Source organism: Methylorubrum sp. B1-46, from assembly GCF_021117295.1.
Classification (GTDB): Bacteria; Pseudomonadota; Alphaproteobacteria; order Rhizobiales; family Beijerinckiaceae; genus Methylobacterium.
This window is the reverse complement of record NZ_CP088247.1, coordinates 3,924,903-3,982,573: the sequence shown is the minus strand read 5'-3', so window position 1 is coordinate 3,982,573 and position 57,671 is coordinate 3,924,903. Positions and strand designations below refer to the sequence as shown.

The window sequence follows — 57,671 nt, the reverse complement described above, 5'->3', positions numbered from 1 at the left end:
CCCCGCAGCCGACCCTTGGTGCCGTGCCGCCAGGCCACCGCCCGGCCGGTCATGTCTGCCAGGATCGTCTCGGCCGCAACCGAGACCTGGTCCGGGACGTGACGCTTGCGCGGTCGTCCGCGCCCCGCGACGGGGAGGATCATCGTCACGTCGGCCGGATAGACCTTGCTGCGTCCCGAGATCCCGACAGCCCAGGTCAGGCAACGCGCGCTCAGGGCCTGTCGGAACGGGGCGGACCCATAACCCGCATCGGCCAGCACGCAGCCGAAGCGCACGCCCCTCTCCCGGACCCGGTCGATCTCCGCGACGGCGATCTCCAGCTTGGTGCGGGCTTCGCGCCGGTCCTCGGGGACACCGGCCCTGCTCATCCGGTGCGGGTCGCTCGTCCAAGTCTCGGGCAGGAACAGCGCCAGGCCGATTGCCACCGGCACCTCGCCGCGCGCCAGCGTCAGCGACACCAACGTCTGGCAGTTGGCGGTCTTGCCCAGCGTCGTAGCATATTGCGGCGCCACCCCGACGGAGCGGTTGCCCTTCTTCGGCAACGCGGTGTCGTCGATGACCAAGACCGCATCCGCCCCGCCGACAAGGCGATCGGCCTCGTCGAGCAGCGCCCGCTGCAGCGGCCCCTCATCCCAGATCCCGGCCGCGATGAAGTGGTGTAGCCGGTCGTAGGAAACCCCATCGGCCCGAGCCGCCATCGGCTGGACGCTCTTGCGATCACCCAGGCCGATGAGCCCGGCCACGTAGGATGGGCACATCGCCCGGCGTGCCGGATGCGACAGGCCAGCCAGGAACGGTTGCAGCCACCGATCCAGATCGTCGCGCCATCCGCCCGCTTCCGACATCGCGATCACCCACGTCTATCGCCGTGGCATGCGAAGCCGCGAACACCCGCTGCGTTCCCTCAACCTGCCAAAGTAGTGTTAGATATCAACGCTCGAACGGCCGCACCTCGATGAGATCGTCGCCAAACGAGTTCTTGCGCTGTGTGATCAACACGACGCCACGCTGCCCCGACGACCAGTCCGCCGTGAAGATGCACGAGCGTCCCGGCGCGGGTTCGAGGCCGCTCGTGCGCCCGTCGGTCAGATCGACCAGCGTGCGCGCGCCATAGCGGGTCCGCGCCATGGCGTTGGCTGCCTCCATCATCTGCCGCCGAACTTCGATTCGGTTGCATGGATCGGTCGCCAGCCGGGCTTGTTGCTCCCGCCGAAACGTCTCCATCTCCTCGGCTTCCTGTCGTTGCTGCTTCTGCGCCCAAGCAATCGACTTCCTGTTGCGCCGAGGCTCCTGGGCGCGATCGATCTCCCAGTAGTATCGATCCCTCTGCCTACCGATCACCTGACCCACGATGGTTCTGGTCGCGTTCGGCGACTGCCTCTGCCGTTCGCATTCGAGGAAGCGATTTTCCAGCGCCTGCCAAACCTCATCATTCCAGTATTCGACCGGTACGGTGAACGGCGCCCCCTCGATCTTACCCGGCGCTGCGTTGCCCGCCCACCCATCGATGCTTGTCCGGGTGAAGCGGTCGCAGCTCATCTTACGAAAGGTCGGCGTGTAGTCCGGTGTGTCAGGATCGAGCTGCGTCCGAGGCCGTCCTTGACCGTAGCCGGCGTACTCCTTCAGCCCGGCGACACTCTGCGCGACGGCTGCGTCCCAGGCGTCGGAGGGCACATCGCCACGCAAGCTCGGCATTTCGCGTCCGCAGGAGAGCAGAAAGTCGCGAAATCGGGTGAAGTCGGCCTCGAACCAGCGGTAGATCGACAGGCCGAACAGCTCCGACAACTGCTCGAAGTCACCCCCGCGTGGCCGTGCGCGCTGGTAGGTCTCGCAGCTCGGAGGCGCCATGGCGACGGCGTTCGGTGCTGCTTGTGCGCCGGCCACACCGTGGCCGATGAGGACGGCGCCGAGTCCGAGGCCGATCAGTCGTCCTAGCCACTGCCGCGGCCGCGCCCGAACGGGACCAGGACGGGCCGTCACGCGCGCAGCGGTGAACACTGCTAGGCGGAAGGCCGCAGCAGACGAGCGCAGCAATATGATCGTCATCGTGACCGCTCCTGCACGCCGACGTGCCGATCACCGGCGCCCCACCGCCGTTCGACATCGGCCACGATGAGGGGAATGGCCTCCCGGGTCTGTACATCGGCATAGGCCATCCGGAATTGCTCGACGGCCGAGGGCCCCAGCACGCCGAGCCGCTCGACCGCCGCCTTGATCTCGGGATCATAGGCGGCAAGCGAAGCCCAGCGATTGCGGAACGCTTGCGTTTCACCGGGGCGCTGCTGCGACTTCGAGAAGGCCACGCCGATCAATGCGGGGGGAAAGAAGAAGCACGCCGCCGCCCAGCCGCGCTTGTCCAGCCCTTTGCGCTTGGCGATCTGCCAACCGAGAAAGCCGGCCAGCATCGCGATGCCGATCAGCGTCCAAAACGATACTCCGCTCGTCTCATCCATGATGGTCCTCGTGATCCAGAGTTTGGGAGAAGGGGCCGAACGCACCGCCATCGCAGCGCCGGCGCCCGTGATGTACGAATGAGGGACTGTCAGTCCGTCGATTGTCAAGCCGTGGATCGGGCTTGTCCGTGCCATGGACGCGCGGACGATCATCGGCTGGAACCTGCGGCGGTTGCGGGTCACGCAAGGCCTGTCGCAGGAGCGGTTGGCGCTCGCGGCCGGCATCGACCGGGCCTATGTCGGGCGGGTCGAGCGCGGTTCGGAGAACGTGACGATTGCGACGCTCGAGGCGCTGGCCCGGGCGTTGTCGGTGCCGGTGGCGCATCTGCTCGTCGAGCCGGACGGCGAGGCGCAGCGGCCAGCCCCATTGAAGGCTGGACGCAAGCCGGCGCGGTAGCCCCGCGCTCACCGGTTGAGCCCCTCGGCCGTGAGACGATCGAGGTCGGCCAGAATCAACCGGAGTTCGCGCCAGGGACTGGTCTCGTCGGATGCCGGACCGGGCGCGTGTACACTGAGCAGCACGAGGAGCTTCAGCATGACGGCGTGACAGGTCCAGGCGGGCGTCGCCAAAAGCGCCTGAGCCGCCGCCAGGACAGCACCGTCGAGTGTCGCCTCCTGCAGATCGGCCTCGGCAAGACCCATCGTTGCGGCTGCATCGTCCCACCGCCGCTGGCAACGCCGCAGGCGTTGCACGAGCCGCTGACGGCGACGCCCCGGTGGCACGGCCCGCGCAACCTCTGCGAACTCGGCCGCGTAGCGCGGTTGACTGTCCGAACCACCCGGCAGGGCCACGCGCGGCCAGCCGATCCGGTCGATGAGGGCCGCCTCGATGCCGTCGCGGGTCACGATTGCGGCGGCGTGCCGGTCGAGAAGCGCCTGGAACTCGGCAAACAGCCGCGGCATCGGATCGGCGTCGACCGCAACGTCCAGTCGGCCGGCGCGACGCGGTTCGGCGCCGCGGGACTGCAGGGCGGTGAGCGGCAGGTTGCTCAGCAGCGCGAACAAGCGCCGCCGCGTCGGCGCCCCCCGCATCGAGGAGGCGTCGCCAACGGAGCGCGTCCCATCGCAGCGGCTCACCTCAGTACTCCCCGGCGAGCATGACGGTGAGCACGCGGGTGGTGACGCTGGTGTCGGCAGGGTCGGGTGAGGCGAAGCGCCCCGAGCGGTCGAAGCAATCGATCTTGAAGAACACCCGCTCGCCGGCTGCTTCCAGCGCGCCGAAGTCGCGCTCGCCGTAGGGATCGTTGTCGGGCTCGAACCGGTCGAAGGCGGCGATGGCGTCGAGGATGATCTGCTGGCGCTCGCGGCCAAGCGCGACGATGCCGGCGGTGAGCACGAGCGTGCCGCCGCTGAGCGAGCGGCGCAGGATGTCGTTGAGCGCCGCAACGCGCCCCACATCGAGGATGTCGGTCATGGGAAGCCTACGAGAATGGATGAGAGGGCGGCGGCGGCCGGGGCGGCAGTGACGCTGAGCGACCCAGGCCGTCGGGGCGGCCTGGGCGCGGTTCTCGCGATTCGGACTACGCCTCACCGGGCGGCAGCAGGGCGAGCTCGGTCGCCCTACGCAGGATGGTCGGTTGCGTGGGGTAGTCGCGCCAGCGCAGGGAAAAGACGCGGCCGTTGATGCCGATCACCTCGGCCTCCCACCAGCCCTCGTCCGGACCCTCGTGGGCGAGCACGAGGCTTCCGAGGCCAATCTCAGTGGGGTCACGCGGCTTGGGCTGCCCGACGAAGGTGCGATCAGCGGAACGGGGCGGGTTCGATGTCGCGGCAGGGGACAAGCGAGCCTCGGGTTTGGCAGCCGCACTATCGGCCGCACCGGACACGCTGGCCTTTGCATCGGCAGCGTCGCCCTTCCTCTCGGCGTTGACTGCCGTGGAGGTGGTTGTACTGATTAGACCGTCCTTACCGGTCTTGTGGTCGCCCCTACTCGACGGCATGGCCACGGCCTCTGCCGCGCTCAGTTCGTGCACCGTGGACGATGTCGCTTCCGGCTCCTTGCCTGCGATTGCTCGCAGCCCGGCGGAGTTTGGGCACGACAATGATGCGGACGGGGTGGAATGTCTCGCAGACTCCCCTTGCGGCGAGGGCAGCGGAGTGGGCGGAGCGCAGCCGAGAGGCTTCGCGGTCTTGGAGGGGCGCTTGGTGAGAACGGGGCGGGTCATCGAGGATCTCCAGATACGACGAAGGCCCCCGGAGTGGGGGCCTTCTGGCAGGTGCGGCGGTGAGGGAGAAACAGCCGGTTAGGGCGAACCCGACGCGTGAGCGGCCGGGGCTGTGGTCGTCGTGATCGCCGATGCATGGGACATCTCCTCCAGCTCATTGACCGGGGCAATGGCCGCGAATGTTACAACCGATCAACACCAGCAGTATGACCGAACTGGCCGCAAAATCAAGACTATAATCCTATAGCGCGGCACGGAAGCCATGCCGCGACCCATCGTTTCCTGAACCGCGCCGGGTTTTCCGTAGGCCATTTGGTTTGGGTCATGCGGCCAAGGCTTGCGCCTCGGTCTGGGTGTCGTCCCAAGCCGGGCTGGCGATGAAGTGCTGAAGCTGGTCGTGGCCCGGTAGCCCGAGGCGGGCAGCCATCGGCTGCAGGCTCCTGCGATCACTGGGACCGAGCAGGCCGCGCAGGTACAGCGGCGCCCAGGTCCGCCGCGTCTTGCGCTCCATCGCACCCAGGAAAGGGGCTTGCCACGCGTCGAGATCCGGCTCCGACGATTTCGCCGCCATGTCCGTCTCCCGCATTGCCACCGCAGGATTAAAACGCCCACCGCCCCTCAAAGCGCCCAGGCAGTGCTAGCCGAAGCCATAAGCAGCCGGCCCCTATAGTGACTCAATCTTTTGAGTATACCAGTCTGATTGGTGGAGTTATCAGCAGACCAGCTGCTTCATCCGAAAGATTTTCTATAATAATTTTATTCCCTAAAAATGTATTATCCAGCGCCCAATCCTTCTTGTGGCACATATCGATAAAATATTGGATTGTGATTAGGTCAGCTTCGAGCAATTCGAGCGCCTCTTCTCTGCTTTTAACGAGTTCGTGTTTCATGATTATTTATGATTCCACTGCATTGATGAGATTTTCTGCGCATTTTACTAACGTTATGGCGATCGGAATCGATGCCTTTATTATATCGCGGCAAATGGCCACTGGCCGATGCTCGACGAATTGAGTATCACGATCTCAAAGTGATCTTTTTGTGCAATTCGCTCAACGGCCCATCATGCTTGGGCGGCGGTGCCTTGTTGGACGCCACGCCACACCGAACGCAGGCGATATTAGGTAGATTGCAGCCAAGCGGCAAACAGCACTCGGCGGGCTCGTCATCCTGTAAATCGCGGCGGTCCACATGGAACTCATCAAAGCGGCCTTCACCGTAACTGTCAAACAGCGTTGAACATTGACCCTGGATCGGCGTCGAACTTTGACCCCCTGGATGGGTATGGCGGGACGCCCCTGATCAGCCCGGCGAAGGCGGGTCGGGGTGGCGCAGCCGGGCTGATCAGGGGTCCAGCAGGCGCGACGTGTGTGCTGGCCTCAGGCGCGGTTCTTGAAGCGCCAGCTCTCGTTGCCGGTCTCGACGATCTCGCAGTGGTGGGTGAGCCGGTCGAGGAGCGCGGTGGTCATCTTGGCATCGCCGGCGAACACGCTCGGCCATTCCCCGAAGGCGAGGTTGGTGGTGACCACGATCGAGGTCGTCTCGTAGAGCTTGCTGATCAGGTGGAACAGGAGTTGGCCGCCCGACTGCGCGAACGGCAGGTAGCCGAGTTCGTCGAGCACCACGAAGTCGAGCCGCGCCAGATGGTCGGCGATGCGGCCGTGCCGGCCGGCGCGTGCCTCAGCTTCGAGCCGATTGACGAGATCGACGACGTTGTAGAACCGGCCCCGCATGCCATCCCGGATGCAGGCTCGTGCAAGGGCGATGGCGAGGTGGGTCTTGCCGGTCCCGGTGCCGCCGACGAGCACGACGTTGCGCTGGTGAGCCAGGAACTCACCGCCGGCGAGGTCGCGCACCAGACCCTCGTTGATCGGGGTGCCGTCGAAGGCGAACTCGGCGATGTCCTTGGCCAGAGGGAGCTTGGCAATCGTCATCTGGTAGCGGATCGAGCGTGCCTGCTTCTCGGAGATCTCGGCCTGGAGCAGGTCGCCGACGATCTGCTGCGGCTCGTGGGTGCGCTTCACTGCGACCTTGATGATCTCGTCGTAGGCGGCCTTCATGCCGAAGAGCTTCAGATCGCCCATGGTGGCGAGGATCTGCTGGCGTTCCATCATGGGGGGCTCCTTAGGCTGTCGTAGCGGGCACAGTCGGCGACCGGCTCGTGGCGCAGCCGCAGGCTCTCGGGCGTCAGGATGGTGACGGGCGGGGTCGGCTCGCGCTGCCGGGCGAGGATGTTGAGGACGACATCGGCCGAGTGGACGCCCTCGCGCAGTGTCAACGGGCACCGAAGTCTCCGCAATTGTGGGCTTTCAAAATTCCCTGGCCGGCGGGTTCGGTGCGGATCGGTGATCAGCCGGCCGTGTGATCGGAGGCAGCCTTTCCGGGTGGACGACCGCGACGCCTGGGTGCGGGCGGCGGAACGATCAGGGCCTTGGAGCGGACGTGCTCGGGGACGAGGTCGGCGTGCTGGCGCAGGCGGTAGCTCGCCCCCTCGATCTGGATCACCACGGCATGGTGGAGGAGTCGGTCGAGCAGGGCTGTCGCCACGACCGGATCACCGAACACTTCGCCCCACTCGGCGAAGCCGCGGTTCGAAGTCAGGATCATCGCCCCGCGCTCGTAGCGCGCGTTGACGAGTTGGAAGAACAGGTTGCCGCCACCGGGGACGACGGGGAGGTAGCCGATCTCGTCCACGACCAGCAGCGAGGCCCGGCAGAGATAGCGGATGCGCTCGCGCAGGGAGCCGTCGCGCTCGGCCTTGGCCAGCGAGGTCACGAGGTCGGCCAGCGTCGAGAACACGACGCTGCGCCCGGCCTTGACCGCCTCGACGGCGAGCGCGATCGCCAGATGGCTCTTGCCGGTGCCGGGTGGTCCGAGCAGATGGACGACCTCGGCCCGGTCGATGAAGGTCAGTTCCGCCAGCGCCAGGACGCGCTCGCGGTCGAGCGAGGGCTGGAAGGCAAAGTCGAACCCGGACAGCGTCTTGATCGTGGTCAGGCGCGCGACCAGCAGGGCGGTCTTCACGCGGCGGTTCTCGCGCAGCGTCAGTTCCTCGGTCAGGATCACGTCGAGGGCGGCCAAGCCGTCGATCTCGCCCTGCTCGATGCGCCGGACCGTCGCGTCGAGCACCTCCAGGGCGCGCGGCATGCGCAGGCCGACCAAGCTGCGCTTGATGCTGTCGAGGGTCGTGGCGACACAGGGGGCGGCGCGGCTCATCGCTGGCCTCCGATCCCGCCGGCGAGCCGTTCGCCGACTGCCTGGTAGACAGCCAGCGAGCGCCGGGCGACGTGATCGCCATGGCGGCCGATCGGCAGACCGTCGGGATGGCCGCGGCGCATGGCCCGAGCGGCCGTGCCTTGCCGATGGTCGGGGTCGATGCGGTACTGCCGTCGTCCCTCCAGGATCGGATGGCTCGCGACGAGCCGGCCACCATCGAGGATGCGGATCGTGTCGGGCAACTGATGCACCTCGACGACGCGCCGGGTCCGATCCGGTACGCTGTAATAGTTGCCACCGATCGAGACGAGGCCATCGTGGCTGACGCGCCGCTCCAGCGTGAGCAGAGCGTCGAAGGGCAGAGCCGGCAAGGGCTGCAACTCGGGCCGCTCGGCGGCGAAGGCTTCCGAGACGATCCGCTGCGTGGTGCCGTGCAAGCGGACGTTGGCGACGGTATCGAGCCAGCTCCGAAGCTGGCGGTTGAGGTCGTCGAGGTCGCGGAAGGAACGTGCGAGGAAGAAGTCCTGGCGGATGTAGGAGAACGGTCGCTCGACCTTCCCCTTGGTCTTGGCCCGGTACGGGCGGCAGGCGCGCGGCAGGAATCCGTAGTGCTGGGCGAGTGCCAGCAGGGATCGGTTGTAGACGATGTGGCCGTCCGCATCCTCGCCGGTGACCGCCGTCTTCATGCGATCGTAGAGGATCTCGATCGGCACGCCGCCGATCGCGGTGAAGGCCTGCATGTGACAGCGCAGCAGCGTTTGCAGGTCCTGATGCAGGACGAAGCGCGCCTCGATGTGCCGGGAATGGCCGAGCACCAGCGAGAACAGCCAGACGATGCAGGTCGTGTCCGGCGCATCCGTGAAGGTGACGAGGAAGCGGGCGAAGTCGACCTGCGCCTGCTGGCCGGCCGGGGTCTCGAAGCGGACCTCGTAGGGCTTGGCCTCGGGCGGCCGGATCGCGGCGGCGAACCGCTTCACCGCGGTGTAGGCACCGGTGTAGCCGCGCTCGCGCAACTCGCGGGTCAGGCGCACGGCACTCAGGTCGGGGAAGGCGGTGATCCGCTCGCGCAGATAATCGAGATAGGGCGCGAGCTTGCTCGGGCGGCCGGGCTGACGCGGGCCGTAGGCCGGCGGCTCGAGGCCGCGCTCGATGTACTTGCGGATCGTCTTCGGATCGCGGCCGGTCCGGCGGGCGATGGCGGAGACGGACAGGCCCTGTCGGTGCAGGTCCAAGATCATGACGAGTTCTCCCAGCAGAACCATCCTCGTCGCTCCCAGCCGATCGGTATCGGCAGGCATGGTGGCTGAGGATGGAAAAGCCCGAGAGGGCGCGGGGCGTCGCGACCCTACGGGCCAGGGCACCGACCAGGGAATTTTCGATGCCCACAATCAGGGAGTATTCAACGCCCGCTGACACGCAGGGCCTCGGCACAGGCCGCCTCGACCGCCGGCAACCCGTCACCGAGCACAGCGGTGAGGATCTCGACCATCTGCCGGTCACCCCCGGCACTGCCGGCGAGCTTGCGTCGAACCCGGTCGAGGGCGGCGGGCAGCACCCAGTCCTTGAACGGTGCGCCGTTCCGGAGCGCGCCAGGTTTGCGGGCGAGCACAGGGACGTAGTGCCAGGGATCGAACACGGTCTGATCCCGGCCGAAGGCACGCGCGTGCTCGGCGACGACGCGCCCGTCCTGCCGGATCTCGATGCGCTCGGCGTAGGCTCGCACTTCGACCGGGCGGCCAATGGCGGAGGCCATGACCGAGTATCGGTTGTTGTCGAAGCGTACGAGGCAGGTCGCGGACACCGAAGCGGTGACGGCGTGGAAGCCGTCGAAGCGGCCAGCATAGGGCACCAGCGCCGCCCGCTCGGCCTCGAACCGCTCCCAGACGGTGCGCTCGCGCTCCTCGGGATGCGGATGGGCCTTGGCGTAGGCGATAGCTCCATCGAGTAGGAGCGCGTTCAACTCGTCGTAGCTCTTCACCCGGACGCGCGGGGTGAAGAAGCGCTCGCGCACCAGCCCGACCTGGTTCTCGACCTGCCCCTTCTCCCAGCCCGAGGCCGGCGTGCAGGCGACCGGATCGACGAGGTAGTGCGAGCACATCTGCAGGAAGCGACGGTTGTAGGCGCGCTCGCGACCGACGAAGATCGTCTCCACCGCGGTCTTCATGTTGTCGTAGATGCCGCGCTGGCAGGTGCCGCGGAAGAACGCGAACGCCCGGTCGTGGGCGTCGAACACCATCTCCTGGCTCTCGCGCGGATAAGCCCGCACGAACAGCATGCGCGAGTGGCAGAGCCGGACGTGAGCGACCTTGACCGTGACGGTCGTGCCGCCGATCAGCACGATCTCGTGGCTCCAGTCGAACTGGTAGGCCTCGCCTGGGGCGAAGATGAGCGGCACGAAGGCCTGCGCCGTGACCGAGGCGCGCTCGCGCTTCCAGGTTTTGGCATAGCGCCGAACGGCATCGTAGCCGCCCTCGTAGCCGAGCCCGCGCAGCGCCTCGTAGATCCGGATCAGCGTCAGTCGCTCGCGGGCGGACCTGCCGGCGTTGGTGGTCAGCATCCGATCGAGATCGTCGCGCCACGGCCCGAGCTTGGGCAGAGGCTGCACGTCGCGCTCGTAGGTGAAGGCGGTGGCCCCCGACCGGATGACCTTCCGGACCGTGTTGCGGGAGACGTGCAGGTCGCGGACGATGTCCTTGATCGCGCGGCCGCGGGTGAAGAACTCGCGCCGGATGCGCGCAATCGTGTCCACGCCCTTCATCCCCCTGCACCACCCTTCCGGCCGCACCAGAGGGCAGTCTGCGAGAACGAGGTTAGGGGGTCAGAATTGGGGTTCATCCGCACTTTCGGTGCTGGCGGGTGGCTCAGGCGTTGATCAGCGTTGTGGCCCGAGGGCAGCACGATGCCGATCACCAACCCATCGATGCCGTCGGTCCCGGATGGTGTTCACGTCGATGATCTGTCGCTGGACCCGTGCAAGTTGCTGATCACCGCTCACACCACCACGGTCGATGCCACCTGTCCGAGTTGCGGACGGTCCTCGACGCGGATGCACAGCGCCTATTGGCGAACCCTCAAGGACCTGCCGTGGCAGGACCGGGCTGTGACGTGGCGGCTGAAGGTGCGCCGCTTCCGCTGCAGCCACTGCCCAGGGCGGATCTTCGGCGAACGCGTGCCGGGGCTGGCTGCGCGCAAGGCGCGTCGCAGCGAACGGTTAGCCGAGGCACAGACCGATATCGGCATGGTGCTCGGCGGTGAGCCCGGTGCCCGTCTGTCGCGACGATTGGCGATGCCGGTCAGCGGCGACACCGTGCTGCGTTTGATTCGTCACCGCGGGATCGTTCCGTCTCCGCCACCACGCGTGGTCGGCATCGATGACTGGGCTTGGCGGCGTGGCCGCACCTACGGCACCATCGTCTGCGATCTGGAACGGCGGCGTGTCATCGACCTGCTCCCCGGCCGCTCGTCGGCACCGGTGCGGGATTGGCTCGCTGCCCATCCGAGCGTGACCGTCATCAGCCGCGACCGTTCAGGGCCCTACGCCGAGGCCGCGCGGACGGGGGCACCAACGGCGACGCAGGTCGCCGATCGCTGGCACCTGCTGGTCAATGCTTCCGAGGCGCTGCGCGGCATCGTCGAGCGGCACCAGTCCGAGATCCGGGACGTGGCGCATCGCCTCGTGCACGCCTCCTCCGATGGCCGCGATGCGACGGAGAACGCGCCAACGTCGGAGGTGCATAACCTGCGGCGCGACCGCTGCGAGACAGCCTTGCGCTTCCACGGCGAAGGGATGCCGACCAAGGAGATCGCCCGCCGTATCGGTGCATCCCGCAACGCCGTGCGCCGTTGGGTCCGTGCCGGCCGTTTCATGCCCTACCGCCGAGCTCCAGGTCCGAGCCGGCTCGACCGTCATCTCCCCTTCGTCGAGACACGTTGGCAGGAGGGCGAGCGCAACGCGACCGTTCTCCATCGCGAACTGCGCGCCCAGGGCTTCACGGGCGGCTACGACATCGTCCGACGCTGGGCTGCGCGACAGCGGTCAGGGGCGCCGGTCCGACCGGCGTCCGCCCAAATCCCCTCGACACGGCGCATCACCCGATGGCTGACCGGTGATCCGGCGACGCTGCTGCCGGAGGATCGCGCCTTCACCGACGCACTCTGCGTCGCTGCCCCGAAGCTCAGGCAGGCCGTCGAGGACGTGCGGGCCTTCGCCGAACTCCTGCGCCGAGGAGATCCGGCAGGACTGACGCCATGGCTTGAGGCCGCAGCCAAGACCGATCTCGGCGGCTTCGTCACCGGGCTCCGGCAGGACGAGGCTGCGGTACGTGCGGCCATCGTCGAGCCCTGGAGCAACGGCCCCGTCGAGGGACAGGTCAATCGCCTCAAGCTGATCAAGCGGAGCATGTACGGCCGCGCGAAGTTCGATCTTCTGCGCCAGCGTGTTCTCCATGCTGCCTGAGGTTACCCGTAGAGCTTGGCCGCAAGAAAGCCCGCCAGCACCGAAAGTGCGGATGAACCAGAATTGGACGCCGATCCCCCGCCTCAAGGGGTCAAAGTTGCACGCCGAAACACAACCGTAACGATCCGCTAGCCGATCCCTAGGGAGACGAGGTGCGCCATGAACGCTGTCGCAGGGTGCTGGTGGGAGGATGAATTCGCCGCGTGCACCTTCAACGATGCACGCCTGGGGCAACGGCTGTACCGCCTCGTCGCACAGATGGACCGCAGCCTCGGTGCCAGCCTGCCGTTCGCCTATCAGGACTGGACCAACACCAAGGCAGCGTATCGGTTCTTCGCCAACCGGCGCGTCAGCAAGGCCCAGATCCTCTCAGGACATTTCGCGGCGCCGCGCGAGTGTGTCCGGGCCAGCGAGGGCCCCGTGCTGGTCCTGCAGGACACGACCGAGTTCATCTTTCAGCGCGAGAGCCGTGGGGCCGTCGGCATCACCCGCCGCGTGAACAGCGGTCGCGACAAGGCCGGTCATAGTCAGACGCCAGGGCGAAATGGCTCGAGTCAGTGCATTCTCGTCGGACGTTCGGCCAGGATGCGATCCGGCTTACCAAGCGCGAGGCGCGGACCCAGCTGGCAGTCGGCAGCAGTGACGAGCCTTCAAATCCCAGCCGACTTTATGGGGCAGCACGCTCCGTTCAATCTGCGAGTGCCTCCCTAGCTGCCATCGTCACCGCATCATGTGGCAGGACCAGGTCGTCCTCGTCGACGCGCTTGGCGAGCGCCTTAGCGAAGGACTGCATCTCGGCGTTCCGGGCCTTGCGCCCACGCAGGCTCGGCAGCCGGTCGAGCATGACGAGGACGCTCCCGGTTCCGGGCACAGGCTTTGGGACACCGGAGCGCACCTTCCAGATACCGTTGTAGGCTAGCTTCTTCCCAGTGCGCGTCAGGTCGAGGTAGATACGCCCTGGCGGGGAGGACGTGGCGACCTCCGGCGTAAGCTCGTAGAAGGGCACCTCGCCGTCCCGTTCGTAGGCGCGCCTTTCGTCGTCGCCGTACTCGCCCTTCATGGCCTCCCAGGTCGCCTGTGCCGCCTCGCTCATCCAAGCGTCGCGGTAGACTGTCACCACGAGGTCGAGGCCGGAGAAAAGCTCCGGCTCGTTTGCCAGGGCATGCAGCAAGCTCGGGCGGCGGACGCTGGCGGCTGCAGGCTGGTACGCCTCGAACGTGGACGAGCCGACGGGTGAACCCTTCTTCCATGTTAGGCGGAACCATTCCTGGGCTTCATCAAGCACGGCGCGATCGTCGCAGAGAAGCGCGGTCTCCGACCGCGTTGGAGCGGTCCTACCGGCTTCCCCGAAGCCGGCGAGGGATGCGTTGGCGGATCCGATGATGACCCGGTCCACATAGATAAAAGTCTGAGCGTGGAAGCCGTCAACGTGCCGGATCTCGGCGCCGCCCTTCAGTAGCGCGATGACCGCCTCCGGCTCGCAACCTTCGCTCCACAAATCGCAGATGATCTTCGTGTCGCCGAGGTCGTCGCCGAGGCAGAGGCGCTCGACGGCGTCGGCTCCCCAAGAGGCAACGCCCAGACTTCGTTTGGCATGACGTGCGTTGGCCTCGCAGATGGCGGAGAGGATGCCGTCGCCGTGCAGGAACCTTGTCGACATGCGTTCTCCCCCCGTCGCCTCGGATGGTAGACATAGGCGCGAGGCACGACCAGTCATCCAGCGACTTTAGCCAAACCCTGATTTTGGCCCGGGCTACGCTTCGCCGGGCGGCAGCAGGGCGAGCTCGGTGACCTTGCGTAGAATGGTCGGCTGGGTGGAGTAGTTGCGCCAGCGCCGCGAGAAAGTCTGGCCGTTGATGCCGATCACCTCGGCCTCCCACCAGCCCTCGTCCGGCCCCTCATGGGCGAGTACGACGCTGCCGAGGCCGATGTGCTCGCGTTCGTTCGGCTGCGGACTGCCGACGAAGGCGCGGTCACCGGGGCGGGGCTTAGCGCCCAGCGGATCGGCGTTGTTGCCGGTGGATGCTTTTTCCCTTGCATTCTCGGTCGGCAAAGCCGCAACGGCCGCTGTCGATGTCGTGCTCCGCGGCTCGCTTCCCTGCGCCGAATCGGCTCACCGAGGTGTGGGGCACGCACGATCACGACCATGGGCCGCCAGCAAGACTGGGGCGCTGATGCCCGCGTCCTGGTTCGTCGCCGTCACTCTGGCCGGCCAGCTCGCGAGTGGGAAGCTGGCCAAGGACGCCGGGGCCTATCTGTTCTTTGGGCCGAGCACGCGCGTCAGCCCTGTGACAACTGCGCCTGGATATCGCCAGCATGCGCGCTCCGGAATTACCATCGGGCCAATCACGACGTTCGCGCGGGAGACGCCGGGGGAGGTCGTGGGGCGCCCTGCATGGAGCGCAACAACCATGAGGATGCCAGATACCGACACTCAAGCACGACTGAGCGCACAAATTAATCCAGCGTTTGTGTGAAATAAAAATCACTGCGCGATATTGCCAAATGTTCCTAGCGTGTGAATTCTACCAGCTTACCCATAAATGGCGGCGCTGATGTTTTACAAAATGTTGTTACGTCGAGTAGAGTAGAGATCGGGTGGCAATGTAATAGTCAAGACAATATATATTCCAGCCTATAATGACAAAGAGGCTGCCGAGTTCGTACGTCAATTGAAGATGCCGGAAAAGCGGGCAGGGGACCGGATCGAGGTGGTCAGGCCCAATGGTGCGCTGCTCGATATCCAGTCGATCCGCGAAGGCTGAGTTTTTATCCGCAGGTAGCAAGCCGCCCCAACGGGCTTAATAGCGAGCCGGACAACTGCTTAGCTCCTGACTGCATACACCATTAGCATCGGTGGGGAGCTGGTGGTGGACACGTTCTGATCGGAGGCGGCGCCGAGCGCATAGATACCGGCGTTAGGCTTCGGCCGTCCTCCAAGCGTCGAAGGAACGACACATCGCGTCGCGCGTCTCATCCTGGAACATGCAGGAAGGAAACGACGATGTCGGTTTTCCAAATCCGTCAGGGTGGCACGGGCGCGATCCTCTGGACCGGCGCGGCTGCGAACGAGATCCAGGCCATCGACGCGATGGCACATGATGCTGGCTACTATGACCACTCCGATTTGCCGGAGAACATGCGCTGTGGATTGAGGGTGGAGGCCCTAACGTTCGGCGCTGATCGAGGGCCAGCATCCGTTGGCAGAACGCAAGGCGGACGGACAGGTCAGTTCGTGATGGGCACCGCGATCAACGATCGCAACCTCGGCCGGGCTGCCGGGTAGGGCCAGGATGCGTCATGCTTGACGCTGCAGCTCCGCAAAAGCCGCCGGCAGCCATCGCTTGAACCCGCGAGAGTCGGACCGCTCGGCAGCGTGGCGCTTGTACCGCTACTCCACGGCATCTACGAGCGGATCAAAGATGGCCGGTCGGAGGGCAGCCACGGCGTTGTCCTTCGATCGCTCCAGATACCGCTCAGCGCGGGTTTCCACCTCACTCGTCAGCGCCGATGTCACCGCGCACACCATCCCCGATCCCTGATCTCGATGGGTGGGGCGTTTGATACGGCAGTTTGGCCGCGGCGAGGCTTGCAGATTTGCCAGCACCATAGAACGGACTATATGCTCGTACCCACCCGTCTAACAGATACCAGCCCTCCAACGGGTGTAGGTCATTATGGCGCACTTGCCCCGCCCAATTCGCCGCAGCTTGGTTTTCCGTTAGCAGGGGGCGTTGGAGGAGGTATGCAGGCGCCGTGCGTAGCGGGCATGGCCATCGCCCGCTCTGGCCCACGCCCTGGGTAGCGCCAAGCCTTCCTGCAAGAAGACACTCAGCTCCACCCGGCCCCAACCGCGGTGTTTTTTTTCGGAATCGATTGCTTGGTTGACAGCCGGATCCCGCGCTCAATTTCGAAAAGGAAATGACGGGTCGATCTGGCTCGCTTGAACGGGATGAAGGGCGTGACGCCTGTCACAAGATCGGGCATGAAGCTTATGATGCAACGGACCGGTATGCTGGGTGGGCAAGCGGTATGGGCAAGCCTCAAGGTCGGAAAGAGAACGATGATCTCGATGACATTGGATATTTAATTTTCAGCCATCTGTCGGTTCCCAAGGAGTGCCGGGTCCGCAGCCGCACCGAGACCGGGGCTGTCGTCGAGGCCGACCCTGACTTCAGCGTTTCCCGTGTCGCACGACTCTTTGTGCCGACGCTCGAAATTCAGCGGCAATGCAGGATCTTGTGGGTGCAGGATCGCATGCACGGCATCGATTTCGTCTGAGGCGCCCGCCCGAAGTCATCAGCCCCGCCAGCTCCCGCTGCGCGGGGCTTTCCGTTTCAGCTCCCCGCCCGCCACCGCGAGCATCCGTTTCCGCACCTCAGCCATGGTGGCGTTATCGCCGACGCTGGCCTCAGCAGCCGCCAACCCGATGGCCTTGTCGATTTCCCGAACCGTCACCTCGTTGATGCCGACCCCGCGGGCGCAGTCGAGGAGGGACCTAATCTCGGCCGTTTACTGTTCGTACATATTCACCAGGGAAGCGCATCAACCGTGACCATGGCCGATCGCCGCGGCCGTGAGATCGATTACATGTGTCTCGCTGGCTCTTGCGCTGATGCATGCAAGGCCGGCTTCCGCATCACACTTGGCCAAGCCCACGAACTCCCCCGCGCCAATCCGCTGCAGGACTGGTTGCCCGATGTGCCCATACCGATCGCGCCGCGCACTGTGCTGAGCCACGCCAAGGTGCATCTGTCCATGAAAACAGCCACCACATACCACAAAACCACACCGCAGGAGGACCACCCTTCAGGGGGCGGCCAATTCGCTAAGGGGCCGAAATGGGCGGGCTGACAGCAAAGGTCAGCGACAACTTTCCTCATATCCGAAATGCCGACCCTGCACTGTTGCACGATTCATCAGCTGTCTTTGCTTGAGCAAGGCGTCGCTGATCCTCATTTCCAGAGCATATGCACGATCTCGCTCATTCATGGAAGCGATCGAAGACTCTACGTCTGGATGCAAATCGATACCGAAACGCTTGCCCCAGAATCGCCCTTCAGTAGCGGAAACAGAGTATTGATGACCGAGACTAAAGGAATGCGAATGATAAACGACAGCACTGTCGACATATGCTTTCTGATAGCCAAGGCGCAAGATTTCTTCGGCCCAGAGCTGATCCTCACCCCACTCGACTTCGGGATAAGGATGCCGCTTCCATACCTCACGCGAAATAGCGGAATTGTTGTCCGAATAGAATCGCATCAACATACCCCAGTCCCGACTTCCAGGATATATATACGATGGAAGACCTACCTCACGATCTAGTACCTTAGGGAGCACTGCGAGATTGTCGAACATGTCACGAATGTCTCTTCTCGTGAAGGGGTCATGCTCGGGATAAGCTTCATGGCGACCGATTACACCGGCTACTCTCGGCCCGTAATCGAACCCTGAAATTAACTGCGACAACCAAAAGCGATCGCTTGGACACGCATCTTGCGTGATGACAGCGACGAACTGACCAGCGGATCGCTCAATGCCGAGATTGCGTGTCCTTCCGTGCTGAAACTCAGTTTTATCGATTTTTTCGACGCGAACATTCTTATGCTGGTAACGAGCAGCCAATGAAGTTGTATCATCGGAAGACCCACTATCAATCAACAATACGTCAAATTTGAAGTCGGTTACTTGTGTCGTCACTGCTTCAAGGACCCGCTCGAATTCTGGCCCAGCGTTGTAAGTCGGTATGAAAACCGTGGCTTTCATCGCGCTGATGACCGCCGGCGTCGCGACACGATCGGGTTCAGCCTGCTTGTACCCTTTTTCGATCAACCGCTCGATCATAGCGTCTTCGATGGACTGTGCACTTCGCTCCCACGATGTATCATTTACAAAATTTAAACCGCGTTCGCGTTGGGCGCTTCTCTTAAGGCTATTTGATGCAAGGTCGGTGATAGCGTCTGCAATACTATATGGCATCGGCTGCGCGAAATATACCTCGTCTTTCTTGAATATAGCCCGCGTACTTTCATTATCTATTTCGACTACTGGCAAACCACAAGCCATCATCTCGAGAGGAATGAGTGAGTAATTTGTCGTTGAGAATACAATACCGATATCGCTCGAACGATACAGCTCGCTTAGCTCTTGTGGACTGAGAATGCCGTGCTGCGAATGGGGAAAGCTATAATCGATTTTCAGGTCTGCCTCACCAAAGAGGTCCACATGAAAATTCACGCCCCTTCTATGAAGAAGTTCAAATGCAGCAAATCCGAGCGCTACAGCACGTCGCGGCGTATATTGACGAGCATAGAACGCGATACGTAGGGGATTTTTGACTTGGGTTCTTGCTACGCCCGGATAATAAACATTGTGATCGGCACATAAGTCCCACTGACGCGCCCAAGCACCTCGCGCATTCATAAGATTTAACAGCCACTTCCCAGCACAAAGCATGGAGTACCCATAGCTGTATGTCGAATCAGCGAGCATATACAGCTCACCCATCGGATGAAATGATGGCTCAAAGTCTTGAATAAAGTAAAATTTCTCCTTGACGTTGACAACTTGCGCCGCTGGAAAAGCAGTCCAACAATCAGTAGCGATCAAGACGTCTCCGGTGATCTGACGCACGTCGTCTGGCAGGAAACGAACGTGGACCCTATCACCTATCGGTTGATACCAATCCTGAATTCTGCGCTTTGCTGCAGCTTGATTGGGGAAGTGCACGGAATTCTGAAACCAGATCGTTTGGTGGTGCCCAAACTTCTCGAGATAATGCACTATGCGGAAGATTGTCATATGCCCCCCCGCCCCAGCTTGTGAGAACGATGGTAGGATCCATTGGATGTCCAATCGACCGCGATTGAATGACGAGCTAAGACTTTCATATGAGACCGGAGCCCTTCGTGCGATGCGAGGGCTATCTCGCAACCAATCCGAAGCGCTTACGGCCTCTGTAACCTCTCGGCTCGGCACACCGTCGACAGGTATAAGTTTCTGACGGAACCGAGTGCTATAATTACGAACTTGGAAGCCCGATTTACGAACCGTAATCGGCAGAATACGCTCCAAAGCGTGCGCGAAGGTTAGGTCGACCTGGTGATTTTCATCTTCGAAATGCTGTAGCGTGATTTCTCGATCAAACAGGCGAGAGAGGCTTCTCGTACGGTACCAGGCCATTGAACCAGCTGGATAATCAGCCTGGATGGTGGCATCACCCTCGAGATCGACTGCTCTGAAGTGATTTCGTATGCTAGACTTGTTGTTTTCGATTGCAACGAATTCTCTGATTCGGTAATAGTTCCTCGGATAAAGACATCCTAACTCAGGTTTAAATTTGAATGTCGCAATTATTTTGTCGACGAGCTGCTTTGAACCCAACGTTTGATCAAGAAGATACCGGCGCCAATCATCACCCCAGTAAACATGCGTGCTTCTTTTGGTATGTAGGTGCAAGACTAGATCGAATTTGCCCCAAATGTCGCGACAACCAATCAGAAATGGGGCGATATCTCGACCTCGATTTGTAACGACACGGACAATTGATTGCTGCTCGACACGAAATTTGATCAAGCAATTTTTGATAAATTCGCTGTCAGCCGCCGAAGTGGTGGTGATGACAATTGTAGACGCGGCGGGCAAACTCCTGAATCCCGCGATCATCTCTGAAATCAACTCCGGGTAATAGCAATGGACATGAACGCATAACGTCGGTTCGTTGTCGATGGTGGATTGCGTTGAAGTCGCCCCCGCCTCATCTAATTGGATGGCCTCGTCATTTTGCAACTTGATACTATTTACGTCGTCGAACTTATGTAGCAAATTTATCAAACTGTCCTGAGTCTCTAATGCAGACTTTAGGAACTTCTGAACGTAAAACGTGTCGAAATTAGGAGCTGGATCGCGATACTCGTATTGTCCATGATTAACGAAATGGGTTAAGGGGTCGGTACCGCTTGCAGCCACGTCATCGTTATGCGAGATATAATAATCAGGATCAAAAAATCTGACGAATGCATTGACTGCGGCGTTTGACACTTTTGGCAAGTGCGGTTGCTGCGCCCTCCAGTCGAAGCTGCCATATGTGATTATGCAATGTTCAGCCGGAGTTTTATCAGAATCTGAGAACGTTGGATGAGCGGCAAGATAAGCTTGGACATCGAAATCGTCGGAGGGCCTCCTTAACTCTCTTCCGCCGTTGGTGAGATAATGAACCAGAGGATTCATTTTCTTTTGCGCAACGTCGTTATATAATTTTAGATAATACCTCGTGTTGAAAAATGGCGATGGATTGAACCCCAGCTTCCATCCAATTTCAAGAAAGTGTTTTTCAGCACTTGTGTATGGACCGATGCCATAGTTTGCTCTATAGTACTCAGAGTCAAGCAGGCACGTGCCCTTCAATAAACTGAGCTTCTTCCGTTTAGACTTGCTGAAAAAAAAGCGCATAATTTCCTATCCAATGCGTTGCGTCGCACGCTTAGTGAACCTATTCTCGTTTCATGCTATAGATTGCTGGGCATTCGATGCTGCTCCGACTCGGTTAGAAGCCGTAATAGATTTTTGCCGTACTTGGTCTTGGCGAACAACTCGCCCCGCGCCTGCAACTGCTCGCGGCCGATGAAGCCCTGAAGGTAGGCGATCTCTTCCAGACAGGCCACCTGAAGCCCCTGCCGGTGCTGCAGCACCCGCACGAACTCGGCGGCCTCCAGCAGGCTGTCGTGGGTCCCCGTGTCGAGCCACGCATAGCCGCGGCTCATTTGCTCGACATGAAGCTGGCCGCGTTCGAGATAGGCTTGGTTGACGCTCGTGATCTCGAGTTCACCCCGGTCCGACGGCGTCACGGCGGCGGCGATGTCGAGCACTTGGTTGTCGTAGAAGTACAGGCCGGTCACCGCCCAGGGGCTTTCGGGGGTCTTCGGCTTCTCCACCAGCCGCAGCGGGCGGCCGGCCTCGTCGAGGGTGACGACGCCGTAGGCCTCCGGATGATCGACGTGGTAGGCGAACACCGTCGCCCCGCTCGTGCGGGCGCGGGCCTTGGCGAGCAGTTCGCTCATGCCGTTGCCGAAGAACAGGTTGTCGCCCAGCACCAGCGCCACGTCGTCGGCGCCGACGAAGTCGCGGCCGATGAGGAAGGCCTGGGCCAGACCCTCGGGCCGCGGCTGCACCGCGTAGGAGAAGGTCAGCCCGAACTGCTCGCCCGTGCCGAGCAGGCGCTGGTAGTTGCCGAGATGCTCCGGGCTCGAGATGATCAGGATCTCGCGGATGCCCGCCAGCATCAGCACCGAGATCGGGTAGTAGATCATCGGCTTGTCGTAGACCGGCAGCAGCTGCTTGTTGATGGCGAGCGTGGCCGGATGCAGCCTTGTGCCGGAGCCGCCGGCGAGCACGATGCCCTTCATGGCAAACACGTCCTGATCAGTGGGAGCGGACCGGCCCGACCAGCCGGTCGAGGATGTCGTCGAGCGCCGCCTCCCAGGAGCGGGGCGCGAGGCCGTAGGCGTCGGTCAGGCTCTGGGTCGAGAGGCGGGAATTGGCCGGGCGCCGGGCCGGGGTCGGGTAGGCGGCGGTCGGGATGCCCTCGACCGGAACGCTGCATCCGCCGCGCCGGGCCGCGCCCGCGACGATCGCGCGGGCGAAGTCGCACCACGTGGTCGCGCCGTCGTTGACGCAGTGGACGGTGCCGGTCGGCGCGGTCGCGTCACCCGCCATCCGCAGGGCGATGGCGGCAAGCGCGCCCGCGAGGTCGGCGGCCGAGGTCGGGCAGCCGTGCTGGTCGTCCACCACGGTGAGCCGCTCCCGCTCGTTTGCCAACCGCAGCATCGTCTTGACGAAGTTGCCCCGGTGCGGGCTCACCACCCAGGCGGTGCGGACGATCGCGTGGCGCGGGTTGGCGCTGCGTACCGCCATCTCGCCCGCCGCCTTGCTGGCGCCGTAGACGCTTTGCGGGTTCACCGGCGCATCGGGCGCATAGAAGCCTTCGCCCGAACCCTCGAAGACGTAGTCGGTCGAGACATGGACGAGGGGGATATCGCGCCGCTTCGTCTCCGCGGCGAGGATGGCGGGCGCCAGCGCGTTCAGGCGCCACGCGGCGGCGACCTCACTCTCGGCCTTGTCCACCGCGGTGTAGGCCGCCGTGTTGATCACCGCCGCGTAGGCGCGCGCGTCGAGGGCCGCGGCGACAGCGGCCTCGTCGGTGATGTCGAGGCTCTGCCGGTCGGGCGCATGCACCCGCACGCCCTCGGGCCACGGCAAGGCCTGAAGCTCCGTGCCGACCTGCCCGGCGCCGCCGAGGATCAGGATCTCCATGCTCACGCGCTCCTCAGGCGCTCTTGCCGGCGAGACCGCCCTTGCCGGCGAGGCCGAGGCGCTCGCCGGAATAGCGGCCCTCGCGGATCGGGCGCCACCACGCCTCGTTGTCGAGGTACCAGCGCACGGTCTCTTCCAGCGCCTGCTCGAACACCTTGGTCGGCTGCCAGCCGACCTCACGCTCGGCTTTCGACGGATCGATGGCATAGCGCCGGTCGTGGCCGGGCCGGTCGGCCACAAAAGTGATCAGGCGCTCGTGCGGACCGTTCTCGGGTTTGAGCCGGTCGAAGGCGGCACAGAGCGCCTTCACCACTTCGAGGTTGTTGCGAACCGAGCGCCCGCCGAGCAGGTAGGTCTCGCCGACCCGGCCGCGCTCCAGCACCGCGACGAGGCCGCGGGCATGGTCCTCGACATGGATCCAGTCGCGCTCGTTCAGGCCGTCGCCGTAGACCGGCAGCGGCTTGCCCGCGAGCGCCGCCAGGATCATCAGCGGGATCAGCTTCTCCGGGAAGTGGCGCGGCCCGTAATTGTTCGAGCAGTTCGTCACCAGCACCGGCAGGCCGTAGGTCTCGTGCCAGGCCCGGGCGAGGTGGTCGGAGGCCGCCTTCGAGGCGGAATAGGGCGAGCGCGGATCGTAGCGGCTCTCCTCGGTGAAGAAGGCGTCCGGCGGCAGCGAGCCGTAGACCTCGTCGGTCGAGACGTGGAGGAAGCGGAACTTCGCCTTGGCTTCGCCGTCGAGGCTCTCCCAATGGGTGCGGGCGCCGTCGAGCATCACCTGGGTGCCGATGACGTTGGTGCGCACGAAGGCCCCCGGATCGGTGATCGAGCGGTCGACATGGCTCTCGGCGGCCAGATGCATCACCGCATCGGGCCGGAACGCGGCGTAGAGGGCGTGGACGCGGGCCGGATCACAGATGTCGGCCTGCTCCAGGCGGTGGCGGGGATCGTCCGCCAGGGGCTGCAGCGAGATCGGGTTGGCGGCGTAGGTGAGCGCATCAAGGGTGAGCACCTCGTGGCCGAGATCCTGCACCAGATGCAGCACGAGGGCCGAGCCGATGAAGCCGCAGCCGCCCGTCACCAGAATGCGCATCGCTCTCAACTCCGTCGATTCATGTCCGCGGCGCGGATGCGGGGACGCCCCGGTCCGATCTCGGATCGGGTCCGATCCTTTCGGCAGATCCGCTCCGGGGCCCGGGATCAGAACACTCGCCCGAGATCGGCCAGGAGGGGCGCGGCCTTGTCCTTGCCCGAGAGGATCGCGTCGGCGTCCGCCACCGGCCATTCGATGCCGATGGCCGGATCGTTCCACCGCAGGTTCCGGTCATCCGCCGGGCTGTAATAGGCATCGACCTTGTAGGCCACCATGGTGTTCGGCTCCAGAGTGCAAAAGCCGTGGGCGAAGCCGGCGGGCACAAACAGCTGCTCTCCGCCCGCCGCATCGAGCCGCACCCCAACGTGGCAGCCGTAGGTGGGTGAGTCGGAGCGGAGATCGACGGCCAAATCGAGGATCGCGCCGGCCAGCACCCGGATCAGCTTCGCCTGGGCGTTGGGTGCGATCTGGAAGTGTAGGCCGCGGATGGTCCAAGCGGGTGCCGAGAAGGACTGGTTGTCCTGGATGAAGGTGTTGGTGATGCCGCGCTCGGTCAGCACGTCGGCGCGGTAGACTTCCGAGAACCAGCCGCGGTCGTCTCCATGGCGCTTCGGGATCACCCGCTTGACCGCCGGGATCTCGGTTTCGATCACATGCATCCGAGGCCCGTGCTCTTCTCTTGCTGCCCTAGTTCCACCAGTAGACCGTATAAGACGGCTAGGTCAAAGCACAACCCTATTTCGGGTGCTTATGTATCGCATGCACCATCGAGGATACATTCCTGAGCAAGGGACTGGCTCGCCATCATATGTTTATTTCTCATAATGCGCGCTTGCTGGATTTATATGACCCAATTGCCTATATGTTGCATAATTGACACGCACTAAGGAAACGAGGACGTATGGGAGGGAACGAAACGATGCAAGTCCAAGGGTGCGTTCGCCAAGCCCGTCATGCGGACGTGCTGTTTGCTCAGGGCTAGGAGGTTGTCTGAGAAACGGGGTTTGAAGCCGAGCTTGGTCGCGAAACCATAATGGCTGGCACGGTTGAGCCGCAGCATCGTTAGCCCTCTGAGCAGGAGGAACCTGGATGGCGCGGTTTGACCTATCCGAGCGCCGCGCCTGCCGGGCGCTCGGGCAGCACCGCTCGACACAGCGTAAGGTGCCGCGGGGCAGAGACGACGAAGCCGCGTTGACCAGCGACCTCGTCGCGTTGGCCGAGAAGCACGGCCGCTACGGCTATTGGAAGATCAGCGCCTTGCTGAAGGCGGCCGGCTGGCGGGTCAACGACAAGCGGGTGGAGCGGATCTGGCGGCGCGAGGGGCTGAAGGTCCCGGCCAGGCAGCCCAAGCGTGGCCGCATCTGGGATGGGGACGGCTCGTGCCTGCGACTGCGAGCGGAGCACCGCGATCACGTCTGGTCCTACGACTTTGTCGAAGCGCGCACCCATGACGGGCGCAAGTTCCGGATGCTCAACGTGGTCGATGAGTTTACGCGCGAGTGCTTGGCGATCCGGGTCGCACGCAAGCTCAAGGCGGCGGACGTCATCGACGTGCTGTCCGACCTGTTCATCCTGCGCGGTGTGCCCAGCCACATCCGCTCGGACAACGTCCTACGTAGCGAGGAAGGCGGGCTGGCCAGGCAACAGGTCCCTGTCCGCGAACATGCGCCCGCGGCGTGTTTGTCGTCAACGTCGATCCAGGCGGCCCCTGCCGATCCGGACGAACTCTCTGCCATAGCGGCGGGGCCAGCGCCTCGATGGCGGCGGCGATCAGCGGACCGATGCCGGGCACGCTCATCAGCCGCCGGGCCGTCTCGTCGGCCTTCGCGTGCGGCGATATCGTCGTCGAGCGCCGCGGTTTGCTCCTGCAGATGGCGCAGCGTACCAACAAGCACGGCGAGGCAGGCACGGGCCGCTTGCAGGATGTCCGAGGAGGGATCCTCGATCTGGGCGATCAGCCGCTCGACATGACAGGGGCCCTGTGGCGGCGCTGGCGGGACTGACTCCGAACCGCTCGGCCGCCTGACGGCGTGAGGCGCCTTCGGAGACGGCCATCACGACGCGCTCGCGCAGATCCGATGACAACGGTGACCCCATTGATCCTCCTGTCGAGGTCCAAAGGGAATCAGATCACATCTCGTCAGGAAACCCCCAACCGACTCACAGCGGTCGGCAACAGCTCTAGGGCCGCTCCTGGACCGGGCTGTATCACCACGCGCTCCTGTGCCAGATCGCGTTCGCCTTCCTGCAGAGCCGGCGGGTCGGGGGAAAAATGTGCCAACCCACACTCACGGCCCGCCGCCCCGGACGACGCTGCCCAAGGTTCGACGCCGCGTCGCCACCGCGCTCCTCGTGCACCTGACCCGCTACTCGCACTGCCGACGCCCGGCCCTCGTTCACATGCTGATGTGAACCTAGCAGAATAGTGTTAAAATCATTCGTCTCATTCGCGATCAGGAGAAGTTGCACCACCGGAAGATCTCCTTTGAGGTCGTAGTGAGGCGCACTGGACGCTATAGCGCACTCGAGACAGCCCCTTGCGGAGATCCGAGCAATGGCGTCCACTCGGGGAAGTCAGCGGCGCCGCTACCAGTAGGATATAAAATGCGCATTACGATGATTGGGTCAGGCTACGTGGGCCTGGTCTCGGGTGCCTGCCTCGCCGATTTCGGCCACGAGGTCGTCTGCATCGACAAGGATCCCGCCAAGATCGCCGCCCTCAACGAGGGCCGCATGCCGATCTACGAACCCGGCCTCGACGCGCTCGTCGCCGACAACGTCCGCGCCAAGCGCCTCGCCTTCTCCACCGACCTCAAACCCGCCGTGGCGAACGCCCAGGCCGTCTTCATCGCCGTCGGCACGCCGTCGCGCCGCGGCGACGGCTTCGCCGACCTCTCCTACGTCTACGCCGCGGCACGCGAGATCGCCGAGGCGCTCACCGGCTACGCCGTCGTCGTCACCAAATCGACCGTGCCGGTGGGCACCGGCGACGAGGTCGAGCGCATCCTGCGCGAGGCCCGGCCCGACCTCGATGTCGGCGTTGCCTCCAACCCCGAATTTCTGCGCGAGGGCGCCGCCATCGGCGACTTCAAGCGCCCCGACCGCATCGTCATCGGCGCCGAGGATGCCCGCGCGGCCGCCGTGATGCAGGAGGTCTACCGCCCGCTCTACCTCAACCAGGCGCCAATCTTGCTCACCGGACGGCGCACAGCCGAGTTGACCAAGTACGCAGCCAACGCGTTCCTCGCCACCAAGATCACCTTCATCAACGAGATCGCCGACCTGTGCGAGCAGGTCGGGGCCAACGTGCAGGAGGTCGCCCGCGGCATCGGTTTCGACAATCGCATCGGGTCGAAGTTCCTGCATGCGGGCCCGGGCTATGGCGGCTCGTGCTTCCCCAAGGACACGCTGGCGCTGGTGAAGACGGCGCAGGATTACGGCACGCCGGTTCGGATCGTCGAGACGGTGGTGGCGGTCAACGATCAGAGGAAGCGCGCGATGGCACGTAAGGTGATCGCGGCCTGCGGCGGATCGGTGCGGGGCAAGCGGGTGGCGCTGCTCGGGCTGACGTTCAAGCCGAACACCGACGACATGCGCGACGCGCCGTCGCTGTCGATCATCGCCGGCCTGCAGGATGCCGGCGCGCGGATCGTGGCCTACGACCCGGAGGGGATGGAGCAGGCGCGCCCTCTGCTGACGGGCGTGGCCTATGCCGAGGACGCCTATGCCTGCGCGGAAGGGGCGGACGCGCTGGTGATCGTGACGGAGTGGGATGCCTTCCGTGCACTCGACCTTCAGCGCTTACACGGAGTAATGACGGAGCCAGTCCTCGTCGATCTGCGTAACATCTACCAGCCTGAGGACGCTCGCACGCACGGGTTTGCCTATTCAGGTGTCGGAAAAAAATTGGATGGAGATCCCAGTCACATATCCAGCACCATCTGACTTTTGACATCGAAACACGAGTCTTATTATGCATCCTGAAAAATACGTCAACACGAGCATGAACATAAGGCAGCCTCTTGTTACATGGCAGCTAAATGTTTCGTTACACCTTGGGATCGATTACGTGTGCAGCGCGTCAATCATTCATGAATCAAAACATATTTATACCAATCAGTTCCATCAGTGCTGTCTAATTGAGCATGGAAACATCACACAAATGTTGGAAGGGCTTCGCCGTACAACCCCGGCATTGAGCGATCGAGCGCGCAATCAACCGAATCGTTTGATGCTGCAGACTTGCCCGTGATCTAGAGACGAACCCTCACCGACGCTTGCCTTGGTCGAACTCGCCGCCACAATCCTCCTCGAAAAGGTTTCATAAGCCTTCCGAGTAAGGGGCTGTCCTCTCAATCAGCACGATTCCAGAGCCAACCTGTCGAGTAACAAATGTATCACAGGAACGCAAATCCTAAATCGTCACGAGAATCAGAGTAAATCGAAACTATTTGGAATCATATCATGAACTGCAAGGTCATCATGGAAAGTAAACTGAATACCGCTGCCGGCAACGAGGGCAAAGTTGACGAGCCTTCTGCTATCTACGACCCCTGCGCAGAACACAATAATTTTGTACAGGGCAATGAGAATAAATTATCAATAACTAGCGACGGATCAGTTACACTATTGCTGCCGGGCGAACTAGAACTCGCCGGCAAATTGGCATTGGTGAATCGAAGCGGGCGGACGATAGCTGCCGTTGAAGCAGTCCGCGAAGTGCGTGGGTACCGAGCGAAATTCAGCCTTGGCGATTTTATGACAACAGGTGTCGCTGAGACAGCGACAACTGCTGAATTCCTGCTTGCCACTGCTCCAGTTGAATTGCGCGATTTTCAGACTAATAAAATGATAGCCGCGTGCGCAATACCAAATCTAATATTTGCCAGAGCCGAGCGTTATCATTCTCTTATTGCGACAACGGCCGACCTACACGATTTTCGTGGCCCAGTGCAATATAGAGGTGTATTAGACCGATTTTCAGACACTGCACTAAGTGGTTGGGCGTTAAACGCCACTAGTTTACAGTCAGTCGAAGTGGTTTTTGAACTTGAGGGCTTATCGATTGGATCTGCGGCCGCCAGCCTCGAACGTCCTGATATCTCAGCAGTCCTTGGACGCTTAGCCAATTGCGGATTCTCTGTCGCCGCTTCATCTCTGCGGCACAGCGTCCCAACCGAGGTCCTAGCGTTACTTAAGACGCTGGCCGAAAACTACCCGAATTGCTATCCAGATTTTCGCGTCCGCGTCATTGGTACGGATTATGTGATCGCGCCGTCGTTTACAGATAAGCCACCACTGTCTTCGCGAGAATGGTTATCTTTCCTCCAACCAAATCCGGGTTTGACCAAAACCAAACTGGCTGCCCGATCCGACATGGTACAGGATTTAACCCAAAGCAGAGGCCTGGACAGCGAAGTCAAAATCATCGCTTTTTACTTGCCGCAGTTTCATCCTACGGCTGAGAATGACGCATGGTGGGGACCGGGCTTCACTGAGTGGAATAACGTGTCGATCGCAAAACCTATGTTTGAGGGACACTATCAACCCCATATCCCAGCAGATCTAGGATTTTACGATTTGCGCCTCCCTGAAACACGAAAAGCTCAGGCTAAGTTAGCCCGTGAGCATGGCATTTACGGTTTTTGCTATTATTACTACTGGTTTTCCGGCCAGCGCATTCTCGAGCGTCCCTTGCAGGAGGTACTTGAGTCCGGCGAGCCAGATTTTCCATTTTGTATCTGCTGGGCAAATGAGTCTTGGTCGCGCCGGTGGGATGGCTCTGAATCCGAACTTCTGATTGCCCAAGAACACGACCCAGAAAAGGATATACAGTTTATTTACGATATACTTCCCCTAATCATGGACCCTCGCTACATCACTGTTGATGGTCAACCGATCATCATCATTTATCGGGTCGGTCTCATGCCTGACCCGAGGAGGGTATTTTCAGCCTGGAAGGCGGTTGCTCAAGAAAATGGGCTGCCCGGACTCCACATCTGTATGGCTGAAACGTTCGGCGCGCATGGACCCTATCAGCATGGCTGCGATAGTGCTGTCGAATTTCCACCGCACAAAATTGTATCTGAAGTTATTAATGCCGAAATTCCTGATCTACCGAGCGATTTTACCGGAAACGTTTACGACTACCAGCAGGTGATTCAGAACGATTTGCTGATTACACAGCCACCATACACGCGCTACCGGACGGTCATGCCGTCTTGGGACAACACATCGCGACGGGGAAAAGCTGGAAACATCGTTCATGGCGCTACTCCAGAATTGTACGAAACATGGCTACGCCAAGTCGTTGCGGACACTAAGCACCGTTTTGTAGGTGACCAAAGGATCGTGTTCATAAATGCTTGGAATGAGTGGGCAGAAGGTACCCATCTCGAGCCAGACCGGAAAAACGGTCGGAGTCTCCTTGAAGTTACCCGTCGAGCCACTTCTGACCAGTCGGATTGGCGCGTGCTCCTCGACGGCTTGCGCTTACGTAACCAGGTGACCTCCGAGGAAATGCCGCAAGTGCTTCAAGCCCTTGAAGCTCGCTTCAGCGGATTGCAAAGTTCAACCGATTTCTTGTCGCGCAAACTAAAAGACCCATCGATCGCGTGGGGACAATCCATTTTTACGGATAAGGTACCGATTAGCATTCAAAACAAACCAGTCATAACAACGGGCGTCATTGAACTTGAGCGGATCAATCAATACTGGTCTGGGACTTGGCATGTTTTGCGGCGTGAGGAGCACCTCTCTGTGCAAGGATGGAGTTTTGTCCCGAGCGTACCCTTGGACCCTCGGACGAACTCTTTTTTTACGCTTCTAGATAGTCAAACAGGACTACATCACTATGCAGTGGCTTGGGATAGATCACAGCGACCTGACGTTATCGCTGGAGCGAACGCGAATCCACAGGACGCACTTTGGTCCGGCTTCAGCATTGTCGCACGTTTGGCGGATGTACCACCGGGAGAGTATGTCCTCGCCATGACGTACGCTGCTTCGGAATGCGCTTTTCAGGCGGTCAGCCGATGGAGAATTGTCCTTGTCTGACACGATGCTTCCCTCAACCTCAACGAAGGATCACCAGCGTTCGATGATGCCGCTTGTGACCGTCGCTCTTCCAGCCTATCGCCACGAGGCGTTCATCGAAGAAACTATGCTTTCGGTCTACCATCAGACCTACGACCGCATTGAGCTCGTGATTGTGGATGATCGATCTCCAGACGAAACTTTGGGCGTGGTTCAGTGGCTTGCATCGCGACCCTGGTTCCGTGCGCGTTTCGAGAGAGTTCATGTTGTCCAGAACGAAGCTAATGTGGGGGCTCATGCATCACTCAATCGAGCGATGGCTTTGGCTGAGGGGGAATATATCTCGCTCCTAAATTCAGACGATCTTTATGCTCCCTCCCGCATTAGCAGGCTTGTCGAAGTATGCCGTTCGAGTAATGTCGAATGTGCTTTTACTAATGTCGAGCCCGTAAATGACGCCGGGCATTCGATTTTTAGTGACTCACTTGCACAATCGATCGCTCTTAACCCTAGACGTGTGATAGAAAATCTTCCAAGTCTCAGTTTCGGATTTCTGCGCTATCAGCTCTCATCATCTACGGGAAATATTTTTCTGTCCCGAGAACTGCAACAAAAGATTGGCGGCTTCATTAATCTCAGATACTGCCATGACTGGGATTATATGTTGCGTCTGATTTCGAAGGTGGAACCTGTCTATATCGACGAGCCTCTCTATCGCTACCGCTTCCATGACGGAAATTCATTTCGTTCGCTATCGGACGTAGCTGAGGCTGAGAGCGAAGTCGTCCTGAGCCGTTACTATTTGCAGGTTCTGCTCGGTGAGGTGAAGAACCGTAAAGCACCATCCCCCTATAATTGGCCTGGTGCTTTTGAGGCAATTGCCGGCCATTTTGAGGTCTTCGATTTGTGGCGTCAGATCAGTGGTGATTATAAAGCTCATTTCCGGACAGTAGATCTGAGACACAAAAGGAACAGTTCCGTTGGGTTGTACCGTTCCCGATTTGCTGCGCTTGAGTTTAGCGCTGGGACGGACGGCCGAAGTGGGTAGCCCGACAGGCCCGATGCTCGCTGATGTCGTAAGCCACCTGCAGGTGACCCGCGACCTCACGGAGAGCGGCGGGCCTCACCCTTTTCGCTTGAAGACGTCCTACTCTGTCTGCGCGTGTGCCTGCGCCGCCTGCGCTGCGGCAATCCTGCCTGCCCCCGCCGCACCTTCAGCGAGAGCCTGCCGGACGTGGCCGTCCCGCATGCCCGGCGCTCGCAGCGGCTCCAGCAGGTGCAGCGCCATCTCGGTCTCGCGCTCGGCGGAGCGCCGGCAGCGCGGCTGGCCCACCGGCTCGCGCTGCCGGCCAGCGCGTCCACCTTCCTGCGCGTGGTCCGGGCCGGGCCGATACCGGTCGCGCCGTCGCCACGCGTGATCGCCATCGACGAGTGGGCGTGGCGGCGCGGGCGACGCTACGGCACGATCATCGTCGATCTGGAGCGCCGGGCCATTGTGGATCTCCTGCCCGATCGCGATACCGACGCCACGGCCGAATGGCTGCAGCACCATCCCGGCGTGGCGATCGTCGCCCGCGACCGGGCCGAGGTCTACGGCTAGGGCGTCCAGCAAGGTGCACCCGAGGCGGTGCATGTCCTCGACCGATGGCATCTCCTGCGCAACCTGGGTGAGGCCCTGCAGGGGTAGTCAACGGTCACCACGCCGAGATCCGGTCGGTGGCTCGGACGCTTGGGGACGAACGCGCCGCGCCGTTGCGGAGCCTATCGAACAGCACGCGTCCGGCCACGGCAGCCGAACAGCGCAAGCTGGAAAGGCACGCTTCCCGTCACGCGCGCTATGCCGAGCTTCTGCGCCTGCACGCGGCCGGCGCCTCGGTGACGGGCCTCGCGCGCCATCTCGGCCTCGATCGCAAGACCGTGCGGCGCTGGCTGCGCCGGGATGAACCACCGAGTTGGACAAAGCCGCCACGCCCGAGCGTCCTTGATCCCTACCCCGCTTATCTCGACCGGCGCTGGGCCGAGGGCTGCCGCAACGGGGCCGCGCTGGCGCGTGAACTCGACGGGCTCGGCGCTCGAATCAAGCCACGCCTGGTCCGGACGTGGGCGATGCGACGCCGTCGGACCGGAGCCGATACACTCGACAGCGGGATCGCCGATGCGCCACCTCCCTGGAAGCCGCCGACGCCGAGGCGGCTCGCCCGGCTTCTGTAGAGCGATGTCGGCACGATCGGAGGCGAGGATGGTGTGTTCATCGAACGATTGCGGCATCACCGCCACACAAAGTGACGGAGAACCCAAGGTTCAACGCTGTTTGACAATCAAGCCAGCGCTCGGACTTGGCATGCTGGAGCGGGCGCGCGCGGCCGAGCTGCCGTTTGCCTGGATCGCGGGCGACAGCGTCTACGGGGGCGACCGCGCCATCCGCCGCTGGGCGGAAGATCACCGGATCGGTTACGTCCTGACCGTCACGTCGGGGCAGCGGCTGGCCATGCGCCCCGTGACAGAATGGTTTGCCGATTAGGTTCGACGCACGGCCAGGGGACGCCCCGCCTCTCTGGCAGCGCCTGAGCGCGGATGACCGTGCCAAGGGACCGCGTTTGTACGACTGGGCCTGTGTCGTAAATACCCACGCCCTTGCGCGGGACGGATTTCGCTGATTCTGTCATGAGATGGGCCGCAGCGACCTTGAACGGCTGAGCCGCGAAGAGCTGATCGAGCTGGTGCTGCGTCTGCAGCGGCCAGAGAAGGCGTCGCGCACCTCGTCCAAGCCGCCCGCGACCGATCGCAAGGAGCAGCGGGAGCACTCCAAGCCCGGCGGCGCCAAGCCCGGTCACGAGGGTCACAGCCGCGTCGTGAGCGACGATCCCGATGCGGTCGTCGAGCATCGTCCCGAGGCGTGTGCGTGCTGCGGCGCCAGCCTGTACGCCGCTCTTCCGGCAGAGATCGTCAGCGTCGCCGAGCAGATCGAGCTGCCCGCGGTGGCGCCGGTCGTGACGCAGCATCGCCGGCTCGCGGTCCGGTGCCCGCGCTGTGGGGAGCGGGTGGTCGCACCGGTGCCGGAGGCGGCGCGCGGCACCCCGTTTGGTCCGCGGCTGCATGCGGTGGCGACGTACCTCAAGACCTTTCAGGCGCTCTCGTACAAGCGGCTGCAGGCGGCGCTCTCCGACCTGTTTGGCCTCACCCTCAGCCAGGGCGGGCTGATGAACCTGCTCCGGCGTGCCCAAGGCTGCTTCCATCCTGGTCGCGACGCGGCCATCGCGACCCTGCGCAAGGCTGAGGTCGTCGCCTGCGACGAGACCGGCGTGCGCATCGAGGGCTCGAACGCTTACCACTGGCTGTTCCACTCAGCCGCGGCCGTGGTGCACACGGCTTCGCCGACGCGTGGCGCTGTCGTGGTGCGCGAGATGATGGACGGGCACCGGCCCGCGGTGTGGATCTCGGATCGCTACACGGCCCAACAGGGCCACGCGGATGAGCACCAGACCTGCCTGGCTCTTCTGGCGCGCGACGTCGCCTACGCTGTCGAGGCCAGCGACGATCCCGTGCCCTGGCGCCTGCAACTCTGGTTGCGGAGCGTCTTCGCCCTAGCCGAGCGCGTCACAGACTTGGCCGCCTCGACGCTCTCGGCCAAGCGCCGCAGCCTGGATCGGCAACTCGGCGCCATCCTGGCCACGCCGAGCCGCTGTGACCTGACCCGCGACCTGCAGGCCAAGATCAGCCGCGCGCGCGATCAGCTCTTGGTGTTCCTCGCCTATCCCGGGAAGGTCGAGCCGACCAACAACGGCTCCGAGCGGCTCCTGCGTCCGGCCGGCGTGCAGCGGAAGGTGACCAACGGCTACCGCGCCATGTGGGCGGCCGAGGGCGAGGCCGCCATCCGCACCGTCGTCGACACCGCTCGAATCACAGGCAGCAGCCCCTTCAGCACCGTCCTCAAAACCATCGGTGCCTGAACCCTGCCATCACAGGCCTGGGTAATTACCCTGTGTCCCTTATCGCGGGGCCGCGCAAGGCTTCCAGTGCGCGCTTCTGGTCCGTCGTTCACTGACCGATCCGGACGAGCCGACCTTCTACCTAACCCACGCACCAATGGGCACGCCGCTCTGCGACCTCGTACGGATCGCCGGCCGGCGCTGGACGATCGAGAGCAACTTCGAGCAGGCCAAGGGCGAGGTCGGGCTCGACCAGTACGAGGTCCGCTCGTATCCCGGTTGGCACCGGCACTTCACCCTGGCGATGCTCGCCCACGCCTACCTCGCCGCCCTGCGCCGGGCGGCTATCGGGGGGCGTGGTCACGATAAACCTCGCCGCGGATCTGCTGCCCCTGACCGTGCCCGAGATCCGACGCCTGCTGGCCGCTCTGGTCGGCCTGCCTCCGCCCGACACCGCCGCGATCCTGCGCTGGTCCGTCTGGCGACGACGCCATCAGCAGCGAGCAAGACGCGCCCATTGGCGACGGAGGACCCGAATAGCCAAACGATCCATCAAAAAGCGTAAGTCGCGCAAAACCCGGCTGTAGTACTAGCGCGTCCCTCTACGCTGTCTCGGACGTACTGTGATAGAAGAGAACAAGACACGAGGTTGTCACACGCATGTTCGATTAAATCGACGACGCATTACCCTTATCAATGTCAGTCGCACACATTAATTCAATCTGCCGATAACACTCAATCATTTTATCGAAGAAAACATAAGCAGAGTTATTCTCGACTTCATTCCGATCTGCATCAGAAAACATTTCCATTGATCGCGTGGCCATTGGGTGATCAAGAGGAAGCTCAGCCAAGCCCTTATTTCTTTTTTTTGAAAACTCTGCAAAGCTCTTGCAAAAATAATGATTTATTTGCAGGTGCTCATAAACTGGAGTGGTTGTAAGTTGGTTACGTGCGGGGCTCATATTAGAGCCGTCGGAAAGAACGATGGGACCATTCTTCATGTAGTGATTATGAACGAACGCAATTTCTACCAAATCGGGGCGACATATTGCTTTGACATGGTTGTTGCTATGATATCCGACAGCTGAACTTCTGCGAAAGCGTTCGATGCAAAATCGGCCATCGTCCTCATCATACCCAGAGGAGCCAAATACCCGCCAATTGCAGAGGACCGATGCTGCATTTGAGAATTTATTTCGCAACACTTCATCCACACGATCAGAAGTGAGTGGAATTACAAATTCGTCCGCATCGATGATGGCAACCCACGATGTCTCCCGATGGTACTCTGAAATCATGTGTCGATACGCATTGACTTGAGGATTGTCTGGGAAGGCTGAGCGGGGCCAATGCGTATAAGTGCACCAGCCGTGTTTTTGCAGATTGATCAAAATGGAGCGTGTATCATCCGAACTATCGTTGTCATAAATATAGAAATGATCAAAGCCAACCGCCTTATGGAAGGCGATCCATTCGAGCAGATATCGGCCCTCGTTCTTGGCAATTAAGCAAGCCGAAAGGAAAAATTTTTTGCCCTCATCCGAGATATTCGGCATCAAACCATCCTTAGATACTGCATAATTACAAGGGTGTACGGACAAACATTGACCGCGATGCAATGTTTTTTATTCATTGTTTGAAACGGCACTGGCGGGAAGCTGGTCGTCACGTGAGTACTGCATCGAATTTGGAATAGCGAGGCCGTTTGAGGCCAATCATAGCTCGACGGGGTGCCATTGCAATGTGCGCCCGTGCGCAGATGCTGGTGCCGAGTGCCAGTGGAACGCGCTTTCCGCCACCGGGATCTGCTCCTCGTCCTCGGCCCATCGTCGGTTCCAGGAGTGGACGCAGGCTGGGGTGTTCGAGGCGTTCTGGCGGGAGGGCCTGCGCTACACGGAGCGATTGGAGGAGGCGGGCGTCGAGCCCTCGGTCGGCAGCGTCGGCGACTCTTACGACAACGCCCTGGCCGAGACGGTCAACGGCCTGTTCAAGGCCGAGGTGATCCATCGCCGTGGACCGTGGCGGTCCTTCGAGGCGGTTGAGTTCGCCACCCTCGAATGGGTCGATTGGTTCAACACCCGCCGGCTTCTCGAACCGATCGGCAACGTGCCTCCCGCTGAGGCCGAAGCGTGCTACTCACTCAGGCTGCGGGGCAAGCCTTGGCCGCCGCCTGACACAAACCAAATGGCCTCCGGGAGACCCGGCGCGGTTCACATGTCCTCGCCTTCGTCACGGCTTACAACTTCGCCAAGCACCTGAAGTCGCTGCGCTGGAAGACCCCGTTCCAAACTATCTGTCAGGCCTGGACCAACGACCCAGACCGGTTCAGGATCGACCCGCACCACCTCATCCCGGGACCATATCTAGTCAGACTGAGCCAGACAGGTTAGGCAATGGCGATCACGGATGCGAGCGGCCTCGTTGCCGCTGGAAAACCGATGTCCAACACCACTGCGCAAACCGGATCTCGCATGCCGATGCCAGACAACATGGTGGAGGCGAGCGCGGCGATTATGGTCTCAGCTAAGTCGTTCGAGCTCGTTCTCGATCAAGAGGCCGTGCAGGGGCACGAGGGCTCTGGACTGGCTCAATGGGCTTGGCGCGAAGGTCACGTTAGAGGGCGAGGATGCCGTCTTCAGCAACATGCCGAGCGAGACCGCAGCTACTGCGCAGGATTACGGCAAGCGACTTATCGAGAATATACTTGCGGGCGTCCAACGCTACATCGTGCGCAGGGACACGAGCCAGCAGGATTGAGCCGGGCATCGGGCAACACGATCACTGCCAATAGATTGGGCTGGAGGAAGACGTGCTGAATTGGGGCAGTGATCGTGCGCAGATTGCGGATCGCGTCGCGTTGGTGTTCACGAACTACAAGGTTCTCCTGAAGACGCTCGATGATCCCGAAATGCTACAAATGTGGCTGGAACATCACCTCCCTTTGGTCGGGGCCGAGAGGATCATCATCGCAGACAACGGCTCGACCGATGAGCGGGTGCTGGAAATCTACCGCAGCCTGCCGAGTACGGTCACGGTCTTCCGATACCAGGGCAACGTGAACAACGGCTTCCACAACGTCGTTCATGATCGCGGGCTGTTCCGAGACCTCTACGCCGCCCTGGCCCAGTCCTGCAATCACAGCATCTTCATCGACACAGACGAGTTCATTTACCCGGTCGACATCGCGACCAGGCAGTGGAGCGGAGAGTTGCTTGACGAGATGCTGGAAGATGCTCAAGGCAGGGCCATCCCCACCGTGTGGGTCTATGGCGCACCGGGCTGGCGCGACATAACCTATGTCGGCGACTGCATGCAGCGTTTCATTGACGGCTATGCCTGGAGCAAGCCGTTCGTCCCGACCGGATACCAGGAGCCGGGCTTCCGCATCCACAACGTCCAATTCCCGAAAAGCCTCTACGCTGTCAAGCCTGGCAACTTCATCGCCCTGCTGCACCTTAACAAGTACTCGCGCCTGCAGCGGCTGAGCGCTAACAAGCGCAAGCTCATCGCCCGGGGGGTCGTTACCGCGGACACGTCATTCGAAGAGATTGCTCGGCTTGATGTCTCGAAAAGCCGCGACCCGGCCGTCGTGCGGCTGGTCAAGGAGGTGGAAACCCTCCAGAGCGAGACCACGGAAGATTTCGACGATCAGAAGCTCCCGTCCGATTGCCTACGCTTCTACAAAGACGGGAAACTCTCTTTTTCCGATGAGAGGGCCAGCGGCTCATTCGTCGACGTCGGCAAGACAGCGGGGGCTCTGGTCGATGAAGCGTTTGCGCAAAACAGCGAGTATTCAGGCGTGGGAACACCAGAGAGAATGCAGCCGCATATGTCCGAGCAGGAGCGGGAGATGCTCGCGCGGCATCTACGCGCTAAGACCTTCCTCATGGAGTTCGGCTGCGGCGGCAGCACGGTCCTCGCGGCGGAGTGCGGCATCCCGCGGATCGCCAGCGTGGAGAGCGACAAAGCCTTCCTAGAGGAGGTCCGGAACCAGCCTGCGCTGGCTGAGGTACGTCTCACACTCGTTCACGCCGACATCGGCCCTACCGGGCAATGGGGCGCACCGATCGGCCATGAACATGCCTTTAAGTGGCCGAGCTACTACCTCAACGTGTGGAAATCAATTGAGGATCGGCCGGACGTAGTGTTCGTGGACGGGCGCTTTCGAGTCGCCTGCTTTTTAAACGCCCTAGTCAATTGTGAGGGTGGCACAACGCTGATAATTCACGACTATTGGAATAGGCCAAATTATCACGCGGTCGGCAAATACTGCGATTGCATCGACCGCATTGGGACTATGGGGGTTTTTAAGGCCAAGCCAGACCTTGATTGGCGCGCTCTGGCCGGTGACCTCATCGCCTTCGGGCTGGATTATCGGTGAGATGACCAGGCTGGGAACGAAAAACCCGCCGCGGCGGGAGCCGGGCGGGTTGCAAGGGAACTCCGAAATGTCATGCTCCCTGTGGTAGCGAAGGCGTGACCAGTGTTTGCCGAACCTCGATTGACGATGGCGCCCTGAGTCTCGAATCTAAAGCGCGTCATCCACCGCAAGGATGGACGAGTGAACCTAACCCGGACCGCCGCCGCCCTCCTTATGCTCGCGAGCAGCACGTGCGGCTGCTATGCGGCAGATCACGTTCAGATCGGCGTCATCCGCTGGGATGCCTGGTTCCCAGACAGCCCCTGGGCCACCCACATTCACGACAAGCGATGGGTAGGACGCGTACCGTTCTATGGGGCGCACGTCGTCGACGGCACCAAGAAAATCGATGCTTCCGCGGTCGATACGACCGAGGCTGAATTAGCCTACGCCGCAGCGGCCGGTGTCGATTATTTCGCGTTCGGGCTCTATGCGAAAGACAGCAACGACGGCAGGCCCAATAACATCATGGCCCAGTTTTCGCGACCGCTCGATAACTTCGTTGCGCTCAAGAACAAGCACGGCATGCGCTTCAGCTTAGTAATGGCCGGCGCCAAATCCTACACTGAGAATGAGAGCATTCGGCGGCAGTTCGCCACTTACGTGAGGCAGGGCTCTTTCGCGCGGACGAGCGATGGGCGACCGGTTGTGTTCCTGCTGATGCTCGAATCGTCGAACGCCATCCGCGACCCGGCGGGCGAGCGGAATATAATTGCGACGCGGGATGCCGTAACCCAAGACGCCGCCCGATTGGTGGGTAAGCAGCCGTTCCTGGTCGCCCTTGCATTCGATGCGAACGATGGCGCTCACTTGGTCAAAGATCTGAAGTTCGACTCCTTCGGCTCCTACGGGAACCCGCTCGGCAACGTGGAGGCGACCAGCGACGGCTATAGGCCGTTCACGCACTGCGTGAACTCCACCAAGTATTATTGGTCCGTCGCCAACAAAACCGGAGTGCCTTACATTCCGCCGGTCAGTCTGGGTTGGGACTACCGCCCCGTGATCGACGACAAGGGGCGCAACAAGCATCCTGAATGGTGCGCGCAGCCGCAGGGTAACGATGTCGCCCCCCTGATCACCGCGGCGCTTGGCAACGCTCGCGTGCCGACCTTTAGATCGATCCTGATCTACGCCTGGAATGAGTTCCTCGAGGGTGGCTTTCTGGCGCCAACGCTTTGCGGGGGTGCTTCGAAGCTGGCAGGTCTCGCGGCAGCGACCGGCCGAGAACGGAACCTGGCGACCGAGCTCGCAGCCCGCCCGATCCCGCCGCCCCCGTCTAGTTGCACGGCCTCGGCTCAGCCCTGATCCGGGCACATCATGTCGACCTCCCTTTATTGCTGACCATGCGCGGCGACCGCGCCACTTGCTCCGGCGTCTCTCGGGTGAATGTCGTCAGAAGATCGCTAGGTCGCGGTGACGAATCAAGGAAGTCAGTCTGAGGCAAGCGAGACTTGAGAAGGATCTTGGCCGCTGATGGAGATGGCCATGTCGGTTGAGGTTGATGGGCTACGCGACCACCAGTGGGAGCGGGTGCAGGGCTTGGTTCCGGGCGGGATGAAGGGGAAGCGCGGCCCGCGGACGGACAATCGTCGGTTCCTTAATGCCCTGTTGTGGATGGCCCGCTCGGGTGGGCGCTGGAACGACCTGCCGGAGCGCCTGGGCGACTACCGAACCGTGAAGCGGCGCTACTACGATTGGGTCGCACGCGGCGTGCTGGATCAGATGCTGGCGGACTTGGCCCGCGAAGCCGATCTGGATTGGCTCATGATCGATTCGACCATCGTGCGCGCGCATCAGCACGCAGCCGGCGCGCGCAAGGTCAAAGGGGGGCGAATGCCCAAGGCCTGGGTCGGTTTCGCGGCGGCCTGAGCACCAAGATCCACGCGGCGGGCGATGCGCTGGGCAACTCGGTGCGCCTTCTGGCCAGCCCCGGCCACCCCGACCGAGCGATCGCCCTTCTTCGGCAACGCGGTGTCATCGACGACCAGGACCGCATCCAGGCCGCAGACGAGGCGATCGGCCTCGCCGAGCAGCGCCCGCTGCAGCGGCGCCTCATCCCAGATCCCGGCCGCGATAAAGTGGTGGAGCCGGTTGTAAGGGACGCCATCGGCCCGGGCTGCCATCGGCTGGACGCTCTTGCGATCACCGAGGCCGATCAACCCGGCCACATAGAGCGGGCACATCGCCCGGCGTGCTGGATGGGACAGGCCCGCCACGAACGGCTGCAGCCACCGATCCAGATCCTTACGCCATCCGCCAGCACCTGACATCGCGCGCACCCACGCTTATAGCCGTGGAATGCGAATCCGCGAAAACCTCCCGCGTTCCTTCAGTCTGCCAAAGTAGTGCTAGATGTTTGGTCCCGGCATTTGGTGGAGCGGGTTTGCCCTGAAGCGGCTGGGCTCGGCGGACCATGCCTTGCAGATAGCCTCATAGGGCGTGAGACCGCGCAGGGTCTTGAGACGGCGGGCAAAATTGTAGGCGCTGACGAAGTCGGCCAGATGAGCGCGGAGCTGAGCGTGGCTGTCGTAGTGGTAGCGCTTGACCGTCGCGTCTTTGATTGTGCGGTTCATCCGCTCGACCTGACCGTTATCCGGCATGATGGCCCTCGGTGCCGTCGCGTTCCGCTGATCTTCGGATCGGCGCTATGGTGAGCCCATCCGGGACACGGGGCATCGGGAGCACGTGAGTGCGGGCAGGCCGACCCTTAGACGATGGGCTGCGAGCCCGAGCCGTTATCTGGCCGCCCCTGCGGCTCGCCCGGATGCGCTGCGAGCGCGGATCCGTAGTTGCCGTGTTGCCCGCCAGCTCCCGTAATCGAGACGAGGAGACAGGCTCATGCGGGTTGTGGGATTGGACATCCACCGCGTTTTCGCCGAGGCGGTGATGCTCGAGAACGGCGCGGTCCGGCGTCTTGGTCGGATCGGCATGACGCGCGATCACCTGACCGCGTTTGCCAAGACGCTGACGCACGACGACCATGTCGTGGTCGAGGCGACCGGCAACGCCAGCGCGGTCGCGGAGGTGATCCGGCCGCATGTCGGCCGGGTGGTGATCGCCAACCCGCGCCAAGTGCGGCTGATCGCCGAGGCGCGGATCAAGACCGACGTCATCGACGCGACCGTGCTGGCGCGGCTCTATGCCAGTGGCTTTCTGCCGGAGGTCTGGATCCCGGACGAGGCAACGCTTGCGCTCCGGCGCCAGGTCACACGCCGCACCCAGATCGTCCGGCAGCGGACGCGGCTAAAGACGATGGTGCAGTCGATCCTGCATGCGCATCTCGTGCCGCCCTGTCCCCACGCCGATCTGTTCGGGCCGCGGGGACGGACTTGGCTGCTGGCACAGCCGCTGCCCGGCGACGAGAGCGATGCCGTCGCCCGGCACCTGCGTGAGTACGACCGGCTGAGCGAGGACTTGAAGGTCGTCGAGCGTGAACTGGCGCGCGAGGCCCGCACCGACGCGAACGTCACGCGGCTGATGACGATCCCGGGCATCGACCTGGTGGTCGCAGTCGGGCTGATCGCCGCCATCGGACCCGTGGCGCGGTTCGCCGGCCCGGATCGGCTCGTGGCCTATCTCGGGCTGAACCCAAGTGTGCATCAGTCCGGATCTGGCAAGCCACGGCATGGACGCATCACCAAGCAGGGGCGCAGCCACGCCCGCACGCTGTTGGTCGAGGCGGCCTGGCAGGCCGTGCGGGGGCCCGGTCCACTGCGCGCCTTCTTCCAGCGCGTGTCGGCGCGGCGTGGGCCTCACGTCGCGGCCGTGGCGGTCGCACGCAAGCTGGCGGTGATCATCTGGCACCTGCTCACGCGGGGCGAGGACTACGCTTGGGTGCGTCCGGCGCTCCACGCCAAGAAGCTGCGGGAACTGGAGCTGCGCTCGGGCGAGCCGGCACGGCGTGGTCAGCGCGGAACGGCCTACGCCTACAACCTGACCCGCGTCCGACAGGAGGAGCGACGGCGTGTCGAGCAGGCGGAGGTCGCCTACCGACACCTGACCGAGGGCTGGAGCCGGCGTGGGCGACGCGTACCCACGGGCGCCGCAAAGGAGGAGCGACTCTGAAGACGGCGCGGCCGGGCTTGCACCTCGAACCCGGCTCTTCGTCACGCGGTCGCCCGTGTCAGCGGGCGTTGAATACTCCCTGATTGTGGGCATCGAAAATTCCCTGGTCGGTGCCCTGGCCCGTAGGGTCGCGACGCCCCGCGCCCTCTCGGGCTTTTCCATCCTCAGCCACCATGCCTGCCGATACCGATCGGCTGGGAGCGACGAGGATGGTTCTGCTGGGAGAACTCGTCATGATCTTGGACCTGCACCGACAGGGCCTGTCCGTCTCCGCCATCGCCCGCCGGACCGGCCGCGATCCGAAGACGATCCGCAAGTACATCGAGCGCGGCCTCGAGCCGCCGGCCTACGGCCCGCGTCAGCCCGGCCGCCCGAGCAAGCTCGCGCCCTATCTCGATTATCTGCGCGAGCGGATCACCGCCTTCCCCGACCTGAGTGCCGTGCGCCTGACCCGCGAGTTGCGCGAGCGCGGCTACACCGGTGCCTACACCGCGGTGAAGCGGTTCGCCGCCGCGATCCGGCCGCCCGAGGCCAAGCCCTACGAGGTCCGCTTCGAGACCCCGGCCGGCCAGCAGGCGCAGGTCGACTTCGCCCGCTTCCTCGTCACCTTCACGGATGCGCCGGACACGACCTGCATCGTCTGGCTGTTCTCGCTGGTGCTCGGCCATTCCCGGCACATCGAGGCGCGCTTCGTCCTGCATCAGGACCTGCAAACGCTGCTGCGCTGTCACATGCAGGCCTTCACCGCGATCGGCGGCGTGCCGATCGAGATCCTCTACGATCGCATGAAGACGGCGGTCACCGGCGAGGATGCGGACGGCCACATCGTCTACAACCGATCCCTGCTGGCACTCGCCCAGCACTACGGATTCCTGCCGCGCGCCTGCCGCCCGTACCGGGCCAAGACCAAGGGGAAGGTCGAGCGACCGTTCTCCTACATCCGCCAGGACTTCTTCCTCGCACGTTCCTTCCGCGACCTCGACGACCTCAACCGCCAGCTTCGGAGCTGGCTCGATACCGTCGCCAACGTCCGCTTGCACGGCACCACGCAGCGGATCGTCTCGGAAGCCTTCGCCGCCGAGCGGCCCGAGTTGCAGCCCTTGCCGGCTCTGCCCTTCGACGCTCTGCTCACGCTGGAGCGGCGCGTCAGCCACGATGGCCTCGTCTCGATCGGTGGCAACTATTACAGCGTACCGGATCGGACCCGGCGCGTCGTCGAGGTGCATCAGTTGCCCGACACGATCCGCATCCTCGATGGTGGCCGGCTCGTCGCGAGCCATCCGATCCTGGAGGGACGACGGCAGTACCGCATCGACCCCGACCATCGGCAAGGCACGGCCGCTCGGGCCATGCGCCGCGGCCATCCCGACGGTCTGCCGATCGGCCGCCATGGCGATCACGTCGCCCGGCGCTCGCTGGCTGTCTACCAGGCAGTCGGCGAACGGCTCGCCGGCGGGATCGGAGGCCAGCGATGAGCCGCGCCGCCCCCTGTGTCGCCACGACCCTCGACAGCATCAAGCGCAGCTTGGTCGGCCTGCGCATGCCGCGCGCCCTGGAGGTGCTCGACGCGACGGTCCGGCGCATCGAGCAGGGCGAGATCGACGGCTTGGCCGCCCTCGACGTGATCCTGACCGAGGAACTGACGCTGCGCGAGAACCGCCGCGTGAAGACCGCCCTGCTGGTCGCGCGCCTGACCACGATCAAGACGCTGTCCGGGTTCGACTTTGCCTTCCAGCCCTCGCTCGACCGCGAGCGCGTCCTGGCGCTGGCGGAACTGACCTTCATCGACCGGGCCGAGGTCGTCCATCTGCTCGGACCACCCGGCACCGGCAAGAGCCATCTGGCGATCGCGCTCGCCGTCGAGGCGGTCAAGGCCGGGCGCAGCGTCGTGTTCTCGACGCTGGCCGACCTCGTGACCTCGCTGGCCAAGGCCGAGCGCGACGGCTCCCTGCGCGAGCGCATCCGCTATCTCTGCCGGGCCTCGCTGCTGGTCGTGGACGAGATCGGCTACCTCCCCGTCGTCCCCGGTGGCGGCAACCTGTTCTTCCAACTCGTCAACGCGCGCTACGAGCGCGGGGCGATGATCCTGACTTCGAACCGCGGCTTCGCCGAGTGGGGCGAAGTGTTCGGTGATCCGGTCGTGGCGACAGCCCTGCTCGACCGACTCCTCCACCATGCCGTGGTGATCCAGATCGAGGGGGCGAGCTACCGCCTGCGCCAGCACGCCGACCTCGTCCCCGAGCACGTCCGCTCCAAGGCCCTGATCGTTCCGCCGCCCGCACCCAGGCGTCGCGGTCGTCCACCCGGAAAGGCTGCCTCCGATCACACGGCCGGCTGATCACCGATCCGCACCGAACCCGCCGGCCAGGGAATTTTGAAAGCCCACAATTGCGGAGACTTCGGTGCCCGTTGACACGCCCGTGGGCGACAACAAAATAGCACGGATCGCAACAAGGGGACTGTTCAACCTCATCCGTCGTCCACGGACAGCGCGGCTTGGTCAGGCGATGCTCGATCCTGGTCTGCTCGCAGGCCCAGTCGAACGCATGCCAGCGGTAGATGCGTGGCTCGTCGCGCTCGGCCCAGAAGGCGGCGGCTGCGGCTTCGGCCTCCTCGTTCACCGGCTTGGCGTCGGTGAACTGGATACCGTTGTCGGTCAGCACCGTGTGGATTGTGTAGGGCACGGCGGCGACCAAATCGCGAAGAAAGTCCGCTGCGATCCGCTGAGTGGCTTTGTCGTGCAGTTGAACGAAGGCGAACTTGCTCGTGCGGTCTATGGCCACGAACAGGTGCAACTTGCCCTGTTCCGTGCTGACCTGTGCGATGTCGATGTGGAAGTATCCGATCGGATAGGCCTTGAAGCGCGAACGCTTGGGTTTGTCGCCGTCCACGTCGGGCAGCCGGCTGATGCCGTGGCGCTGAAGGCAGCGGTGCAGCGACGAGCGGGTCAGGTGCGGAAGGGTGGGCTGGAGCGCGTAGAGGCAATCGTCCAACGGCAGAAGGGTAGGTAGCGTCCGCGGACGAGGTGTAAATTCGAGGACCGCTTTGGCGGGGATTGGGGTGGCCATCGGGCCATGCGGCTAAGGTGGAGTTTGCGGACTTCAACCCGAACCGGGAGCACCCGATGACCGACGACAGAGTGGCACTGATCGAGGCTTTTCAGAAGGCTGACGACGGCAACTTCCTGCGCAGCCTGGCCGAGACGGTCCTGCAGATCCTGATGGAGGCCGATGTGGACGGTCTGATCGGCGCGGGTCGTTACGAGCGGTCTGGCGAGCGCAGCACCTACCGCAACGGGTATCGCGAACGCAGCCTCGACACGCGGCTGGGCTCGCTCAACCTCAAGATCCCCAAGCTGCGCACCGGCAGCTACTTCCCCGGCTTCCTGGAGCCAAGGAAGACCGTCGAGAAGGCGCTGGTGGCGGTGATCCAGGAGGCGTGGATCGCAGGCGTGTCGACTCGGCGCGTGGACGACCTGGTGCAGGCCATGGGGCTGTCGGGCATCTCGAAGTCCTCCGTGTCGAAGCTGTGCAAGGACATCGATGAGCGGGTGAACGCCTTCCTCAAGCGCCCGCTGTCCGGCGCATGGCCCTATCTCTGGCTCGACGCCACCTACCTCAAGGTGCGTGAGGGCGGGCGCATCGTCTCCGTAGCCGCCATAGTCGCCGTGGCGGTGGACACCGAAGGTCGACGCGAGATCATCGGGCTGCACATCGGCCCGTCCGAGGCCGAGGTGTTCTGGACCGATTTCCTGCGCGACCTGGTCAAGCGCGGGCTGTCAGGTGTGCAACTTGTCATCTCGGACGCGCACGAGGGGCTTAAAGCCGCCATATGCCGCGTCCTGAAGGCGACCTGGCAAAGGTGCCGGGTTCATTGGACCCGCAACGCGCTCGCTTATGTGCCGCGCGCTCAGCAGACCATGGTCGCCGCCGGCTTGCGCCACGCCTTCCAGCAGCCCGACCAGGAGGCAGCCCGAGCCGCGCTCCACCATCTGGCTGAGCAGCTTCACAACCGTTGGCCGAAGCTCAAAGGCTTCATCGATGCCACGAGCGAGGACGTGCTCGCCTACCTGACGTTCCCGCTGCAGCACCGAACGAAGTTGCACTCCACAAACCCGCTGGAGCGTCTCAACAAGGAGATCAAGCGACGCGCCGACGTGGTGGGCATCTTCCCCAACACCGACTCGATCCAGCGTCTGATCGGAGCCGTGCTGTTGGAGGCCAACGACGAATGGCAGCTCCAGCACCGCTACATGCAGATCGAGGGCATGGCTGGCTTCACCCCGAGCCTGCTCGACGACACCCTCACAGCAATTCCACCTCAGGCCGCCTGACCGATGGCCGCTCCAACTCCACCCCGAATTTCCACCTCATTGACGGACACGACCGAAGGGTATGCCGCCGGAAGGCCACGACGATGGCCTCCTCCTCCGGGCTCAGGACGGTGGACCGCGCTTCCTTCGGTCCCATGCGGGCGTCCACTGACGTCTCTCGACCACGCCACTTCTGAACGGTGGTCGGGCTGACGCCGTAGCGCTTGGCCGCCGCTCTCACGCTCTCTTGACGAGCTTGGATTGCCCGACGGATCGCCTCAATCGTCGTGGCGCTGCCGTGGAGAACCTGTCCCATAGCGCGTCCCTCCATGCGGCCTCAGGCGTACCACCACACAAAGGGACTGAACATCAGCCAGTCAGGTCACCACGTCGCGCACCTTGTCGACGAAGTTGGGATCGCGTGACAGCTTGAAGGTCTCGGCGCGGTGGGGGTGGAGCCCGAAGGCACGCCAGATGCGCGAGACCATGGTCTGGCTCATGCCGACCTGCCGAGCCATAGCGCGCGTCGACCAATGCGCTGCCCGGCGGGCTGCGTCTCCAGCGTGCGCACGATCAGCGCCTCAACGACCTCGTCGCCGCTGCCGTGGTCCTCCCCACTGCGAGGCGCGTCCACCAGCCCTTCCAGGCGATGCGCCAGGAAGCGCTGCGGCCACGTGATTACGCTCTGCCGGCTGATCCTGAGTCGTACGGCTACTGCCTGGCTCGTCGCCTTAGGTTCAGCATCTGCCGTTAGCACGATGCGCGTCCGCATCACGGCGGCCTGACCCGCGCCGCACCGCCGGACCAAGCGCTGCAACTCTGAACGCTCTTCATTCGTCAACACGACGGCGGCCGTCTTCGGTCCGCGAGACATCGGCGCTCCCCTTCAGAGACGACGAAGCCTACACTCCGATCAAAGATTTGGGAAGCTTCCAACTCAGACTAATAGGAGGGAAGCTTGCGAGTTGGCGCATCGTCATTTGCCAGACAGATTGTTCGCTCATCTATCTCGTGTGCCGAGCGCCGACAGCGCCTGGCCGTTATCCTCCCAAAGCTGCATCAATAGCTTTGAACATTTCGGAGATCTCAGGCTCCGCGCAGGCGTATGCCTTTACTCCGGCCTGGTCTTCCTCTTCGTACGGAATAACAAAAGTATTGCGCTGTCCAGCCATTTCACAAAGGCGCTGTTGGTAAGTGTTGAAGTATCCGGTTGCGCCTACAATTGCACCCGAGGCAGCAAAAATGGAATTGTGTAATCCAGAACCATATTCCCCGACAATCGCACGGGCGCTCTGAAAAAGCTCGATCTGCCCGATGATGCTATGCTCTTCTGGATAAACGATTTCAAATCCGTGGAGTCGTGCGCAGCTTTCAAAGAAATCACGTTGTGGGAATGATTTTACAGCACCATTCGTCCTGCCCTCAATTCGGGCACGCGAAAGGCAGAGTTTCCGGTTCCCAAGAGTTGGTGCCTGATACGGCTTGAAAAAACACTGCGTCAACGAGTGAAAGTTGTGCTCCATTGAAACTGGTGAGGTCGGCACGCAGATCTGTTCAGCGGTAATAATCTCGGTATCGTAGTCATAGAATTCGACGCGCGGCGCAGCGCCAAGAAACACGCTGCACATCTCCAAGGCAAAGGCAGGCGTATTTGACGGCAAGAGCAGGGCCCAATCCGAGAAAGCCGGACCGAGAGCACTTTGGGCAACTGCGATCCGGGGCAGAATATCCGCGAGCCAGTGCCCATAAATGAGGTGGCCGGGCGTTATCACAACAATGACAGGGACGCTGACAACTCTTCGCTGCCGCGTAGGTATGCTGTTGCGCTGATTTGAATGCCACCGTACGGCCACACCGGACATCTCCGATGGCTCGACTAAGATATCATCGCCAAGTAAAACGTGGCCTGGGCCGTATACCATCAAGCGTTGGAAGAAGAGACATCCTGGCGCCGGAACGGGAAGTAGACGCTGATTGCAGGTCTCCACCCACTGTTGAAGGCGCATCGAGGGGTAGGTCAGAGTTGGAAGGGGAGTGCGTGGCAGTTCCTCGTCGCCCGTTCGGACAAACCCGTATCCTCGTCCGAGGGCAGCTTCGATCGGTACATCCAGCATCAATTCGCGTAGATCGATTGCAGGCATGTAGGCGCCGCCCCTTTCCTCGTCGTCCCAACCTATCTGCCCCTTCGTCGCACGTCTCAACGCTGGGGTCAAAACCGAACCAAGCTGTTTAGTTGGTTTTACAATACTACTTCGATAATGCGTTTGGAGGCAAGGAAGCGCGCCATGGCGAACCTGTTCTGTTTCGCCGACGAGCGATGGGCGGTACGTAGGTGATTTCCGCCACCCACAGCCGGTCGGGTGCATTGGTCACGAAGTTGCGGTCGACGAGGTTGGGTGCGGGCCGTGCCTCCTGATCCCGGCGCGTCGTGACGAGGCCGCCGCATTGATGGCTGGCCTCGACGAAGCCAGCCGCGCGCATCAGCCGAGCGATGCGCTTGCGCGAATGCCGCTCGCGCAGATCGGCGTGGAGCGCGGCGTGCCATAGGTCTGGCGTGAGCCGAGATGGACGGTGCGGATCCGCTTCAGCGGCACGGTGTCCACCATCGCCCCTGCCGAGGGCTTCCGGCTGGCCCAGGCGTCGAACCGGCCTTCGACACGCCGAGGACGCGGGTCATCACGGCGATCGGGAAATCGGCCTGGTTGGCTCTCATGAACCGGAAGGCCCCGACGGCAGGACCCTGGTCTTCCGCGCGAACCAAGCTGTCGCGCGAGAGAGGATGTCGCGCTCCAGCTTCAACTACCGGTTCTCGCACCACAACCGGACGAGTTCGGCGCGCTCGGTGGCCGTCAGGCGGGGATTGCCGTCGGCGGCTTGGCCGCGCGGCGCCCCCCTCGACGCGGTCAGCCTCCGCGAGCCAGTTCTGGATGGTCTGGTCGGGCAGGCAGTCGCACCAGCGGCAGCCGGTCTTCAGGGCGTGAATGATGCCGGAGATGATCTGCCGGTCATCGTTGCACTCGGGGCCGGGCTGGTCGACCGGCATGAACGGCTCTATTACCGACCGCGGCCGGCTTCCTCTATTATCTCGCCCGGTGGTCCTCGACGCCTTCCGCCGGCTGATCGTCGGCTGGGCGATGACCAATCACCTGCGCTCGGAACTGGTGCTCGACGCTCTGGAGTTGGCCATCACGCAATGCAGACCGTGCGACATGATCCACCTCTCTGATAGTCAGAAGATCGGCGCCAGTTTCCGGGCGGTCTGATCCGCACAGCGCTGGACTATCGATTAAGCTGGTGCCGCAAAGTGTCCCGGTGCGGCCTGACCCGCACTCTGGTCGACCGATCGTGTCGTTCCCCGGACCTGTCGGCCGTCCGGGAACGCCCTGCGGTGAGGTTTGACCTCGCCGATGCCTGTGACCCGAGAAGGGCCTGACCGCCTGGTCTCGTGACTGTCCTATCCGCGCATCCTGTCGTGGTGAAGCCGTCAGGCTCGATCGCCAGGAGAATGGGATGAGTGCGCCGGAAGCTCAGGAGCGACAAGTCGTTGGGGTGTTGACACTCACAAGGATCTGCACGTTGCCGCGGTCGTCGATGACCGGGATTGGGTTCTGGCGTGCGCCAGCTTTGCCGCGACCCGCATGGGCTATCGGCAGATGCTGGCCGGATGCGTTCGTTCGGCACGTCACGCCGGTGTCGAGTCGACCGGCAGCTATGGCGCCGGCCTGCTCCGCTTCCTGCAGCAGGCTGGGATCGAGGTTCTGGAGGTGACGACCCCCGACGCCTAGGATCGTCGGCGGCGAGGCAAGAACGACGACTTCGATGCTCAGAGCGCGGCGCACGCGGCCTTCGCCGGCACCCGTACCGTCACGCCACGCATCCGCGACGGCATGGGCGAGGCGTCGCGTGTTCTGAACGCGTCCCGGAAGACGGCGGCCGCGGCCCGGCGCGTCGCCCTGCAGATGATCTACAACACCATCGTGTGCGCGCCCGACGGCCTGCGCGAGACGCTGCGCCGGATGACCCGGAAGCAACTCGTCCGATCCCTGGCGGCGTGGCGGCCCGATCTCAGCGCCTACCGCGACGTCGAGGCTCCCTACCGGATCGGCCTGAAGTCCCTGGCGCGGCGCTACCTGGAACTGCACGACGAGATCGCCGATTTCGAGGTGATGATCGGCACCATCGTTGACGAGCATGCGCCGGAACTCGTGGCCCGCAACTTCATCGGCCGCAATGGCGCCGCTCAGCTTCTCCTGACGGCCGCCGACAATCCCGAGCGCCTGCGCTCGGAGGAGGGCTTCGCGGCGTTGTGTGGGGTGAGCCCTGTGCCGGCCTCCTCGGCGAGACGGTGCGCCATCGCCTCAATCGGGGTGGCGATCGAGCAGCCAACTCTGCGCTGCACATCATCGCCATCGGGCGCCCGCAAACCGACGCAAGGACCGAGGCGTGCACGGCCCGCCGCATTGCAGAGGGCCACTTCAAGCTGGAAGCGATCTGCTGCCTGAAGCGCCACATCGGCCGCGAGTTGTTCACGCTCATCACTCGCAGGCAGAAGGCAATCCGTCAGACCCGCATCGCGGCTTGACACACAGAAGGGCGTCCAGGCCTCGCGATGCACGTCGCTGGCCTTCGGCAACCGATGCCAGGAGGCAGGCGTGCGCCCGTCGATGGGCTCGGTCGGCGACGCCTACGACAACGCCATGGCCGAGAGCTTCTTCTCGACCCTCGAATGATCCCCGGGATGGTAGTAAGCCGGCGAGCTTTCTTGTCGGTCCGGGCCTGCTCGGCGAACCCTGCATCAAAGGTAGCGATGCGCTGATCGAGACACTGCTAGCGCTCTCGCACGTCGGCCACGAGACTGTGCATCCGTGGCGTGATGTCCAACTCGGTATCGGGCGAGAGGGCTCAAACTCGCGAGCGAGGTTGGTCGGATCGATGCCGGCACGGACCAGATTGACCATCTGCCGACGGAACTCGGCCGGATATGCAGGACGGGTCTTGGGCTTCGGACAAACACCTCACGCGAAAGCGTTGTCGATGTCCACCAAACCGGTTCTTGCTCACTTTGCGTGGACAGCGTTGGATTGACCTGGGCCGATTGACGTCCCCCTGACGTCCCCCCATCGCTTTGGTCCGGCGTGAGTGCGAGTTTTCCGGTTGTGTGAGCCCCTGATGGGAGGAGCAGAGCCGTGAAGAAGAGCAGGTTCACCGAGGAGCAGATCGCCTTCGCGCTGAAGCAGGCCGAGACGGGGACACCGGTCGCGGAGGTGCTGCGCCGGATGGGCATCTCGGAACAGACGTTTTACCGCTGGAAGAAGCTCTACGGCGGCTTGGGCACAGGCGAGCTGCGGCGGCTGAAGCAGCTTGAGGACGAGAACCGCAAGCTTAAGCAGCTCGTTGCCGATCTGAGCCTCGACAAGCACATCCTGCAGGACGTGCTCGCAAAAAAGCTCTGACGCCTGCTCGGCGACGCGAGCTCGTGCACCAGGTTCAGGAGGCGCACGGGGTGAGCGAGCGGCGCGGCTGCGCCGCGCTCGGCGTCGGCCGGTCGAGCATCCGCTACCGCTCGACCAAGCCCGATCAGGCACCGCTGCGGATGCGCATCTGTGATCTGGCCAAGAGCCGGGTGCGCTACGGCTACTTCCGAATCTACATCCTGCTGCGCCGGGAGGGTTGGCGGGTGAATCACAAGAGGGTCCACCGTCTCTACCGGGATGAGGGGCTGAGCCTGCGGCTCAAGCGACCGCGCCGGCACGTCAGCGCGGCACACCGTGAGCGTCAGCCTGCTGCGCTCCAGCCGAACGAACGCTGGTCGATGGACTTCGTCTCCGACGCGCTGTTCGACGGCCGCCGGCTGCGGGCCCTGACGGTCGTCGATGCGTTCACGCGCGAGGCTCTGGCGATCGAGGTCGACCAGGGCATCAAAGGCGAACAGGTCGTGGCTGTCGTCGGCCGCTTGGCGCTGCTGCGCGGAGCACCGTACGCGATTCAGGTCGATAACGGGCCTGAGTTCGTCTCGAAAGCCCTCGACCGCTGGGCCTACGAGAACGGTGTCACGTTGGACTTCTCGCGCCCTGGCAAGCCGACCGACAACGCACTGGTCGAGTCGTTCAACGGCCGCCTGCGCGACGAGTGCCTGAACGCGAACTGGTTCTTGTCGTTGGCCGACGCGAGGAGCAAGATCGAGGCGTGGCGGCGGCACTACAACGAGAGCCGTCCTCACACCGCCCTGGGGTGGCGAACGCCCCAGGAATTTGCCCTGGCGGCGGCCCTGCAGCCCGCCGAATGAGACCCGGAGGCTCACCTTTCGGCCGGACCAAGATCCGGGGGACCCTCAGATGATGGGTTGGCCTGCCCTCCCCATCGTGAGTGACATGGACATCCATCCGGACCGCGCGCACGCGGATCCCAGGCGGAAAGGGTGCGCTTCGCTTCGTCATGGCCTGATCCTCGCAAGAGTTGGAGCCCCGGGAAACCCAGCACGGTTCAGCGTGAGCCGCGGGTGCGACGTAGCCGAATGAGCAAACGAAACGGGAGCAGCTTGCGCCACCAACTCCAATCAGAGGAGGCTTGCACACCTTCAAAAGCCACTACCGCAGCATCCCAACGCTGCGGCCGACAAGATCGCATGCGTTGCAAAATTTTTAGCACCGGATTATAGCATCGACCCTGCGTAAACAGGCATCACTTGAAACAAATATTTTGCAGAAGAGCGCCGTCTTGCTGAAGGCGGCAGGTTTCAAAATCGAATTTAGTCGAGTCGATTGAACTAAAGATGCAATGCCTCATCAATCGCCATCAGCTGGAAATGCCATCATGAAGAAAAGCGCCAGATCAAACAGTAGTTTCCGCAATTCGGTTATCAGTTTCTACTCACGGATTTCTAATCGCCACTCTAGTAGAAATGCTATAAAATACTTTGATCACGAATGGTACAAGGCAATGTACCTACAAGATAAGCCAGACGTTGATCCTGTATCTCATTATCTGGCGCTGTCAAAAACCGGAGTATACGACCCCCATGCTCTCTTCGACTCCTCATATTACATTGACAGATATCCAGAGTGCCTAAGCTATAGCAAAAGTGTGATAGAATATTTCGCTGACGTTGGCATCTTAAACAACCACAGTCCGAATGCATTTTTTGATGCTGCGTACTATAAGCTAAAGTACAATGACGTTGCAACATCATTAACAGATTGGTTTGCTCACTACATCAATCATGGCTGGAAGGAAAGAAGATCGACACATCCTTTGTTTGATCACGTCTGGTACGTTGAAAACAATCCAGACGTGGCTCGCAATGGCAGGGATGGACTTGAGCACTATCTACGTTCAGGTATATTCGAGGGCAGAGACCCTAATATATTACTCGACGTGGACTTTCTACGGAGGCAAGCCAATGAACTAGTCTCCGACGACGAGAACCTTGTTTTGAGGTACCACGACGAAAAAAGTTTATGGCGATTAGATCCGTGTGAAGCCTTTGAAGTAGAGGCGTATTGCAAAAGCGCGGGTATTGATGTTGAGAATACTCATCCGCTGGTGCACTATATAACGCACGGAGCATACAGCTTCAACCCCAATAGTGTTTTTGATACAAAGTTTTATACCAGTCATTATAATGATATTGTTTCTGCAGGCGAAAATCCGTTGTCCCATTACCTCAAGGCCGGTGCCAATGAAGGACGGAATCCGTCTCGATTCTTCGATACTAAGTGGTACAGGAATACTTACCCGGACGTCGCGCAGAACAAAATGAACCCATTGAGTCACTTTCTCCGCTTTGGCCAGAAGGAAGGAAGAGAGTGCACGCCGAGTTTAGCAGCTAGCGCGCCGCCTGAGCTTGTTGAGCCTGCTCCAACTCTCCTTTCATTGGTCAAAGGCAAGGCGTTTCTTAGATCAAGCAGCAGCATTTGTTTTCCTAACCACAAGGCTCCTGTCGTCTCCATCATACTTGTTTTATATAACAAGTATAATTTAACGCTTGAATGTCTCCAAAGCATTTTCGCCAATGTCGATTACGAAGTGTGTCCATATGAAATCATCATCTATGATAATGGGTCTTCAGACGAAACCACGGAACTCAAACAACGAGTAAGCAATGTCCATTGGGTGGTAGATCAGACAAATTCCGGCTTCATTGAGGGTGTCAACAACGCTTTCACTTTTGTCCGTTGTCCACTTCTATTGTTGCTAAATAACGATACCTATGTGTTGCACGGCTCTCTCGAGCGAGCAGTTTCGCTCGTTGAATCAGACTCGAGCATTGGCGCAGTTGGCGCAAAACTAATCCTTCCGTCCGGCAGATTACAAGAAGCAGGAAGTATAATTTGGAATGATGGATCGTGCTTGGGATATTGCCGCGATGGCTCCCCCGACATGTCTGAAGCGAACTTCCAGCGAGATGTCGACTACGTTTCTGGCGCGTTTCTACTCACGCGGTCAGATTTATTTGAAAAGCTGGGAAAATTAGACGAGATTTACAAACCTGCATATTATGAAGAAACGGATTACTGCACCAAAATAAGAGATGTGGGCCTTCGTGTTGTATATGATCCTTTTGTCGAGATCATTCACGCCGAGTTTGGGAGCGCTGACAAAAAGTCGAATTCCATAGCGCAGCAGGAAAAAAATAAAGTAGTATTTCTGCGACGGAACCCAGGGATTGCATCGAAACTAACGCCAGTCCAATCAAATATCCTCAAAGCCAGATTTGCAAGCTCTGACCGTCTAAAAGTTCTGATTATTGACGACAAAGTTCCGCACGAATTTCTTGGCTCGGGCTTTCCTAGAAGTCAAAAGATTATCGAGCAACTTTCAAAAGCGGATTTCGACATAACATTCATTCCAACGAACGACTCTCCCCAAGATTGGACGTTGGTGCGGAACGCGATCGACGTTAAAAATGAGGTACTTTTCGGATTTGATGGTGATGCTATTCTCAGTCATCTTCGAGATCGCAAGGATTATTATGACGCAATACTCGTTAGCAGGCCTCATAACATGATTCGAGTCCGCCATGCTTTAGAACGAAATATTATCAATAAAGATGCAACTTTCATTGTATACGACGCGGAAGCTTTGTTTACCTATCGGGATGTTATGCAGTCGTCAATTGAGGGCGTGCATATTGACACGAATACTGTTGATTCCCTGGTGAAGGCGGAGGTGGAAATATCAGACGACGCCGATTTGATACTGAGTGTTTCAGAATCCGAATCGCAAATCTTCCGGAGCCACGGCAAGAATGTGCTGCTGCTTGGGCATTCTCTTCAAATCGCGCCGACTGCGAACACCTTCGCCGGAAGGAAAGATTTTCTATTTGTCGGGTCTTTGGCTGATGGCAATACGCCGAATACGGATTCGATTATTTGGTTTATAGAGGAGATTCTGCCTCGTATAGTCAAGGTTAATCCTGACTGTGTACTGCACTTAGTGGGAGATATCAAAAGCCGTCGCATTGAGTCTCTGTTGACCTCCAATATTATTTCTCATGGTCGTGTAAATGATGTTACGCCGTTCTATGATAAGTGTAAAGTTTTTGTGGCTCCAACTCGTTTTGCTGCAGGGATACCGCATAAAGTACATGAGGCTGCCGTGCATGGAATTCCCTGCGTAGTTACAAATTTGCTCGCAAAACAGCTTGCGTGGCGGAATGAGAACGAGCTGTTGTCAGCAGACAGTGCCGAAGATTTTGCGGCCAAATGTCTAGCTCTCTATGGGTCTGAAAAAATGTGGGAAACTATACGTCAAAATGCCTTAGAAGTGGTCGGTAAAGATTGTAGCCCGAACAGATTTGCTTCAACCGTCGACACTATTGCTCGCGGCATTGAAGTTGCCTGCCAGAAGAAACGGGCCGTGGCCCGGCCGGCTGGCGCGGGACCGGGTTGAATGAGAGGACCAGTTAAGACGGCCGTGTCGGCAGCATTCCTCCCAGGAAGAGTGCTATTCCGGCCCGATCATGCTGTCCTCGATGCTACAGCAGGCGGCGCTTCCGACATGCCTCAGTCTCGCACTATTAGAGAGTTCTACAATACCAAAACCATCACCGACGACCAGGTGAACGCCGCGGCCGAGGCCTATCTCGCGGATCCCAAGGCCGCCGCCGCACACCCGATCGCCAACGCGGCTAATGCCTCGCGACCTCCTGGCGGTCGTGGCCGGTCACGCCTCGGCCAACGCCGTCGTCGCCAATTGCGAGGGCAGCCCCCGG

The 57,671-nt window shown here is 61.8% G+C and carries 42 protein-coding genes and 20 pseudogenes (1 of these 62 only partly in view); 30 read left to right on the top strand and 32 right to left on the bottom strand.

The annotated features are described in order from the left end of the window. The 3 genes from LPC10_RS18555 to LPC10_RS18545 form a co-directional block, all read right to left on the bottom strand. Positions 1-845: the 5' portion of an IS701 family transposase gene (locus LPC10_RS18555; protein WP_231347091.1), read on the bottom strand. Its footprint begins 457 nt before the window's first position; 845 of the gene's 1,302 nt are visible here — the first part of the coding sequence; the start codon lies at positions 843-845; the stop codon falls past the left edge of the window. Between the two features lie 85 nt (positions 846-930). After that, positions 931-2,046, bottom strand: a complete 1,116-nt coding sequence (locus LPC10_RS18550; protein WP_231343866.1) for a hypothetical protein — start codon at positions 2,044-2,046, stop codon at positions 931-933. Continuing rightward, positions 2,043-2,453, bottom strand: coding sequence for a hypothetical protein (locus LPC10_RS18545; RefSeq protein WP_231343865.1), 411 nt, complete (start codon positions 2,451-2,453; stop codon positions 2,043-2,045). Before LPC10_RS18545 ends, LPC10_RS18550 begins: the two co-directional genes overlap by 4 nt. 133 nt (positions 2,454-2,586) lie before the next feature. On the opposite strand from LPC10_RS18545, the gene LPC10_RS18540 reads away from it, so the two are divergent. Beyond that, complete coding sequence (locus LPC10_RS18540; protein ID WP_231343864.1) at positions 2,587-2,850, top strand: helix-turn-helix domain-containing protein; 264 nt, start codon at positions 2,587-2,589, stop codon at positions 2,848-2,850. 8 nt (positions 2,851-2,858) lie between these two features. Here the strand turns inward: LPC10_RS18540 and LPC10_RS18535 are convergent, their stop codons facing one another. The 10 genes and pseudogenes from LPC10_RS18535 to istA (LPC10_RS18490) all read right to left on the bottom strand — a co-directional run. Further along, positions 2,859-3,458 carry a hypothetical protein gene (locus LPC10_RS18535; RefSeq protein ID WP_231343863.1) on the bottom strand — a complete coding sequence of 200 codons (600 nt, stop codon included), beginning with the start codon at positions 3,456-3,458 and terminating at the stop codon, positions 2,859-2,861. A 73-nt stretch (positions 3,459-3,531) separates the two neighbouring features. Then, the gene (locus LPC10_RS18530; protein ID WP_231343862.1) at positions 3,532-3,867 is read right to left on the bottom strand and encodes a DUF3768 domain-containing protein; all 336 of its coding nucleotides are present in this window, start codon (positions 3,865-3,867) and stop codon (positions 3,532-3,534) included. Positions 3,868-3,973: 106 nt separating this feature from the next. After that, positions 3,974-4,234: a hypothetical protein gene (locus LPC10_RS18525; RefSeq protein WP_231343861.1), complete on the bottom strand. Its 261-nt coding sequence runs from the start codon at positions 4,232-4,234 to the stop codon at positions 3,974-3,976. 739 nt (positions 4,235-4,973) lie between these two features. Further along, a pseudogene (locus tag LPC10_RS25720) lies at positions 4,974-5,189 on the bottom strand (transposase); the annotation flags it as partial. Positions 5,190-5,292: 103 nt separating this feature from the next. Next, on the bottom strand, positions 5,293-5,508 hold the full coding sequence (locus tag LPC10_RS18515) for a hypothetical protein (RefSeq protein ID WP_231343860.1): 216 nt from the start codon (positions 5,506-5,508) through the stop codon (positions 5,293-5,295). 489 nt (positions 5,509-5,997) lie between these two features. Next, positions 5,998-6,729, bottom strand: coding sequence for an IS21-like element ISMex39 family helper ATPase IstB (gene istB, locus LPC10_RS18510; protein ID WP_231347090.1), 732 nt, complete (start codon positions 6,727-6,729; stop codon positions 5,998-6,000). Between the two features lie 11 nt (positions 6,730-6,740). After that, a pseudogene (locus LPC10_RS18505) lies at positions 6,741-6,902 on the bottom strand (IS21 family transposase); the annotation flags it as partial. A gap of 65 nt (positions 6,903-6,967) precedes the next feature. Then, on the bottom strand, positions 6,968-7,834 hold the full coding sequence (istB, locus tag LPC10_RS18500) for an IS21-like element ISMex13 family helper ATPase IstB (protein ID WP_003602200.1): 867 nt from the start codon (positions 7,832-7,834) through the stop codon (positions 6,968-6,970). Next, a complete protein-coding gene (gene istA / locus LPC10_RS18495) occupies positions 7,831-9,096 on the bottom strand; it encodes an IS21-like element ISMex13 family transposase (protein WP_003602196.1) in 1,266 nt (421 codons plus the stop codon). The genes istB (LPC10_RS18500) and istA (LPC10_RS18495) overlap by 4 nt, the downstream gene beginning before the upstream one ends. Before the next feature lie 152 nt (positions 9,097-9,248). Next, a pseudogene (gene istA, locus LPC10_RS18490) lies at positions 9,249-10,592 on the bottom strand (IS21-like element ISMex39 family transposase); the annotation flags it as partial. A 162-nt stretch (positions 10,593-10,754) separates the two neighbouring features. Between istA (LPC10_RS18490) and LPC10_RS18485 the strand changes: the two are divergent. Both LPC10_RS18485 and LPC10_RS18480 read left to right on the top strand, forming a co-directional pair. Next, positions 10,755-12,290 (top strand): ISL3 family transposase, encoded by a 1,536-nt coding sequence (locus LPC10_RS18485; protein WP_231347089.1) that lies wholly within the window; start codon positions 10,755-10,757, stop codon positions 12,288-12,290. Between the two features lie 159 nt (positions 12,291-12,449). Next, on the top strand, positions 12,450-13,001 hold the full coding sequence (locus LPC10_RS18480) for a transposase DNA-binding-containing protein (protein WP_231343859.1): 552 nt from the start codon (positions 12,450-12,452) through the stop codon (positions 12,999-13,001). Here the strand turns inward: LPC10_RS18480 and LPC10_RS18475 are convergent. After that, a complete protein-coding gene (locus tag LPC10_RS18475) occupies positions 12,979-13,950 on the bottom strand; it encodes a phospholipase D family protein (protein WP_231343858.1) in 972 nt (323 codons plus the stop codon). The two genes, LPC10_RS18480 and LPC10_RS18475, sit on opposite strands and share 23 nt — an antisense overlap. Positions 13,951-14,043: 93 nt before the next feature. Continuing rightward, the gene (locus tag LPC10_RS18470; protein ID WP_231343857.1) at positions 14,044-14,343 is read right to left on the bottom strand and encodes a hypothetical protein; all 300 of its coding nucleotides are present in this window, start codon (positions 14,341-14,343) and stop codon (positions 14,044-14,046) included. A 951-nt stretch (positions 14,344-15,294) separates the two neighbouring features. Here LPC10_RS18470 and LPC10_RS18465 point away from each other — a divergent pair. From LPC10_RS18465 to LPC10_RS18455, 3 genes are all read left to right on the top strand, one after another. Then, a complete protein-coding gene (locus LPC10_RS18465; protein WP_231343856.1) occupies positions 15,295-15,576 on the top strand; it encodes a hypothetical protein in 282 nt (93 codons plus the stop codon). 635 nt (positions 15,577-16,211) lie between these two features. Further along, positions 16,212-16,571: a hypothetical protein gene (locus tag LPC10_RS18460; protein ID WP_231343855.1), complete on the top strand. Its 360-nt coding sequence runs from the start codon at positions 16,212-16,214 to the stop codon at positions 16,569-16,571. 270 nt (positions 16,572-16,841) lie between these two features. Then, on the top strand, positions 16,842-17,144 hold the full coding sequence (locus tag LPC10_RS18455; RefSeq protein ID WP_231343854.1) for a hypothetical protein: 303 nt from the start codon (positions 16,842-16,844) through the stop codon (positions 17,142-17,144). Between the two features lie 9 nt (positions 17,145-17,153). On the opposite strand, the gene LPC10_RS18450 is transcribed toward LPC10_RS18455, so the two are convergent. The 5 genes from LPC10_RS18450 to rfbC form a co-directional block, all read right to left on the bottom strand. Then, positions 17,154-20,744 carry a rhamnan synthesis F family protein gene (locus LPC10_RS18450; RefSeq protein WP_231343853.1) on the bottom strand — a complete coding sequence of 1,197 codons (3,591 nt, stop codon included), beginning with the start codon at positions 20,742-20,744 and terminating at the stop codon, positions 17,154-17,156. Positions 20,745-20,800: 56 nt separating this feature from the next. Continuing rightward, positions 20,801-21,697 (bottom strand): glucose-1-phosphate thymidylyltransferase RfbA, encoded by an 897-nt coding sequence (rfbA, locus tag LPC10_RS18445; RefSeq protein WP_231343852.1) that lies wholly within the window; start codon positions 21,695-21,697, stop codon positions 20,801-20,803. Positions 21,698-21,713: 16 nt separating this feature from the next. Continuing rightward, complete coding sequence (rfbD, locus tag LPC10_RS18440; protein WP_231343851.1) at positions 21,714-22,604, bottom strand: dTDP-4-dehydrorhamnose reductase; 891 nt, start codon at positions 22,602-22,604, stop codon at positions 21,714-21,716. A gap of 13 nt (positions 22,605-22,617) precedes the next feature. After that, the gene (gene rfbB / locus LPC10_RS18435; RefSeq protein ID WP_231343850.1) at positions 22,618-23,694 is read right to left on the bottom strand and encodes a dTDP-glucose 4,6-dehydratase; all 1,077 of its coding nucleotides are present in this window, start codon (positions 23,692-23,694) and stop codon (positions 22,618-22,620) included. A 107-nt stretch (positions 23,695-23,801) separates the two neighbouring features. Then, entirely contained in the window at positions 23,802-24,353 is a 552-nt protein-coding gene (gene rfbC, locus LPC10_RS18430) for a dTDP-4-dehydrorhamnose 3,5-epimerase (protein WP_231343849.1), read from the bottom strand. A gap of 442 nt (positions 24,354-24,795) precedes the next feature. Here rfbC and LPC10_RS18425 point away from each other — a divergent pair. Continuing rightward, a pseudogene (locus tag LPC10_RS18425) lies at positions 24,796-25,302 on the top strand (IS3 family transposase); the annotation flags it as partial. Positions 25,303-25,677: 375 nt separating this feature from the next. On the opposite strand, the pseudogene LPC10_RS18420 reads toward LPC10_RS18425, so the two are convergent. After that, positions 25,678-25,791: pseudogene (locus LPC10_RS18420) on the bottom strand (IS630 family transposase); the annotation flags it as partial. Positions 25,792-25,968: 177 nt separating this feature from the next. Between LPC10_RS18420 and LPC10_RS18415 the strand changes: the two are divergent. From LPC10_RS18415 to LPC10_RS18400, 4 genes are all read left to right on the top strand, one after another. Next, positions 25,969-26,106: a hypothetical protein gene (locus tag LPC10_RS18415; protein ID WP_231343848.1), complete on the top strand. Its 138-nt coding sequence runs from the start codon at positions 25,969-25,971 to the stop codon at positions 26,104-26,106. Between the two features lie 192 nt (positions 26,107-26,298). After that, positions 26,299-27,639: a UDP-glucose/GDP-mannose dehydrogenase family protein gene (locus LPC10_RS18410; RefSeq protein WP_231343847.1), complete on the top strand. Its 1,341-nt coding sequence runs from the start codon at positions 26,299-26,301 to the stop codon at positions 27,637-27,639. 519 nt (positions 27,640-28,158) lie between these two features. Then, positions 28,159-30,750, top strand: coding sequence for a glycoside hydrolase family 99-like domain-containing protein (locus tag LPC10_RS18405; RefSeq protein WP_231343846.1), 2,592 nt, complete (start codon positions 28,159-28,161; stop codon positions 30,748-30,750). A 4-nt stretch (positions 30,751-30,754) separates the two neighbouring features. Next, positions 30,755-31,777 (top strand): glycosyltransferase family 2 protein, encoded by a 1,023-nt coding sequence (locus LPC10_RS18400; RefSeq protein ID WP_370644733.1) that lies wholly within the window; start codon positions 30,755-30,757, stop codon positions 31,775-31,777. On the opposite strand, the pseudogene LPC10_RS18395 reads toward LPC10_RS18400, so the two are convergent. Continuing rightward, positions 31,749-31,871, bottom strand: a pseudogene (locus LPC10_RS18395) (IS3 family transposase); the annotation flags it as partial. The gene LPC10_RS18400 and the pseudogene LPC10_RS18395 overlap by 29 nt on opposite strands. A gap of 20 nt (positions 31,872-31,891) precedes the next feature. On the opposite strand from LPC10_RS18395, the gene LPC10_RS18390 reads away from it, so the two are divergent. From LPC10_RS18390 to LPC10_RS18370, 5 genes and pseudogenes are all read left to right on the top strand, one after another. Continuing rightward, complete coding sequence (locus tag LPC10_RS18390) at positions 31,892-32,329, top strand: transposase (RefSeq protein ID WP_231347087.1); 438 nt, start codon at positions 31,892-31,894, stop codon at positions 32,327-32,329. A 116-nt stretch (positions 32,330-32,445) separates the two neighbouring features. Continuing rightward, positions 32,446-32,940, top strand: coding sequence for a helix-turn-helix domain-containing protein (locus LPC10_RS18385; protein ID WP_231343845.1), 495 nt, complete (start codon positions 32,446-32,448; stop codon positions 32,938-32,940). Positions 32,941-33,049: 109 nt separating this feature from the next. Continuing rightward, a pseudogene (locus LPC10_RS18380) lies at positions 33,050-33,347 on the top strand (IS701 family transposase); the annotation flags it as partial. Positions 33,348-33,398: 51 nt separating this feature from the next. Next, positions 33,399-34,679 carry an IS66 family transposase gene (locus LPC10_RS18375; protein WP_231343844.1) on the top strand — a complete coding sequence of 427 codons (1,281 nt, stop codon included), beginning with the start codon at positions 33,399-33,401 and terminating at the stop codon, positions 34,677-34,679. Positions 34,680-34,710: 31 nt separating this feature from the next. Next, positions 34,711-35,223, top strand: a pseudogene (locus tag LPC10_RS18370) (IS701 family transposase); the annotation flags it as partial. 103 nt (positions 35,224-35,326) lie between these two features. Here LPC10_RS18370 and LPC10_RS18365 read toward each other — a convergent pair. Continuing rightward, positions 35,327-36,217: a glycosyltransferase family 2 protein gene (locus LPC10_RS18365; RefSeq protein WP_231343843.1), complete on the bottom strand. Its 891-nt coding sequence runs from the start codon at positions 36,215-36,217 to the stop codon at positions 35,327-35,329. A gap of 217 nt (positions 36,218-36,434) precedes the next feature. On the opposite strand from LPC10_RS18365, the pseudogene LPC10_RS18360 reads away from it, so the two are divergent. From LPC10_RS18360 to LPC10_RS18335, 6 genes and pseudogenes are all read left to right on the top strand, one after another. Next, positions 36,435-36,569, top strand: a pseudogene (locus LPC10_RS18360) (IS5/IS1182 family transposase); the annotation flags it as partial. Then, a pseudogene (locus tag LPC10_RS18355) lies at positions 36,546-36,920 on the top strand (integrase core domain-containing protein); the annotation flags it as partial. The pseudogenes LPC10_RS18360 and LPC10_RS18355, both read left to right, overlap by 24 nt. Continuing rightward, positions 36,872-37,051, top strand: a pseudogene (locus tag LPC10_RS18350) (IS481 family transposase); the annotation flags it as partial. The pseudogenes LPC10_RS18355 and LPC10_RS18350, both read left to right, overlap by 49 nt. 419 nt (positions 37,052-37,470) lie before the next feature. Then, the gene (locus LPC10_RS18345; protein ID WP_231343842.1) at positions 37,471-39,042 is read left to right on the top strand and encodes a glycosyltransferase family 2 protein; all 1,572 of its coding nucleotides are present in this window, start codon (positions 37,471-37,473) and stop codon (positions 39,040-39,042) included. Positions 39,043-39,222: 180 nt separating this feature from the next. Next, positions 39,223-40,386: a hypothetical protein gene (locus LPC10_RS18340; protein ID WP_231343841.1), complete on the top strand. Its 1,164-nt coding sequence runs from the start codon at positions 39,223-39,225 to the stop codon at positions 40,384-40,386. A gap of 180 nt (positions 40,387-40,566) precedes the next feature. Continuing rightward, a pseudogene (locus LPC10_RS18335) lies at positions 40,567-41,015 on the top strand (IS5 family transposase); the annotation flags it as partial. On the opposite strand, the pseudogene LPC10_RS18330 reads toward LPC10_RS18335, so the two are convergent. Further along, a pseudogene (locus LPC10_RS18330) lies at positions 41,013-41,351 on the bottom strand (transposase); the annotation flags it as partial. The pseudogenes LPC10_RS18335 and LPC10_RS18330 overlap by 3 nt on opposite strands. A 78-nt stretch (positions 41,352-41,429) precedes the next feature. Then, positions 41,430-41,672: pseudogene (locus LPC10_RS18325) on the bottom strand (integrase core domain-containing protein); the annotation flags it as partial. Positions 41,673-41,919: 247 nt separating this feature from the next. On the opposite strand from LPC10_RS18325, the gene LPC10_RS18320 reads away from it, so the two are divergent. The 3 genes from LPC10_RS18320 (at position 41,920) to istB (LPC10_RS18310) (ending at position 45,484) form a co-directional block, all read left to right on the top strand. Next, positions 41,920-43,146, top strand: coding sequence for an IS110-like element ISMch4 family transposase (locus LPC10_RS18320; protein ID WP_231343840.1), 1,227 nt, complete (start codon positions 41,920-41,922; stop codon positions 43,144-43,146). Between the two features lie 209 nt (positions 43,147-43,355). Next, complete coding sequence (istA, locus tag LPC10_RS18315; RefSeq protein ID WP_003602196.1) at positions 43,356-44,621, top strand: IS21-like element ISMex13 family transposase; 1,266 nt, start codon at positions 43,356-43,358, stop codon at positions 44,619-44,621. Beyond that, positions 44,618-45,484: an IS21-like element ISMex13 family helper ATPase IstB gene (istB, locus tag LPC10_RS18310; RefSeq protein ID WP_003602200.1), complete on the top strand. Its 867-nt coding sequence runs from the start codon at positions 44,618-44,620 to the stop codon at positions 45,482-45,484. Before istA (LPC10_RS18315) ends, istB (LPC10_RS18310) begins: the two co-directional genes overlap by 4 nt. Before the next feature lie 121 nt (positions 45,485-45,605). On the opposite strand, the pseudogene LPC10_RS18305 reads toward istB (LPC10_RS18310), so the two are convergent. Continuing rightward, positions 45,606-46,151, bottom strand: a pseudogene (locus LPC10_RS18305) (DDE-type integrase/transposase/recombinase); the annotation flags it as partial. Between the two features lie 119 nt (positions 46,152-46,270). Between LPC10_RS18305 and LPC10_RS18300 the strand changes: the two are divergent. Next, positions 46,271-47,479 carry an IS256-like element ISMex14 family transposase gene (locus tag LPC10_RS18300; protein ID WP_003596089.1) on the top strand — a complete coding sequence of 403 codons (1,209 nt, stop codon included), beginning with the start codon at positions 46,271-46,273 and terminating at the stop codon, positions 47,477-47,479. Positions 47,480-47,534: 55 nt separating this feature from the next. Here the strand turns inward: LPC10_RS18300 and LPC10_RS18295 are convergent. The 5 genes and pseudogenes from LPC10_RS18295 to LPC10_RS18280 all read right to left on the bottom strand — a co-directional run. After that, positions 47,535-47,774 (bottom strand): annotated as a pseudogene (locus LPC10_RS18295) (helix-turn-helix domain-containing protein); the annotation flags it as partial. Between the two features lie 67 nt (positions 47,775-47,841). After that, positions 47,842-48,332, bottom strand: a pseudogene (locus LPC10_RS18290) (helix-turn-helix domain-containing protein); the annotation flags it as partial. A gap of 166 nt (positions 48,333-48,498) precedes the next feature. Continuing rightward, on the bottom strand, positions 48,499-49,599 hold the full coding sequence (locus LPC10_RS18285; protein ID WP_231343839.1) for a DUF563 domain-containing protein: 1,101 nt from the start codon (positions 49,597-49,599) through the stop codon (positions 48,499-48,501). Between the two features lie 339 nt (positions 49,600-49,938). Beyond that, positions 49,939-50,064: a hypothetical protein gene (locus LPC10_RS25555; protein WP_255700724.1), complete on the bottom strand. Its 126-nt coding sequence runs from the start codon at positions 50,062-50,064 to the stop codon at positions 49,939-49,941. Between the two features lie 338 nt (positions 50,065-50,402). Further along, a pseudogene (locus tag LPC10_RS18280) lies at positions 50,403-50,501 on the bottom strand (transposase); the annotation flags it as partial. Here LPC10_RS18280 and LPC10_RS18275 point away from each other — a divergent pair. Together LPC10_RS18275 and LPC10_RS18270 are read left to right on the top strand one after the other, a co-directional pair. Then, a complete protein-coding gene (locus LPC10_RS18275; protein WP_231343838.1) occupies positions 50,500-50,721 on the top strand; it encodes a hypothetical protein in 222 nt (73 codons plus the stop codon). The pseudogene LPC10_RS18280 and the gene LPC10_RS18275 sit on opposite strands and share 2 nt — an antisense overlap. 247 nt (positions 50,722-50,968) lie before the next feature. After that, positions 50,969-52,040: pseudogene (locus LPC10_RS18270) on the top strand (transposase). A 146-nt stretch (positions 52,041-52,186) separates the two neighbouring features. Here LPC10_RS18270 and LPC10_RS18260 read toward each other — a convergent pair. After that, positions 52,187-52,330: pseudogene (locus LPC10_RS18260) on the bottom strand (IS110 family transposase); the annotation flags it as partial. 314 nt (positions 52,331-52,644) lie between these two features. Between LPC10_RS18260 and LPC10_RS18255 the strand changes: the two are divergent. Together LPC10_RS18255 and LPC10_RS18250 are read left to right on the top strand one after the other, a co-directional pair. Next, positions 52,645-53,744, top strand: a protein-coding gene (locus LPC10_RS18255; protein WP_231343837.1) for an IS3 family transposase whose coding sequence is annotated in 2 segments (ribosomal slippage) — positions 52,645-52,897 and positions 52,897-53,744 — 1,101 coding nt in all. Because the reading frame shifts where the segments join, the coding sequence is not laid out codon by codon here. Between the two features lie 527 nt (positions 53,745-54,271). Beyond that, the gene (locus LPC10_RS18250) at positions 54,272-57,349 is read left to right on the top strand and encodes a glycosyltransferase (protein ID WP_231343836.1); all 3,078 of its coding nucleotides are present in this window, start codon (positions 54,272-54,274) and stop codon (positions 57,347-57,349) included. Positions 57,350-57,671: the final 322 nt, after the last annotated feature.

What these genes read in the sequence shown, in the direction of transcription:
- LPC10_RS18550 (WP_231343866.1), bottom strand. Translation starts at nt 2,046, where the DNA reads ATGACGATCATATTGCTGCGCTCGTCTGCTGCGGCCTTCCGCCTAGCA.
- LPC10_RS18545 (WP_231343865.1), bottom strand. Translation starts at nt 2,453, where the DNA reads ATGGATGAGACGAGCGGAGTATCGTTTTGGACGCTGATCGGCATCGCG.
- LPC10_RS18540 (WP_231343864.1), top strand. Translation starts at nt 2,587, where the DNA reads ATGGACGCGCGGACGATCATCGGCTGGAACCTGCGGCGGTTGCGGGTC.
- LPC10_RS18530 (WP_231343862.1), bottom strand. Translation starts at nt 3,867, where the DNA reads ATGACCGACATCCTCGATGTGGGGCGCGTTGCGGCGCTCAACGACATC.
- LPC10_RS18515 (WP_231343860.1), bottom strand. Translation starts at nt 5,508, where the DNA reads ATGAAACACGAACTCGTTAAAAGCAGAGAAGAGGCGCTCGAATTGCTC.
- istB (WP_231347090.1), bottom strand. Translation starts at nt 6,729, where the DNA reads ATGGAACGCCAGCAGATCCTCGCCACCATGGGCGATCTGAAGCTCTTC.
- istB (WP_003602200.1), bottom strand. Translation starts at nt 7,834, where the DNA reads ATGAGCCGCGCCGCCCCCTGTGTCGCCACGACCCTCGACAGCATCAAG.
- istA (WP_003602196.1), bottom strand. Translation starts at nt 9,096, where the DNA reads ATGGTTCTGCTGGGAGAACTCGTCATGATCTTGGACCTGCACCGACAG.
- LPC10_RS18485 (WP_231347089.1), top strand. Translation starts at nt 10,755, where the DNA reads ATGCCGTCGGTCCCGGATGGTGTTCACGTCGATGATCTGTCGCTGGAC.
- LPC10_RS18480 (WP_231343859.1), top strand. Translation starts at nt 12,450, where the DNA reads ATGAACGCTGTCGCAGGGTGCTGGTGGGAGGATGAATTCGCCGCGTGC.
- LPC10_RS18475 (WP_231343858.1), bottom strand. Translation starts at nt 13,950, where the DNA reads ATGTCGACAAGGTTCCTGCACGGCGACGGCATCCTCTCCGCCATCTGC.
- LPC10_RS18465 (WP_231343856.1), top strand. Translation starts at nt 15,295, where the DNA reads ATGTCGGTTTTCCAAATCCGTCAGGGTGGCACGGGCGCGATCCTCTGG.
- LPC10_RS18460 (WP_231343855.1), top strand. Translation starts at nt 16,212, where the DNA reads ATGACGGGTCGATCTGGCTCGCTTGAACGGGATGAAGGGCGTGACGCC.
- LPC10_RS18450 (WP_231343853.1), bottom strand. Translation starts at nt 20,744, where the DNA reads ATGCGCTTTTTTTTCAGCAAGTCTAAACGGAAGAAGCTCAGTTTATTG.
- rfbA (WP_231343852.1), bottom strand. Translation starts at nt 21,697, where the DNA reads ATGAAGGGCATCGTGCTCGCCGGCGGCTCCGGCACAAGGCTGCATCCG.
- rfbD (WP_231343851.1), bottom strand. Translation starts at nt 22,604, where the DNA reads ATGGAGATCCTGATCCTCGGCGGCGCCGGGCAGGTCGGCACGGAGCTT.
- rfbB (WP_231343850.1), bottom strand. Translation starts at nt 23,694, where the DNA reads ATGCGCATTCTGGTGACGGGCGGCTGCGGCTTCATCGGCTCGGCCCTC.
- rfbC (WP_231343849.1), bottom strand. Translation starts at nt 24,353, where the DNA reads ATGCATGTGATCGAAACCGAGATCCCGGCGGTCAAGCGGGTGATCCCG.
- LPC10_RS18410 (WP_231343847.1), top strand. Translation starts at nt 26,299, where the DNA reads ATGCGCATTACGATGATTGGGTCAGGCTACGTGGGCCTGGTCTCGGGT.
- LPC10_RS18405 (WP_231343846.1), top strand. Translation starts at nt 28,159, where the DNA reads ATGAACTGCAAGGTCATCATGGAAAGTAAACTGAATACCGCTGCCGGC.
- LPC10_RS18400 (WP_370644733.1), top strand. Translation starts at nt 30,755, where the DNA reads ATGCTTCCCTCAACCTCAACGAAGGATCACCAGCGTTCGATGATGCCG.
- LPC10_RS18375 (WP_231343844.1), top strand. Translation starts at nt 33,399, where the DNA reads ATGGGCCGCAGCGACCTTGAACGGCTGAGCCGCGAAGAGCTGATCGAG.
- LPC10_RS18365 (WP_231343843.1), bottom strand. Translation starts at nt 36,217, where the DNA reads ATGCCGAATATCTCGGATGAGGGCAAAAAATTTTTCCTTTCGGCTTGC.
- LPC10_RS18320 (WP_231343840.1), top strand. Translation starts at nt 41,920, where the DNA reads ATGCGGGTTGTGGGATTGGACATCCACCGCGTTTTCGCCGAGGCGGTG.
- istA (WP_003602196.1), top strand. Translation starts at nt 43,356, where the DNA reads ATGGTTCTGCTGGGAGAACTCGTCATGATCTTGGACCTGCACCGACAG.
- istB (WP_003602200.1), top strand. Translation starts at nt 44,618, where the DNA reads ATGAGCCGCGCCGCCCCCTGTGTCGCCACGACCCTCGACAGCATCAAG.
- LPC10_RS18300 (WP_003596089.1), top strand. Translation starts at nt 46,271, where the DNA reads ATGACCGACGACAGAGTGGCACTGATCGAGGCTTTTCAGAAGGCTGAC.
- LPC10_RS18285 (WP_231343839.1), bottom strand. Translation starts at nt 49,599, where the DNA reads ATGCCTGCAATCGATCTACGCGAATTGATGCTGGATGTACCGATCGAA.
- LPC10_RS25555 (WP_255700724.1), bottom strand. Translation starts at nt 50,064, where the DNA reads ATGGTGGACACCGTGCCGCTGAAGCGGATCCGCACCGTCCATCTCGGC.
- LPC10_RS18275 (WP_231343838.1), top strand. Translation starts at nt 50,500, where the DNA reads ATGAACGGCTCTATTACCGACCGCGGCCGGCTTCCTCTATTATCTCGC.
- LPC10_RS18250 (WP_231343836.1), top strand. Translation starts at nt 54,272, where the DNA reads ATGAAGAAAAGCGCCAGATCAAACAGTAGTTTCCGCAATTCGGTTATC.